Source organism: Sulfurovum sp. TSL1 (assembly GCF_019972135.1).
Classification (GTDB): Bacteria; Campylobacterota; Campylobacteria; order Campylobacterales; family Sulfurovaceae; genus Sulfurovum.
On record NZ_BPFI01000001.1, the window covers coordinates 1,614,234 to 1,670,895 of the forward strand.

At 37.8% G+C, this 56,662-nt stretch carries 69 protein-coding genes, 1 tRNA gene and 1 other RNA gene; 14 read left to right on the top strand and 57 right to left on the bottom strand.

Going from position 1 to position 56,662, the window contains the following annotated elements; genetic code table 11:
• Position 1: 1 nt before the first annotated feature.
• The 5 genes from LDM98_RS07910 to LDM98_RS07930 form a co-directional block, all read right to left on the bottom strand.
• Positions 2-406, bottom strand: a complete 405-nt coding sequence (locus LDM98_RS07910; protein ID WP_223898886.1) for a biopolymer transporter ExbD — start codon at positions 404-406, stop codon at positions 2-4.
• Positions 403-1,017 (bottom strand): MotA/TolQ/ExbB proton channel family protein, encoded by a 615-nt coding sequence (locus LDM98_RS07915; RefSeq protein ID WP_223898887.1) that lies wholly within the window; start codon positions 1,015-1,017, stop codon positions 403-405. Before LDM98_RS07915 ends, LDM98_RS07910 begins: the two co-directional genes overlap by 4 nt.
• A 1-nt stretch (position 1,018) precedes the next feature.
• Positions 1,019-2,356, bottom strand: coding sequence for a MotA/TolQ/ExbB proton channel family protein (locus LDM98_RS07920; protein WP_223898888.1), 1,338 nt, complete (start codon positions 2,354-2,356; stop codon positions 1,019-1,021).
• On the bottom strand, positions 2,356-3,123 hold the full coding sequence (locus tag LDM98_RS07925) for a DUF3450 family protein (protein WP_223898889.1): 768 nt from the start codon (positions 3,121-3,123) through the stop codon (positions 2,356-2,358). Before LDM98_RS07925 ends, LDM98_RS07920 begins: the two co-directional genes overlap by 1 nt.
• 142 nt (positions 3,124-3,265) lie before the next feature.
• Positions 3,266-5,434: a hypothetical protein gene (locus LDM98_RS07930; protein ID WP_223898890.1), complete on the bottom strand. Its 2,169-nt coding sequence runs from the start codon at positions 5,432-5,434 to the stop codon at positions 3,266-3,268.
• 319 nt (positions 5,435-5,753) lie between these two features.
• Between LDM98_RS07930 and LDM98_RS11785 the strand changes: the two genes are divergently transcribed.
• Positions 5,754-5,879, top strand: a complete 126-nt coding sequence (locus LDM98_RS11785) for a hypothetical protein (protein ID WP_255593391.1) — start codon at positions 5,754-5,756, stop codon at positions 5,877-5,879.
• Between the two features lie 6 nt (positions 5,880-5,885).
• Here the strand turns inward: LDM98_RS11785 and LDM98_RS07935 are convergent, their stop codons facing one another.
• From LDM98_RS07935 to rpsJ, 36 genes are all read right to left on the bottom strand, one after another.
• The gene (locus LDM98_RS07935; RefSeq protein ID WP_223898891.1) at positions 5,886-6,197 is read right to left on the bottom strand and encodes a YbaB/EbfC family nucleoid-associated protein; all 312 of its coding nucleotides are present in this window, start codon (positions 6,195-6,197) and stop codon (positions 5,886-5,888) included.
• Positions 6,197-6,565 carry an aspartate 1-decarboxylase gene (gene panD, locus LDM98_RS07940; protein ID WP_223898892.1) on the bottom strand — a complete coding sequence of 123 codons (369 nt, stop codon included), beginning with the start codon at positions 6,563-6,565 and terminating at the stop codon, positions 6,197-6,199. Before panD ends, LDM98_RS07935 begins: the two co-directional genes overlap by 1 nt.
• A 138-nt stretch (positions 6,566-6,703) precedes the next feature.
• Positions 6,704-7,084 carry a ferredoxin gene (locus LDM98_RS07945; protein WP_223898893.1) on the bottom strand — a complete coding sequence of 127 codons (381 nt, stop codon included), beginning with the start codon at positions 7,082-7,084 and terminating at the stop codon, positions 6,704-6,706.
• A 106-nt stretch (positions 7,085-7,190) separates the two neighbouring features.
• The gene (locus LDM98_RS07950) at positions 7,191-8,486 is read right to left on the bottom strand and encodes a UDP-N-acetylmuramoyl-L-alanyl-D-glutamate--2,6-diaminopimelate ligase (protein WP_223898894.1); all 1,296 of its coding nucleotides are present in this window, start codon (positions 8,484-8,486) and stop codon (positions 7,191-7,193) included.
• Positions 8,486-9,064 carry a hypothetical protein gene (locus LDM98_RS07955; protein ID WP_223898895.1) on the bottom strand — a complete coding sequence of 193 codons (579 nt, stop codon included), beginning with the start codon at positions 9,062-9,064 and terminating at the stop codon, positions 8,486-8,488. Before LDM98_RS07955 ends, LDM98_RS07950 begins: the two co-directional genes overlap by 1 nt.
• A gap of 6 nt (positions 9,065-9,070) precedes the next feature.
• A complete protein-coding gene (locus LDM98_RS07960) occupies positions 9,071-9,346 on the bottom strand; it encodes a NifU family protein (RefSeq protein WP_223898896.1) in 276 nt (91 codons plus the stop codon).
• 210 nt (positions 9,347-9,556) lie between these two features.
• Positions 9,557-9,907, bottom strand: a complete 351-nt coding sequence (gene rplQ, locus LDM98_RS07965; protein WP_223898897.1) for a 50S ribosomal protein L17 — start codon at positions 9,905-9,907, stop codon at positions 9,557-9,559.
• 21 nt (positions 9,908-9,928) lie between these two features.
• Positions 9,929-10,930 carry a DNA-directed RNA polymerase subunit alpha gene (locus LDM98_RS07970; protein ID WP_223898898.1) on the bottom strand — a complete coding sequence of 334 codons (1,002 nt, stop codon included), beginning with the start codon at positions 10,928-10,930 and terminating at the stop codon, positions 9,929-9,931.
• A gap of 24 nt (positions 10,931-10,954) precedes the next feature.
• The gene (gene rpsD / locus LDM98_RS07975) at positions 10,955-11,581 is read right to left on the bottom strand and encodes a 30S ribosomal protein S4 (protein ID WP_223898899.1); all 627 of its coding nucleotides are present in this window, start codon (positions 11,579-11,581) and stop codon (positions 10,955-10,957) included.
• Between the two features lie 2 nt (positions 11,582-11,583).
• Positions 11,584-11,958, bottom strand: coding sequence for a 30S ribosomal protein S11 (rpsK, locus tag LDM98_RS07980; protein WP_223891918.1), 375 nt, complete (start codon positions 11,956-11,958; stop codon positions 11,584-11,586).
• 12 nt (positions 11,959-11,970) lie between these two features.
• Positions 11,971-12,333 (bottom strand): 30S ribosomal protein S13, encoded by a 363-nt coding sequence (gene rpsM, locus LDM98_RS07985; RefSeq protein WP_223898900.1) that lies wholly within the window; start codon positions 12,331-12,333, stop codon positions 11,971-11,973.
• 2 nt (positions 12,334-12,335) lie between these two features.
• The gene (gene rpmJ / locus LDM98_RS07990; protein WP_008244830.1) at positions 12,336-12,449 is read right to left on the bottom strand and encodes a 50S ribosomal protein L36; all 114 of its coding nucleotides are present in this window, start codon (positions 12,447-12,449) and stop codon (positions 12,336-12,338) included.
• Positions 12,450-12,672: 223 nt separating this feature from the next.
• Complete coding sequence (locus tag LDM98_RS07995) at positions 12,673-14,097, bottom strand: diguanylate cyclase (protein ID WP_223898901.1); 1,425 nt, start codon at positions 14,095-14,097, stop codon at positions 12,673-12,675.
• A 168-nt stretch (positions 14,098-14,265) separates the two neighbouring features.
• On the bottom strand, positions 14,266-14,484 hold the full coding sequence (gene infA / locus LDM98_RS08000; protein ID WP_008244832.1) for a translation initiation factor IF-1: 219 nt from the start codon (positions 14,482-14,484) through the stop codon (positions 14,266-14,268).
• A gap of 56 nt (positions 14,485-14,540) precedes the next feature.
• Entirely contained in the window at positions 14,541-15,296 is a 756-nt protein-coding gene (gene map / locus LDM98_RS08005; RefSeq protein ID WP_223898902.1) for a type I methionyl aminopeptidase, read from the bottom strand.
• A complete protein-coding gene (gene secY / locus LDM98_RS08010; protein ID WP_223898903.1) occupies positions 15,296-16,558 on the bottom strand; it encodes a preprotein translocase subunit SecY in 1,263 nt (420 codons plus the stop codon). Before secY ends, map begins: the two co-directional genes overlap by 1 nt.
• 2 nt (positions 16,559-16,560) lie before the next feature.
• A complete protein-coding gene (gene rplO / locus LDM98_RS08015; protein WP_223898904.1) occupies positions 16,561-16,959 on the bottom strand; it encodes a 50S ribosomal protein L15 in 399 nt (132 codons plus the stop codon).
• Positions 16,960-16,969: 10 nt separating this feature from the next.
• A complete protein-coding gene (gene rpsE, locus LDM98_RS08020) occupies positions 16,970-17,410 on the bottom strand; it encodes a 30S ribosomal protein S5 (protein ID WP_008244839.1) in 441 nt (146 codons plus the stop codon).
• 9 nt (positions 17,411-17,419) lie between these two features.
• The gene (gene rplR / locus LDM98_RS08025) at positions 17,420-17,776 is read right to left on the bottom strand and encodes a 50S ribosomal protein L18 (protein WP_223898905.1); all 357 of its coding nucleotides are present in this window, start codon (positions 17,774-17,776) and stop codon (positions 17,420-17,422) included.
• A 10-nt stretch (positions 17,777-17,786) separates the two neighbouring features.
• Positions 17,787-18,323, bottom strand: a complete 537-nt coding sequence (rplF, locus tag LDM98_RS08030) for a 50S ribosomal protein L6 (RefSeq protein WP_223898906.1) — start codon at positions 18,321-18,323, stop codon at positions 17,787-17,789.
• Between the two features lie 10 nt (positions 18,324-18,333).
• On the bottom strand, positions 18,334-18,729 hold the full coding sequence (rpsH, locus tag LDM98_RS08035) for a 30S ribosomal protein S8 (RefSeq protein WP_223898907.1): 396 nt from the start codon (positions 18,727-18,729) through the stop codon (positions 18,334-18,336).
• 13 nt (positions 18,730-18,742) lie between these two features.
• A complete protein-coding gene (locus LDM98_RS08040; protein WP_012084111.1) occupies positions 18,743-18,928 on the bottom strand; it encodes a type Z 30S ribosomal protein S14 in 186 nt (61 codons plus the stop codon).
• The gene (rplE, locus tag LDM98_RS08045) at positions 18,928-19,473 is read right to left on the bottom strand and encodes a 50S ribosomal protein L5 (protein ID WP_223898908.1); all 546 of its coding nucleotides are present in this window, start codon (positions 19,471-19,473) and stop codon (positions 18,928-18,930) included. The genes LDM98_RS08040 and rplE overlap by 1 nt, the downstream gene beginning before the upstream one ends.
• A 4-nt stretch (positions 19,474-19,477) precedes the next feature.
• Positions 19,478-19,711 (bottom strand): 50S ribosomal protein L24, encoded by a 234-nt coding sequence (gene rplX, locus LDM98_RS08050; protein WP_008244847.1) that lies wholly within the window; start codon positions 19,709-19,711, stop codon positions 19,478-19,480.
• Positions 19,711-20,079, bottom strand: coding sequence for a 50S ribosomal protein L14 (gene rplN, locus LDM98_RS08055; protein ID WP_008244848.1), 369 nt, complete (start codon positions 20,077-20,079; stop codon positions 19,711-19,713). The genes rplX and rplN overlap by 1 nt, the downstream gene beginning before the upstream one ends.
• On the bottom strand, positions 20,079-20,327 hold the full coding sequence (gene rpsQ / locus LDM98_RS08060) for a 30S ribosomal protein S17 (protein WP_008244849.1): 249 nt from the start codon (positions 20,325-20,327) through the stop codon (positions 20,079-20,081). Before rpsQ ends, rplN begins: the two co-directional genes overlap by 1 nt.
• 10 nt (positions 20,328-20,337) lie before the next feature.
• Positions 20,338-20,529, bottom strand: a complete 192-nt coding sequence (rpmC, locus tag LDM98_RS08065) for a 50S ribosomal protein L29 (protein ID WP_008244851.1) — start codon at positions 20,527-20,529, stop codon at positions 20,338-20,340.
• Positions 20,516-20,941 (bottom strand): 50S ribosomal protein L16, encoded by a 426-nt coding sequence (rplP, locus tag LDM98_RS08070; RefSeq protein WP_008244852.1) that lies wholly within the window; start codon positions 20,939-20,941, stop codon positions 20,516-20,518. The genes rpmC and rplP overlap by 14 nt, the downstream gene beginning before the upstream one ends.
• A gap of 2 nt (positions 20,942-20,943) precedes the next feature.
• Positions 20,944-21,642 carry a 30S ribosomal protein S3 gene (rpsC, locus tag LDM98_RS08075; protein WP_223898909.1) on the bottom strand — a complete coding sequence of 233 codons (699 nt, stop codon included), beginning with the start codon at positions 21,640-21,642 and terminating at the stop codon, positions 20,944-20,946.
• A 1-nt stretch (position 21,643) separates the two neighbouring features.
• Positions 21,644-21,982, bottom strand: a complete 339-nt coding sequence (rplV, locus tag LDM98_RS08080) for a 50S ribosomal protein L22 (protein WP_223891932.1) — start codon at positions 21,980-21,982, stop codon at positions 21,644-21,646.
• Between the two features lie 2 nt (positions 21,983-21,984).
• On the bottom strand, positions 21,985-22,263 hold the full coding sequence (gene rpsS / locus LDM98_RS08085) for a 30S ribosomal protein S19 (protein WP_008244855.1): 279 nt from the start codon (positions 22,261-22,263) through the stop codon (positions 21,985-21,987).
• 11 nt (positions 22,264-22,274) lie between these two features.
• Complete coding sequence (gene rplB, locus LDM98_RS08090) at positions 22,275-23,102, bottom strand: 50S ribosomal protein L2 (RefSeq protein ID WP_223898910.1); 828 nt, start codon at positions 23,100-23,102, stop codon at positions 22,275-22,277.
• Between the two features lie 9 nt (positions 23,103-23,111).
• The gene (locus tag LDM98_RS08095; RefSeq protein ID WP_223898911.1) at positions 23,112-23,393 is read right to left on the bottom strand and encodes a 50S ribosomal protein L23; all 282 of its coding nucleotides are present in this window, start codon (positions 23,391-23,393) and stop codon (positions 23,112-23,114) included.
• A 1-nt stretch (position 23,394) separates the two neighbouring features.
• The gene (gene rplD / locus LDM98_RS08100; protein WP_223898912.1) at positions 23,395-23,985 is read right to left on the bottom strand and encodes a 50S ribosomal protein L4; all 591 of its coding nucleotides are present in this window, start codon (positions 23,983-23,985) and stop codon (positions 23,395-23,397) included.
• A complete protein-coding gene (gene rplC / locus LDM98_RS08105) occupies positions 23,985-24,566 on the bottom strand; it encodes a 50S ribosomal protein L3 (protein WP_223898913.1) in 582 nt (193 codons plus the stop codon). The genes rplD and rplC overlap by 1 nt, the downstream gene beginning before the upstream one ends.
• Positions 24,567-24,575: 9 nt before the next feature.
• On the bottom strand, positions 24,576-24,887 hold the full coding sequence (rpsJ, locus tag LDM98_RS08110) for a 30S ribosomal protein S10 (RefSeq protein ID WP_223891937.1): 312 nt from the start codon (positions 24,885-24,887) through the stop codon (positions 24,576-24,578).
• A gap of 183 nt (positions 24,888-25,070) precedes the next feature.
• Here rpsJ and LDM98_RS08115 point away from each other — a divergent pair, with 183 nt between their 5' ends.
• From LDM98_RS08115 to LDM98_RS08150, 8 genes are all read left to right on the top strand, one after another.
• Positions 25,071-26,147, top strand: coding sequence for an AAA family ATPase (locus LDM98_RS08115; RefSeq protein ID WP_223898914.1), 1,077 nt, complete (start codon positions 25,071-25,073; stop codon positions 26,145-26,147).
• 34 nt (positions 26,148-26,181) lie between these two features.
• Positions 26,182-26,279, top strand: an RNA gene (gene ffs, locus LDM98_RS08120) — signal recognition particle sRNA small type.
• 106 nt (positions 26,280-26,385) lie between these two features.
• Positions 26,386-26,473 (top strand) — tRNA-Ser (locus LDM98_RS08125).
• Between the two features lie 221 nt (positions 26,474-26,694).
• A complete protein-coding gene (locus LDM98_RS08130; RefSeq protein ID WP_223898915.1) occupies positions 26,695-29,964 on the top strand; it encodes an EAL domain-containing protein in 3,270 nt (1,089 codons plus the stop codon).
• A gap of 109 nt (positions 29,965-30,073) precedes the next feature.
• Positions 30,074-30,523: a toxin-antitoxin system YwqK family antitoxin gene (locus LDM98_RS08135; RefSeq protein ID WP_223898916.1), complete on the top strand. Its 450-nt coding sequence runs from the start codon at positions 30,074-30,076 to the stop codon at positions 30,521-30,523.
• 9 nt (positions 30,524-30,532) lie between these two features.
• Positions 30,533-31,204, top strand: a complete 672-nt coding sequence (locus LDM98_RS08140; protein ID WP_223898917.1) for a M48 family metallopeptidase — start codon at positions 30,533-30,535, stop codon at positions 31,202-31,204.
• A 37-nt stretch (positions 31,205-31,241) separates the two neighbouring features.
• Positions 31,242-31,490, top strand: coding sequence for a hypothetical protein (locus LDM98_RS08145; protein WP_223898918.1), 249 nt, complete (start codon positions 31,242-31,244; stop codon positions 31,488-31,490).
• Positions 31,491-31,572: 82 nt separating this feature from the next.
• The gene (locus LDM98_RS08150; protein ID WP_223898919.1) at positions 31,573-32,037 is read left to right on the top strand and encodes a globin; all 465 of its coding nucleotides are present in this window, start codon (positions 31,573-31,575) and stop codon (positions 32,035-32,037) included.
• Here LDM98_RS08150 and LDM98_RS08155 read toward each other — a convergent pair.
• Complete coding sequence (locus tag LDM98_RS08155; protein WP_223899073.1) at positions 32,034-32,942, bottom strand: bifunctional methionine sulfoxide reductase B/A protein; 909 nt, start codon at positions 32,940-32,942, stop codon at positions 32,034-32,036. The genes LDM98_RS08150 and LDM98_RS08155 overlap by 4 nt on opposite strands.
• Positions 32,943-33,015: 73 nt before the next feature.
• Positions 33,016-33,399, bottom strand: a complete 384-nt coding sequence (locus LDM98_RS08160) for a DoxX family protein (protein ID WP_223898920.1) — start codon at positions 33,397-33,399, stop codon at positions 33,016-33,018.
• 352 nt (positions 33,400-33,751) lie between these two features.
• Here LDM98_RS08160 and LDM98_RS08165 point away from each other — a divergent pair, with 352 nt between their 5' ends.
• Entirely contained in the window at positions 33,752-36,556 is a 2,805-nt protein-coding gene (locus tag LDM98_RS08165) for a tetratricopeptide repeat protein (RefSeq protein WP_223898921.1), read from the top strand.
• 88 nt (positions 36,557-36,644) lie between these two features.
• Positions 36,645-36,884 (top strand): hypothetical protein, encoded by a 240-nt coding sequence (locus LDM98_RS08170; RefSeq protein ID WP_223898922.1) that lies wholly within the window; start codon positions 36,645-36,647, stop codon positions 36,882-36,884.
• A 153-nt stretch (positions 36,885-37,037) separates the two neighbouring features.
• On the opposite strand, the gene LDM98_RS08175 is transcribed toward LDM98_RS08170, so the two are convergent.
• From LDM98_RS08175 to LDM98_RS08235, 13 genes are all read right to left on the bottom strand, one after another.
• A complete protein-coding gene (locus LDM98_RS08175) occupies positions 37,038-38,531 on the bottom strand; it encodes a DUF2779 domain-containing protein (RefSeq protein ID WP_223898923.1) in 1,494 nt (497 codons plus the stop codon).
• A gap of 13 nt (positions 38,532-38,544) precedes the next feature.
• Entirely contained in the window at positions 38,545-41,709 is a 3,165-nt protein-coding gene (locus LDM98_RS08180; protein ID WP_223898924.1) for a DEAD/DEAH box helicase, read from the bottom strand.
• Positions 41,706-42,491, bottom strand: coding sequence for a hypothetical protein (locus LDM98_RS08185; protein ID WP_223898925.1), 786 nt, complete (start codon positions 42,489-42,491; stop codon positions 41,706-41,708). The genes LDM98_RS08180 and LDM98_RS08185 overlap by 4 nt, the downstream gene beginning before the upstream one ends.
• A gap of 120 nt (positions 42,492-42,611) precedes the next feature.
• The gene (locus tag LDM98_RS08190; protein WP_223898926.1) at positions 42,612-43,742 is read right to left on the bottom strand and encodes a hypothetical protein; all 1,131 of its coding nucleotides are present in this window, start codon (positions 43,740-43,742) and stop codon (positions 42,612-42,614) included.
• A 25-nt stretch (positions 43,743-43,767) separates the two neighbouring features.
• Positions 43,768-46,629 (bottom strand): type I restriction endonuclease subunit R, encoded by a 2,862-nt coding sequence (locus LDM98_RS08195; protein ID WP_223898927.1) that lies wholly within the window; start codon positions 46,627-46,629, stop codon positions 43,768-43,770.
• Between the two features lie 258 nt (positions 46,630-46,887).
• Entirely contained in the window at positions 46,888-47,688 is an 801-nt protein-coding gene (locus tag LDM98_RS08200; protein ID WP_223898928.1) for a Fic family protein, read from the bottom strand.
• 9 nt (positions 47,689-47,697) lie between these two features.
• Positions 47,698-48,747 (bottom strand): DUF4917 family protein, encoded by a 1,050-nt coding sequence (locus tag LDM98_RS08205; RefSeq protein ID WP_223898929.1) that lies wholly within the window; start codon positions 48,745-48,747, stop codon positions 47,698-47,700.
• 38 nt (positions 48,748-48,785) lie between these two features.
• Positions 48,786-50,006: a restriction endonuclease subunit S gene (locus tag LDM98_RS08210; protein ID WP_223898930.1), complete on the bottom strand. Its 1,221-nt coding sequence runs from the start codon at positions 50,004-50,006 to the stop codon at positions 48,786-48,788.
• A gap of 14 nt (positions 50,007-50,020) precedes the next feature.
• Positions 50,021-51,580 carry a type I restriction-modification system subunit M gene (locus LDM98_RS08215; RefSeq protein WP_223898931.1) on the bottom strand — a complete coding sequence of 520 codons (1,560 nt, stop codon included), beginning with the start codon at positions 51,578-51,580 and terminating at the stop codon, positions 50,021-50,023.
• Between the two features lie 427 nt (positions 51,581-52,007).
• Positions 52,008-52,196, bottom strand: a complete 189-nt coding sequence (locus LDM98_RS08220) for a hypothetical protein (RefSeq protein WP_223898932.1) — start codon at positions 52,194-52,196, stop codon at positions 52,008-52,010.
• 54 nt (positions 52,197-52,250) lie between these two features.
• Positions 52,251-52,736 (bottom strand): hypothetical protein, encoded by a 486-nt coding sequence (locus LDM98_RS08225; RefSeq protein WP_223898933.1) that lies wholly within the window; start codon positions 52,734-52,736, stop codon positions 52,251-52,253.
• Positions 52,737-52,753: 17 nt separating this feature from the next.
• The gene (locus LDM98_RS08230; RefSeq protein ID WP_223899074.1) at positions 52,754-52,960 is read right to left on the bottom strand and encodes a superinfection immunity protein; all 207 of its coding nucleotides are present in this window, start codon (positions 52,958-52,960) and stop codon (positions 52,754-52,756) included.
• Positions 52,960-53,634: a hypothetical protein gene (locus tag LDM98_RS08235; protein ID WP_223898934.1), complete on the bottom strand. Its 675-nt coding sequence runs from the start codon at positions 53,632-53,634 to the stop codon at positions 52,960-52,962. The genes LDM98_RS08230 and LDM98_RS08235 overlap by 1 nt, the downstream gene beginning before the upstream one ends.
• A 94-nt stretch (positions 53,635-53,728) precedes the next feature.
• Here LDM98_RS08235 and LDM98_RS08240 point away from each other — a divergent pair, with 94 nt between their 5' ends.
• A complete protein-coding gene (locus LDM98_RS08240) occupies positions 53,729-53,977 on the top strand; it encodes a helix-turn-helix domain-containing protein (RefSeq protein WP_223898935.1) in 249 nt (82 codons plus the stop codon).
• Between the two features lie 43 nt (positions 53,978-54,020).
• Here the strand turns inward: LDM98_RS08240 and LDM98_RS08245 are convergent, their stop codons facing one another.
• Positions 54,021-54,938: a hypothetical protein gene (locus LDM98_RS08245; protein ID WP_223898936.1), complete on the bottom strand. Its 918-nt coding sequence runs from the start codon at positions 54,936-54,938 to the stop codon at positions 54,021-54,023.
• A 469-nt stretch (positions 54,939-55,407) separates the two neighbouring features.
• Between LDM98_RS08245 and LDM98_RS08250 the strand changes: the two genes are divergently transcribed.
• Both LDM98_RS08250 and LDM98_RS08255 read left to right on the top strand, forming a co-directional pair.
• A complete protein-coding gene (locus LDM98_RS08250) occupies positions 55,408-55,923 on the top strand; it encodes a hypothetical protein (protein WP_223898937.1) in 516 nt (171 codons plus the stop codon).
• A 70-nt stretch (positions 55,924-55,993) separates the two neighbouring features.
• Positions 55,994-56,551 (top strand): hypothetical protein, encoded by a 558-nt coding sequence (locus LDM98_RS08255; protein WP_223898938.1) that lies wholly within the window; start codon positions 55,994-55,996, stop codon positions 56,549-56,551.
• Positions 56,552-56,662: the final 111 nt, after the last annotated feature.

The window sequence follows — 56,662 nt, forward strand, 5'->3', positions numbered from 1 at the left end:
ATTATCCCATCTCTTTTGATGTGGATACAGCTACATCCTTTGCCCCTGACATACGACACTCATCCACTACATCGATCAATGTCTCTACAGGGATCGTATCATCAGAGATGACCAAAACTGACTTCTCAGAAGCAGTACGCAACAGGTCTCTGAGTTTACTCTGTATCGCCCATAGTTGTACCGGCTGGTTATCGATATACACTTGCGACGTATTATCGATATAGACACGTACCACTTTTGCATCTGACTTACTGGCACTTGCGGCAGACGGACGCTCAAGGTCCAGCTTCATATCTTTTACAAACGTAGTGGTTACCATAAAAAAGATCAATAGGATAAAAACCATATCGATCAATGGGGATACATCTACATTGTCTACTTCTTGTTTCTTTGGTCTAATTCTCATTCTGCATCCTTCGTGGATATAATATCTGTGATCTGTTCAAATTCAAGTTCATAACGTTCTGCTTTTCTGTCAAGTACACGTCCTATGATCAGCCCGGGAACGGCAACCACCAACCCGAGTTCGGTAGTAAAAAGCGCTTTGGAGATACCTCCTGAGATACTGGCTCCCTGTGCAAACATAGAACTGCTTTGCAGTGCATCGAATGTCTCGATCATCCCCATAACGGTTCCAAGCAGACCTACCAGTGGTGCAAGTACAACGATCGTCTTGATCATGATCCTGTAACTGTTTACATCACTATAATACGGGAGCAAGACACCGTTGATGTGTTTTCTTACGTTTGCCCCGATCGCTTTGGCCTCTTGTGCAGCTTGGAGGGCATCCGCAACAGCATAGTCAAGCATCCCTCGCATCGCTTGTGCTTCACCTCTTGTTTCATGCTTAGTGATCAAACGGCGGACATTCCCTTTGGTTCCCCTCTTCAGGATAAAATAACGATATCCCAAACCATACCAGAGAAAGAAGTTCAGTACAAAAAGTACCCACATGACCACTCCTCCGGTATTCATAAGATCGACAAATCTGCCGATTAACTCAAATGGCGAAAGCATCTTAGCCTCTATACTTCTCGTAAAGATTTACGATATGTAAAGCACTTTGCTCCATAGAGTCTTTAATGCTTTGTGCCCAACCGGAAAGCAGGTTTCCGATCAACAGAAGCGGGATCGCTACAATAAGACCTTGCATCGTTGTCACCAGTGCTGCAGAGATACCGCCTGAAAGCAATTTCGGATCACCTGTACCAAACTCTGTGATCACTTCAAATGTCTCGATCATTCCTGTGACCGTACCCAAGAGCCCCATCAACGGTGCAACCGCAGCGATGACCAGTACAAAACTGCCAAATCTGTCGATCTGTGTACTTTCATTCAGGATATTTTCCATAATGACATCCTCAACGTGTGCTCTCTCTTTTTTGATATTTCTCAACGTCGCTTTGATGACTCTTGCCGTTGAGCCTTTATATCCTTTAAGCTTCTCAAGAGAAACTGTGCTGCCCTCACCGGATTCCAATGTATCTACCACGATCTGAGTGATCTCATTCACATTTGTTTTTGCCCCCATCAGGTTGATCACTCTCAGTCCCAAAAGGACCAGACCAAAGAGGCCAAGTGCAAAGATGATATAGCCGATGATACCACCGTCTTCCATCGTATCCATAAAGGTTTTCTCCGTCACATAATCCACCTCTTTATCAAGGTTCTCATAGACAAAGATATCGATCGTTTCTGTCTTCTCTTTGGCAAACATTGCTTTGGCATCATCAGATGAACCCACGGCATTCCATAGTTTATAGTTACCGTCTCCTGCAGGGGAAAGTGCTCCGGCTGCTTCCTTGGCGATACCATATGCAGCCACATTTCCTACTTTTACGATATCACCTTCTGCTTTCTTCCCATCCGGAAGATAGAACGCACCTTTTTCATTTCTCAAAGAAGAGAGTTCGCTGTACAATTTCATAGAACTGCCGAATGCCTGCTGGATCTTCTCTACATCATTGGTTTTATTATCATCTGAAACTTTCACACCATAGGGTTCAAGTGCCAAACGTGCCTGATTGACCACATTACCTGTAAGACCGCCCGTATCCTCTTTCTCAGCCAACATCTTGGAGAGTTTTTCCAGTTTTTCACTGCTTACTTTTGCCTTTGCAGATACTTCAAGAAGTTTTGCCTGAAGTGCTTCTACCTTCTCTTTAGATGCATGAAGTTCATTTGCCTGTTGTACTGTATCTGTTTCAAGTCTCTTTTCAAGTTCTGCTTTTTGTGCTTTAAGGAATGCATACTCTTTTTGATACGCTCTTTCAAGTTCCCCTGCCTGGACAGTTGCCGAAAGCGAAACAAGTGTTGCGATCGCGAAAAATAGTTTAGTGATTGATAATGCCTTCATTAGTTAGCTCCTCTAAGTAGTAATGCATTGGGCAGAGTAAAGTATCCTGTACGGATCTGTTTTTGCACGGCATCAAAAAGATCAATGATCTGATCACGCTCAGTGCTGTCTTTTGCTACTACATAGCTGTACTTCTTGCCCTCTTGTTTCACATACCCGACTCTGTCATCCGGTGTTGCGAAGAACATCATCACTGAACCCACTTTGGCTATCTTTGCTATGGTGTCTTTTCCATCCAGCGTGATCTCCTGCTTGAACTGTCCGATCTCTTTGGTCAAACGCAATGCATCATCATAGCTTGCCCATGTCAGTGCAAGCGCTTTCTCTTGTGAGATGTTCCCGTTTTTAAGATCCTCTTTGATCTGATGAAGTGCTGCGACTCTCTCTTCCCTTCTGAAAGGGATACCGGCTTGGATCTCTTTTTCAAGTGCATCAAGTGCATTGGTCACAACAGGCTTAAGGTCCACTGTGGCGCTTCCCATCACTTCAAGCTTTTTTTGCGTTTTTTCAATGTTCTGTTGTGTCAGCTTCAACGCAGTTTCTTGTCTGTTGATCTGTGCTTCATTGTCGGAAGTTTGAAGTGCATAAGACTTCATTTGAGCTCTGTACGCCTCTTTGTTATCATCAATTTGTGTATAGAGCGACTCTACCTGCGATCTGAGTTCCATGATCGATTTGATCATGCTGTCATCATTTGCTGCATGAAGCATCGTACCTGAAACTGATAGCGCTGCTGATATGGAGATCAATCTTCTGAATGTGACCATTGTCTTTCCTTGTGAAAAATTAAAAATCTGTGTTGATTTTAGTGTGCGCAATATTTCCATAAATTAATAACAAAGTGGAAACATTGTATGTAATGGATTTGTAATGGAATAGACAGGCCGAAACCTGTCTGATAGGGGTACCTTAGAGGTAATTTATTGTATTGCTTGTATTCGCATCAAAGATTGCTCTAATCTCATCAGCTCCATCTGTAGTAGGATCCGTTTGATCTTCGAAATCACCTGATACTGTATTAATAGTAACGTTGCCAAAATCAATATTAGTAAGCTTAGGTATTTTCGCGGAATAAATGGCTGCACCGTCTATACTGTTATAATTGATCGTACCATTGTAGAATTTACCTCCAACTCCTGCTTTTTTGAAGTAGATACCCCCTTCAAACTCACCGACACCGGCAGCATAACTATCATGATTAATCGTAAACCCATCAAGTGTCAATACTGTGTCTGTACCTGACATTTCGATACCTGCATAACCCATAGTAGCATTGATGACAAGGTTTTTAACCGTACCCTGGTACATACTGTCAACATCCAGGTGGTCATCTGTACAGTGGGAGATCGTTACATTGGTCATGTTCACTGTACCGCCCCAGATCTCTATACCATCATCATTGGAATAGTCCACTGTAATATCCTCAACCACTGTACCGGAACCTACACCTACCATTGAAAGACCATTGGTTTCTTGACTCAGTCCTGTTTCTGTTGCTGAGTTGAGGATCTTCACATGTCTCAAAATACCAGAACTGTCATCCGATACTCCCGTCCCTGCCGTATAACTTCCGTTTACCGTCACTTCGTATGTAAGTGGTGTACTGGACATATTCGCATTACCGATAAGTGTTAAACCACCCCAAAGTCCTTCTTGTGCATTTGTTTTTGCTTTATCGGTAAATGTAATCGGTGCTGTTTCTGTACCAAGTGCATATATTTTTGAATCTTTGTTGATTTGTAAATATGAGTTTGCATCATTACCACCAATAGTCGTACCATCCTGAATTCTTATAGATGCACCTGCTGCAGTATCTGCAAATTGGTCGATTACCCATGACTTGCCTCTTGTAAGTACATTACATCCTGCAATTTTTCCAGTAATTGTCGTAGAAGGAATCACGCAGGCATCATCGTTGTTACCACTGCCTGTCGTCGTAAAAATATTTTTGATTTCATCTGCAGAGTCTGTTGCCGCATCTGTTTTGTTCACAAATGTATTACCTATATCTGTGTAGATACCCACGTTGTTGAAATCAATATTTGAAAGCTTGGCATCTTGTTGTGAATAAATTGCCCCTGCTGAAGCACTTCTATAAATGATCGTACCATTGTAGAATTTACCTCCAACTCCTGACTTCTTGAAGAAGATACCACCTTCTGCTGAATCAGGTATAGCAAACCCATCCACGGTGATAGTAAAGCCATCCACAGTTAAAACTGTGTCTGTACCTGACATTTCGATACCTGCATAACCCATAGTAGCATTGATGACAAGGTTTTTAACCGTACCCTGGTACATACTGTCAACATCCAGGTGGTCATCTGTACAGTGGGAGATCGTTACATTGGTCATGTTCACTGTACCGCCCCAGATCTCTATACCATCATCATTGGAATAGTCCACTGTAATATCCTCAACCACTGTACCGGAACCTACACCTACCATTGAAAGACCATTGGTTTCTTGACTCAGTCCTGTTTCTGTTGCTGAGTTGAGGATCTTCACATGTCTCAAAATACCAGAACTGTCATCCGATACTCCCGTCCCTGCCGTATAACTTCCGTTTACCGTCACTTCGTATGTAAGTGGTGTACTAGACATGTTCGCATTACCGATAAGTGTTACCCCACCCCATTTACCTACAGTTGTGTCAGTGCCACTCAATCCATCCACTGAGGAAAATATAATCGGTTTTTCAGCTGTACCATCTGCTATGATCTTAGCGTTCTTATCAATGAGAAGATATGAGTCTGAATTTTTACCGGCGATGCGGGTTCCAGGCTCGATAGTAAGTGTAGCACCGTTCGTTACAGAAACATATCCGTCCAAGATCCATGCCTTATCAGCTGTCCATGTGGTGTCTGTTGTAATATTTCCTATTACTGTTTCTTGTGTTGATGGTGCTGGTGGTGTAGTAGTACCTGTAGTACCACCTGTAGTACCAGTAGTAAGAGTATCCCCAGTGATAGCCACCGTTGAATCACCATAATTAATCGATGTATCACCACATCCTGTCATAGCAGCAATAGCTGCGAGCGAAAGTGCCATTTTAGTCAAGTTAGTCAAGTTAGTCATTTCTGTCATCCTATTTCCACCGTATACGGTTTTGTTTGCAGAATAGTGACGAAAAATGGAAACAGAGTGGAAACAGAGTGGTAACATTTATGTTATCAAATGGTTATCTCATGTTTGAATAGAAAAAAGAGGAAAAATATCTGCTTATGCATACTGCAAATCAATTAAAGTGTCATAGAAGGGTCAGGAAGAAAATCTACCTTAGTGGACTTTTCAATAAACAATATAAATAGTGTCCTTATGTTACCACTTTGTTATAACTATCATATACTATTATTCATCTCATAAGAGAAATATCAATTGAAAGAAAGGAGAAAACATGAAAATAAGTAAAATACTTCAAAAAGCAGTGAAAGAAGAAGGAAAACATTCACTGACTTGTAAGACGATCGTAAAACTGAAGCACTCAAAAGAGTTCAGCTATCTTGTTGACAAGAACCGCTAAATAACCTTAAGACCCGAACGGGTTCATCCCGCCCATCATACCCATCGCCTGAGACTTTTTATTGTCTTCTATCATTTTATTGACATCATTCATCGCTGAGATGAGCAGTATCTGTAAAGACTCTTTGTCTTCCAACAAAGAATCATCTATCGTGAGATCTATCACTTCGCCCGCACCGTTTGCGGTCAGTTCAATAAGGCCTCCGCCTGCTTTAGCGGTAAAGTGTATATTTTTAGCCTGTTCCTGTATCTCTTTCGCTTTTTCCTGCATCTGCTCCATTATCTTACCCATGTTGCCCAAGTCAAAGCCTTCAAACATTATTCTAAGCCCTCAAACTCTTCGGCGATGCTATTGTCATCATCCAGTATGACGATTTTTGGCAGATGCGCATCTGCTTCTTCTTCATTCATCGTTGCATAGGCAATAATGATGATCTTATCGCCTTTATGTACTTTTCTCGCCGCTGCCCCATTCAGACAGATATCTTTTTTGCCTGGTTCACCCGGGATGATATAGGTAGAAAAACGCTCACCGTTATTGACATTCACGATATCGATCTTTTGTCCGACACGCATATTGGCTGCATCTAAAAGTTCCTGATCAATGGTAATTGAGCCTACATAATTCAAGTTTGCATCTGTTACGGTAGCTCTATGTATTTTAGAATAAAGCATTGTAATATTCATAATTATTCCTATTTATTTCATAAAAATTATTGGGATTATACCAAAATCCCCTATATAGTTATATTATACTGAAATTGTGGGGAAATTGGAAAGCCGCACTATGAAGTCGTGCGACCCTAAAAAGATGGGTATAGAGAATTAACGAGCCAGACTTGCAGGTGAAAGAGGTTCTCCCCACATTTCAGCCGGGATCACATACTCTTCTACAACTGTTCCACCGATGATATGCTCATCGATAATTCTATCTATCTTCTCTTTTGTCAAACCTACATACATTGTATGCCCCGGTTCTACTAGCATTACCGGACCTTGTTGACAACGGTTAAGACAACCGGTCTGAATAGGTGTAACTGCAGGCATGATCCCTTTTTGCATCAATTTCTGTGCAAGGTACTGAAAAAGTTCTTGTGACTCTTGATCATCTGCTTTTACACAAGATGGTTTTGGCATCCCCGGAGGTGCAGACTGCTGACATTTGAAGATATAAAACGCTGGTTGTGGTATAGTACCTGGTACCATGAGAATCCTTTAAAGTTTAATTGGGAGTATTTTACTCCGATTTACTTAATTGAAGTTTAAATGTACCATTTAAAGGCGCTTGATACCTCATACCATAAGAAGAGCATTACGCTCTCTCATCTAGAAGTTCCCGTACCACTTCCCTGTCATCAAAAGGATGCTTCACCCCTTTGATCTCCTGATAGTCCTCATCCCCCTTGCCGAGTATGAGCAGTACTTCATTCTCTCCCAATGCATCAAGTGCCATTTTTATGGCGAGTCTTCTGTCTGGAGTCGCAGTGACATGGTCCTTTCCGTGCAAGCCCAGTAAGATATCTTCAAGTATCATTTCGGGTACTTCATCCCGAGGGTTGTCACTGGTCACATAGATCTTGTTTGCATACCTGCCGGCAACTGCTCCCATGCGGGGACGTTTCTCTTTATCTCTGTTCCCGCCTGCTCCAAAGACCACCGAGATGTCTCTGTCTTTCATCGACTCAAGCACTTGATACATACCATCATCGGTATGTGCAAAATCCACGATCACAAGCGGGTCTCTGCTCACCACTTCCATACGCCCTGAGACCCCTGCAAAATACTCTACCACTTCACATATCTCTTCTATGCTTCTTCCCGTTAACATCTGTACCGAACCTATGGCTGCCATCAGGTTAAAAAGGTTAAAGAGGCCTACCATGGGTGAGTGGAAGGTTGCTTCGGTCCGCAAATGTTTGATCCCTGCCGTGATACCATTCAGCAAAGAGAACGCCTGCACTTTGAAGGTTGCCGGCTCATCCACTCCGTAACTCTGTGCCCCTATGGGGTTATACGTAATGTTTTTAATGTCATCTTTATTGAGCAGCTTGGGTGATTCATCTGCAAAAAAGAGACTCTTCACACGTCTGTACTCTTCAACGGTACCATGATAATCCAAATGGTCAGAGGTGACATTGGTATGGACCTTAAGGGCAAAGCTTAACCCCTCTATCCGGTTTTGATCTATCGCATGGGAGCTGACTTCCATGATGAAGTAGTTACATCCCATATCCATCGTCTGTTTCATATTGTGCAGTGTTTCGAGGATAGAAGGCGTGGTCATGCTCTTCTCTTCTATCCGCTTTTCCTGCGCAAATAAACCGCGCGTACCCTGCAGTGCCGGCTTCTCATCCAGATCAAGCAAAAAAGAGTAAATGGCTGCGGTTACCGTCGTTTTACCGTTCGTTCCGGTCACACCTACCACTTTCATCTTTTCGAGTCCCCAAAAAGAGATCAGCTCACCCACTGTAAGTGTTTCCGGTTTCGACGCCAATGTTTCGTAATAGCGGCTATTTTGTGTCGTTTTTAAAAAGATCGTATCTTTATCGAGTTTGCTTGTATCATCTGTCAGAAAAAGATAACCATCTTTTTGGAAATCCAATTTCACTATTTTTGCCCTCTAACCACATGGTAAAGTGCGAGTATCTCCTGATCATTCCCAAAGAGGCTCGATGAAGCATCCAGGTATCCCAGTGCCATCTCATCAAATCCTTCGTTTGCAAGCTGTGTAACAAAATCTATAAACTCTTCCTTATTCGTGATCACTACCTTGGTCGAAAACATAATATCTTCAAATGTCTTTTTGAAGCTGCCCCTGCTCTTTACAAGTTCCAGGAAATCACTATAACGTATACCATCGCCATATTCTATCTGTTCTTCCAAGGGCTCAATCAAAAGTTCTTGTAACTTATGTTTTGAGCTGTCTAGATTCTCAATAAGTCCATCGATGATATCCACAGCATTCTCCTTCTCGTTCTTGATCATCTGATAGTAGTCAAACAAAGCTTGTGCTTCCTCTTGACTCTCTATCCCCAGATCACTCAAGTAGACGCCTATTTTTGCTTCATCTAACGTAGGATAATCCCTTAAGATCAAACCGTAACTTCGAAGTGCCTTGGCATAGTCTCCCTGTAGAAACTCGCTTTCGGCTCTTTTCAGCAATAAATCTTGACTTATTTTGCTCATCTTAAATTACAATTGATCCAATTTGTCTTCAAACCCCGCAGGTACATTGACTACTGTGATCTCAGGGTGAATAAGGGTTTGCATCTGTCTCTCCACACCGAACTTGATCGTTGTACCTGAACTACCGCAACCGACACATGCACCTTGAAGCTGGACAAAGACTTTTCCATCTTTAATGGCAATGAGTGTGATATCCCCTCCATCAAGTTTAATAGAAGGTCTCACCTTGTCTATGACGTTCATTACGGCAGGTTCTAATTCTTCATCTGTAAATGGTATCAATGTTTCTCCTTAGTTTGCATCTCTATACTAGAGACATCTCATAAAATTATTATAACAAAATCATAGTAAAATCTTTGTTACTATGTTCTTTAAGTGTGTTATACACTAAAAGTATTACTTTGTCAATGGGTGTTTGAATGGTTTAATGATTAAATGATGTAGTGCATCGTATTCAAGGCAAAGCCTTGAATAGTGAAGTTTCAGAGGGAATTATACGAGTTCGATAATTGCCATAGGTGCTGAATCACCTTTTCTCATACGTGTTTTAATAATTCTTGTATATCCACCGTTTCTGTCTGCATACTTTGGTGCGATCTCGTTTACAAGCGTATTTGTACACTCTTTGTGTTGTAACATTGCAAAAATTGCTCTGTGTGCGTTAAAATCACCAGAAGCAGCTTTAGTGATAAGCTTTTCAAAATAACTTCTAAGCTCTTTAGCTTTTGGCAATGTAGTCTCAATTCTACCCTCTTTTGTCAAAGCAATTGATAGGTTTTTAAGAAGCGCCGCTCTATGAGAAGACGTTCTGTTTAATTTACGGTAACCATGCTTATGTCTCATAATATTCCTTTACTGTAACAACTATGCTTTAAGTTGTTCTATTTTCTTTACAAGATTCACTCTTGTAACATCTGAAAGTTCAAAATCTGGACCAAATCCGTGCTCTACGAGACACTCAGAGATTTCATCTAAAGATTTTTTACCAAGATTTTTGATATTTTTAATCTCATTTTCACTCATCAATACCAACTCACCGAGGAACTTTAATCCAGCTCTGTCAAGTGAATTGAATGATCTTGCACTAAGCCCAAGGCTATCGACAGTTTGCATGAAAGGTTTGAGTTCGCTATCATCACTGTTTCTTTTTACCGGTGCTACAGAGATATCTAGATCCAGTACCGTATTAAAAACAGAAAGTTGCTTATTCATAACTTCCAATGCATTTGTAAATGCTTCAACCGGACCGATCTGACCATCTGTTTCGATATCGAATGTGATCTTTTCAAAATTAGGATTGTCCTCTACAAGTACAGGATCAATCTTATAATTCGCTTTTCTTACCGGAGTAAAGAAAGCATCAAGTGCAATGCTGTCACTTTCAACATCATCTCTAAGGTCTTCACTTGGTACATAACCAATACCTTTTGAGATCACTACTGTAAAGTTAAGCTCCGCATCTTCATTCAATGTTGCAAGCGGCAGATCACCGTTCACCACTTCGATTTGATCATTGTTCAGGTCTTGCGCTGTCACTTCTTTGTGCCCAGAAAAACTGTATTTTAATTCAACTCTGTCACTCTCGTCTTTAATTTTCAAACGAATGTTCTTGAGGTTGATAATAAATACAGCAACATCTTCGTGCATACCTCTGATGTTATCGAACTCATGTGCAGCACCTTCGATCTTGATCGAAATAGGTGCATAACCGATAGAAGAACCTAAGATCAGTCTTCTTAGTGGATGTGCAAGTGTAACAGCATAACCGCTCTCAAAAGGATAAGCAACGATCTCAGCACGATTTGCACTGATCTCATTTACTTCTACTTCCGTTGGCATAAATGGTGCAATTTTAATTTTTCTCATTAATAGCCTTTACTTATGTATGTATTATTTAGAGTATAGCTCAACGATTAGACGCTCTTCCACTGGGATTGCGATCTCTTCTCTCTCCGGAATTCTTGTGAATAGACCAAAAAGTTTTTCTTTGTCCATATCAACCCAATCAACCATACCTGTTTGATTAGTCAGTTCGATTGATCTAAGGATCTGAGGATTCGTTTTACTTTTCTCTCTGATCTCGATTTTTTGACCTGCTTTTACTCTAAAAGAAGGGATATCTACTCTTTTCCCATCCACCAATACATGTCCGTGGTTTACGAATTGTCTTGCTGACGCTCTAGTTGTAGCGAATCCCATTCTGTAAACAACATTATCAAGTCTTTGCTCAAGAAGTTGGATAAGGATAGAACCTGTGTTCCCTTCTTTAGCGTTTGCTTCTTTATAAAGTGCTCTAAATTGTTTTTCACTTACACCATACATAAATTTAGCTTTTTGCTTCTCTTGAAGTTGAAGACCGTATTCACTGATCTTTGCTCTTCTTTGTCCATGTTGTCCTGGTGCATATGGTCTTTTTTCCAATGCACTTTTACCAGCGAGTCTTCTCTCACCTTTTAACCCAAGATCAACACCAAGTCTTCTTTCTAGTCTTTCAACTGGACCTCTATATCTTGCCATGCTTATACCCTTCTCTTCTTAGGTGGTCTACAACCATTATGTGGAAGTGGTGTAATATCTTTTAAGAATGTTACACGAATACCTTCTGTTGCACCAATTGCTTTCACTGCAGTATCTCTACCTGAACCAGGACCCTGAACTTTGATCCCCACTTCTTTGATACCGTTCTCCATTGCTTTTGCCATTGCATCCGCTACAGCTTCAGTAGCAGCAAAAGGAGTTGATTTTTTGCTACCTTTGAAACCTAGTGCACCTGCACTGCTCCAAGAGATAACATTTCCCATTTCGTCAGTCACTGTAATCACAGTGTTATTGAAAGTTGCAGCTACGTACACTACACCTTTAGCAATACTTTTTTTTGCTTTTTTCTTAGCCATCTAACCTACTCCTTATGCCGCACCGACAGTTTTACGCTTACCTTTACGAGTACGCGCATTTGTCTTTGTTTTTTGTCCACGCACAGGCAGACCTCTTCTGTGTCTAAGACCTCTATATGAACCTAGATCCATAAGTGCTTTGATATCTAAAGTCACTTTTTTTCTAAGATCACCTTCAACCATAACATTTTCTTGAATATCATTACGGATCGTTGCTGCTTCAGCATCTGTAAGTTCATGTACTCTTTTGTTATAATCAACACCTGTTCTGTCAAGAATTTTTCTTGAAGTCGTCAACCCAATTCCGTAAATGTAAGTAAGTGCATACTCCATTCTTTTCTTTTGTGGTAAATCAACACCTGCAATACGTGCCATGTTTATCCTTGTCTTTGTTTATGTTTTGGATTTTTACAAATCACGCGTACGATACCCTTGCGTTTAATAACTTTACAGTCATCACACATTTTTTTCACTGATGGTCTAACCTTCATTGGTTACTCCTACGATATATTTGTGCACCTAGAGTGTTTGACAACACCCCTGTTTTGCGTGGATTATTGATGTATCATAATCCAACCCTTGAGTAATCGGTGCGGCTTAATCAAAGATTCTTCGCGCAGATTCCTAAAAGCCTAATGGTAATAGGGAGGAGGATTATACCCAGATTTGCATTAATTTTTTCTTATACATATAATATGTATATATTCTAGATATCTAGAAATGAGATACTACTCTATTTTTACCCTCTTTTTTTGCTTTGTACAGATATCTGTCGGCTCTGGCAATCAGACTATCAAGGTCCTCTGCATCCCTATATGTGGCTACCCCAAAACTACAAGTCAACTCTCTAGGCATTGCATAGTCGCCCATGGAAATCACTTCCCGTAATTTTTCTGCGACCAATACCGCCTCCTCTTCATCTGTTTCTGGCAACATTACAAGGAATTCTTCGCCGCCCCATCGCCCTAAACGGTCACTCTTTCTGAGTTTCTGTAGCATAAGTTCAACGACTTTTTTCAAAACAAAGTCACCCTTTTCATGTCCATACTTATCATTGACTGGTTTGAAATCGTCTATATCAATGTAAAGAATTGAGAGTGGCTTCTGTTTACGTTCAATGCGTTCAAGTTCATATTCCAAGAGTTCATTCATTGTATTTCTATTGTAAGTTCCGGTAAGACTATCATACGTAGCAATCTCATTGATCTTTGAAATTTTTTGCAATACTACAAAAATAAGCATTGATAAAATCAATAGAATGAGGGTAGATATCACCAATAGGGTCAAAGCATCTTTTTCAATGCTGCTTATCTCTTCACAATTTTCATAACTTATGAGATACGCTGCATTTTTATCCCCCTCAACATTACTGATGGGGATAAAGGTGACGGTTGTTTTCTCTTTAGAAATGCAAAACCCTTTCTGGTTTTGCATTTTTTGTGTGACTTCTTTCGAGATAGATTGATTGATCTGTTGATATTTGTACATGATAGGAATATATTCATCTCCTTTTTCATGCATATAGCTATGGTTGATATGGCTCATGATATAGTGACTTTTTTCATCTTCCCATACTTTTCTTTCGACAATTGACTTTTTAAGGATAAAGTCTATTTCATCACCGAGTGTCTCTTCTATATCATTGCTTAATGCTTTGAAGGAGAGAGAAGTTTCAACACTGCCTATATGTCTCTTTTCTTCGTCAAAGAGCGGATAGACATAACGAAAACCGTTATAGATTCTTCCTTCTTCAAACCCTTCCACATATCTCTTCTCTTTATTGACAATTTCAAGAGAGTGACGTATGCCTACAAGTGAGTCCCCATATTTCTCAGGTTTATGAAAACGTAAAAAACTGCTTACGTTGGGTAAGTGAAAGTGTAACTGTCTTATATTGATCGATTTTAGACTTTCATACGTAGGGATCAGTAGTTTATATAAAGAAAGACGTATGTTTTTCTGCTTTTCGGGGCCGGCATCTTTTGCCTGTTTGAACTGATCAATGACCCCGGGGGTGTTAATAATTTCATCATACAGTAGTTTTGTGATCTTAGAGTAGGATTTACGTGTGTTCTTGTAGACATCGTTAAAAACTTTTACTTTTCTCTCAAAAACTGCAGCCCGTTTATCTTCATACATTTTCCATATGATCAAAGAAGCAAATAGTTCTAAAAAAATAAAAATAAAAGAGGAAAGAAGGATAATTTTCAAAAAAGAGGTGTTTAGAATAATTTTTCGCATTGCTATAGTATAGTCTATAAAGAGTAACAGTGATCTCTAAATAGTTTGGAGATCACTGTTTATTAATTATTTGTATCTAAATGTGATACGACCTTTATCAAGGCTGTAAGGTGTAAGTTCTACTTTTACTTTGTCACCCGGAAGAATTTTAATGTAGTGCATTCTCATCTTACCGGCAATATGACAAAGGACAATGTGACCATTATCCAACTCAACTCTAAATGTCGCATTTGGTAATGCTTCAACCACTTTACCGTCAATCTCTATAACATCATCTTTAGCCATTGTATTCCTTTATTCATTTTCTACTTTATATTCTTAATTGTGTCAAATGATGAAGCTTACGCTTCAGTCAATATGATAGCTTTACCGTCTACCACTGCAACCGTATGTTCATAGTGTGCTGATCTGAGTTGATCTTCACTTATAACTGACCATTTGTCCTCAAGCAGTACTGGTTGCCCGCTTTTTTGACATACCATAGGCTCCAAACAGAAGACCATACCGTTTTTAATTTTAGGTCCCTGGTTTGTTTTACCCTCAAGATAGTTGGGGATATTTGGTTCATCATGCGGTTTCGTACCGATACCGTGGCCGCAATAATCACGCAATGGTACATAACCTGCAGAAACGATATAATCTTCAAGAATTTTTGACAATTCTTTAAAGCGCATACCTTCTCTGATAGAATCGATCGCATGATAAAGTGCGCCTTTTGCACACTCGATAAGCGCATCGTCTTCTGCAGATAGTTTACCTACTGCCATTGTGATCGCAGCATCACCAAAATAGCCATCCAGTTTTGTCCCGATATCTAAACCGAGCACATCACCTTCTTCTATCACTCTATCTGTAGGGATACCATGAATACATACTTCATTGACCGAAGTACATACAGAACCGGTAAAACCATACAATCCTTTAAACGACGGTACTGCACCGTGTTCACGGATATAGGCTTCACCTAAAGCATCGATTTCTTTCAGTGTCATACCTGGTTTGATGATATTTTGAAGATATTGAAGTGTTTTTCCAACGATCTCGCCAGCTCTTTTAAGCTTGGCGATCTCATCTGGTTTTCTGATAGCAATAGCCATTATAGACCTACATTACCCAATGTATCATATTGATTCATAGTTCTTTGTGCTTCGATCTTTCTCATGGTATCGAGTGCAACCTGAACGATAATAAGTACGGCAACCCCACCAAAATAGAAAGATGCACCCATTCCGGAGATGATCAAGAACGGCACTGTCGAAATGATCGCAAGATACACTGCACCTGAACCGGTCAGTCTGCTTGCCACTTCATTCAGGAATTCTTTTGTATGTTCACCTGGTCTCACGCCAGGAATGAACCCGCCTTGTCTTTTCAGGTTGTCTGCTATATCTTTCGCATTAAATGCAATCGATGCATAGAAGAATGCAAAGAACATGACAAGCAGGAAAGTGACCACATTGAATGTGATACCACCTGGTGCCAATGAGTCAGCAATCGCTACAAGAAATGGCGTAGTACTTGACTGAAGCATAGTCAGAGGAAACATCAATACCGCTGAAGCAAAGATAGGAGGAATGACACCTGAAAGGTTTACTTTTACAGGAATGTAGTTCATGACTCTCTTTGTTTGATTCTGCATGATCGTCTTTCTTGAATAAGAGATAGGTACCCTTCTCTCACCAAGTTCAACATAGATAATGGCCAGGATAGTGATCAGCATAATTGCCAAAATACCAAGTACCACTAAAAAGTTCATCTCGCCGGCATTTACTGCTCTCACTGTATTTCCGATCGCAGATGGTAGCCCAGAGACAATACCCGCAAAGATGATCAGTGAAATACCGTTACCGATACCTTTTTGTGTGATCTGTTCACCGATCCACATCAACAACATCGTACCTGCCAGCATAGAGAAAGTCGTAATAATTGTAAACATCATAGGATCGATCATCACTGCACTCTGTCCCGCTCTACCTGTCATACTCTGAAGTCCCATAGATACACCGATAGCTTGTACTACCGTAATAAATATAGTGAAATAACGAATGATCTGCATATATTTTTGCATGCCGTCACGTTCTTTTTTCATTTGACCAAGTGCGGGGAAAGTAGCTGCGAGAAGTTCCATAACGATGGAAGCAGTAATATAAGGCATGATACCTAAAGAGATGATACTTAAACGTTCAACGGCATTACCAGAGAACATATTCATTAGCCCAAGGGCGTTGTTTGTATTGCTATCAAAGAACTCTTTGATCACATTCAAATCAACACCTGGAGTTGGGATATAGGCTAAAACTCTGTACGCAAAAAGGAATCCTAGTGTGATAAGGATTTTTTGAGTTAAAGCATTGCCCATAATTATTTTCCGCTTGTTGTAACAGCGTCGTCTTTGATCTTAGATGCAAGATCTCTTGCACTTGCACCGATCAACTTCACTTTCGTTACATTCTTTTGCAATTTATGCACTGACTTGATCGTCTCAAGTGTAATTTCAGAAAGCTCAGCGATTGCTTTGATCTTTTCTACATTGATCACATATGGTTTTTCAACGCTAGAAGTGAAACCGATTTTAGGCAATCTTTTGTAAAGTGGCTGTTGACCACCTTCAAAACCTCTTTTTCTTTTGTAACCAGATCTAGCTTTTTGACCTTTTTGACCACGTCCAGCTGTTTTACCTGTTCCTGAACCTTGACCACGACCAACTCTTTTTCTGTTACGAGTTGAACCTGGAGCAGGTTGTAAATTATGTAAACCCATACTTTACCCCTTACGCTTTGATTCTAGTAAGTGCTTGGATTGTCGCTCTTACTAGGTTATTTGGGTTGTTTGAACCGATTGATTTTGAAAGGACATCTTTTACCCCTGCAAGCTCAAGTACTGGTCTGGCAGCACCACCGGCAATAACACCTGTACCTTCACTCGCTGGTCTAAGCACGATTCTACTTGCGTTGAATTTGTGCTCGATATCATGTGCGAGTGTTGTACCTTTGATGTTTACTTTCACAAGGTTTTTGTGAGCATCATCAACCGCTTTTTTGATCGCATCAGGAACTTCTTTGGCTTTACCAAATCCGTATCCAACAGTACCGTTTCTGTCACCGATCACTACGAGCGCAGTAAATCTAAATCTTCTACCACCCTTAACAACTTTGGTAACACGACCGATATTAACGATTACTTCTTCAAATTCTTTTTCTATTTCTTCCATCATGATTCCTTAAAACTTGATTCCGGCTTCTCTAAGTGCATCAGCAAATGACGCAACAACACCGTGGTAAAGGTAACCATTTCTGTCGAAAACAACAGTTTCAATGTTTTTAGAAGCAAGGTTTTTAGCCATCTCAGCAGCTACTTTTTTTACATCTTCCTGGTTTACTTTAAGACCAAGCTTTCTGCCGTCAACAGAAGCAAGTGTAGTCCCAGTAGTGTCATTGATCGCTTGAGCATAAAAGTGCTTGTTTGACTTGAATACAGTCAATCTCGGATTTGTATCTGTACCGAAGATTTTACCTCTTACTCTAGCTTTTCTTTGAGCGCGAAGTTTATTTTTTCTTTTTTGAATACTTTTTAACATCTACCGCTCCTTACTTACCAGCTGCTTTACCAGCTTTTCTGATGATCACTTCATCTGTATACTTCACACCTTTGCCTTTATACGGTTCTGGTGGTCTGAAATCTCTAATCTCAGCAGCAGCTTGACCCACTGCTTGCTTATCTGTACCTTTTACAGTGATCACGTTTTTTTCAACTGTGATTTCAAGTCCCTCAGGGATATCATAGTTAATATCATGTGAGTGTCCCAATTGAAGGTTAAGTACTTTACCTTGAACGGCTGCTCTGTAACCAACACCATTGATCTCTAAAGATTTACTGTAACCTTGGTCTAAACCAATGATAATATTGTTGAAGAGTGCTCTGTATGTTCCCCAGAACGCTGCATCTTGTTTTTCATCACCTTTTCTTTCAAAAGTCACTTCTGAACCATCAATGCTGATCCCAACTCTACCATGAGTTTCAAGTCTCTTTTCAAGATTGCCTTTTTTAGCCACGAGAGTCGTACCGTCTAGTGATACTTCAATACCACTTGCCACAGTTACTGGTCTTTTTCCTATTCTTGACATCTTTTATTCCTTACCAAATACTACAGATTACTTCACCACCGATTCCACGTTTAAACGCTTCATCGTTAGCAAGAACACCTTGGCTTGTTGAAACAACCAAAGTACCGTAACCATTTTTAAATGTTCTAATATCATCTTTACCTTGGTGTACACGTCTACCAGGCTTAGAGATTTTTTTGATCTCGTTGATCACGCTTTTTTCATCCTCGTCATATTTAAGAACTACTTTTATTGTTTTTTTGTTTCCATCTTCTTTTACTTTGTAACTCTCAAGGTAACCTTTGTCTACAAAAATAGATACGGTTGCTTCAATCGTCTTTGAGTGAAGAAGTGTTGTTACGTCTAGTCTTCTTTGCGCAGCATTTCTTATACGAGTAAGAGAGTCTGCAATTATGTCTGTCATCATCTTTTAATTCTCCTTACCAGCTTGCTTTGCGCATGCCAGGGATAAGACCTTCATTGGCCATTTTTCTTAAACACACACGACAAAGACCGAAATCTCTGTATACTGAGTGAGGTCTACCACAAATGTTACATCTTGTATATGCTTGCGTAGAGAATTTTGCTTTTCTCTGTTGCTTAGCTATCATTGATTTCTTAGCCATTAGTTTCTCCCTTTAGCGAAAGGCATACCAAGCTTTTCTAAAAGCGTGAATGCTTGTTTATCATCTTCAGTGCTCGTTACGATAGTGATATTCATACCGTGTGTCTTGATCACTTTATCAAATTCGACTTCCGGGAACATCAATTGCTCTTGAAGACCGAAGTTATAGTTACCGCGTCCGTCAAAACCTTTTCTTGGTGTACCTCTAAAGTCTTTTACTCTTGGAAGTGCGATTGATACAAGTTTGTCAAAGAAGTTATACATGTTTTCACCTCTAAGTGTTACTCTGATACCAGATGGAGCACCTTCTCTTGCTTTAAAACCAGCAACTGATTTTTTAGCATTTACTATTACTGCTTTTTGACCAGCAATTAGTGAAATTGTGTCTGCCATATTAGCGATGAGTTTAGTATCTTTACCTTCTTCACCGGCACCAACAGAGATAACAATTTTCTCAAGCTTCGGAGTCTGCATCGTATTTATAACCCCGCACTCTTCTCTAAGTGCAGGAACGATGTCATTGTACTTTTGCTTCATTCTACTCATAGGATTAACCCTCTACTTTTTTTACATTTGAGATGTGGATAGGCATTTCTTTGCTCACAAATCCACCCTCTTTGTTCTGCTCGCTTGGTTTTACAGCTTTTTTAGCTGTTTTACAACCTGCAACGATTACTGCATCTTTTTTAGTAAGCACTTGAAGAACTTCTCCAACTGTACCTTTGTCATCACCAGCGATAACCATTACCTGGTCACCTTTTTTGATCTTGAATGTTTTAGCCATTACCATACCTCCGGTGCAAGTGATACAATTTTCATAAAACCTGCATATCTTGTTTCACGACTTACAGGACCAAAGATACGTGTACCTATCGGTTCTCTTTTGTCATCGATAATTACTGCTGCATTGTCGTCGAATCTAATCAGTGATCCATTTTCTCTCTGGATCTCTTTTTTTGTTCTAACAACGACTGCTTTAACAACTTTACCTTTTTTCACTTTTCCAGTTGGAAGTGCTTTTTTCACAGAAGCAACGATCACGTCACCTACTGATGCATATCTTCTTTTAGATCCGCCAAGAACCTTGATACACATGATCTCTTTGGCACCAGAGTTATCTGCTACATTTAATCTTGTAAAACCTTGGATCATTACACTTCTCCTCTCTTCACGATTTCAAGAAGTCTGAAGCTTTTTGTTTTTGAAAGTGGTCTACATTCGATAGCGCTCACTGTATCTCCAACATTGATGTCGTTCTTCTCATCGTGAATAAGATATTTTTTAAATCTTTTTACAGTCTTGTGATATCTTGGGTGAAGTACTCTTCTTTCAACTAAAACAGTCGCAGTTTTTTCTCCAGCCTTTTTGATCACAGTACCTTGTATTTGTCTTTTTGGCATGTCTGACCCTTTACTTCGATCTAGCAGCAGTTAGTGCTGTTTGAATTCTAGCGATATCTTTTTTCGCTACTCTCAACTCTGAAGTGTTTGTTAATTGCATCGTTTTTTGCTTTGCATTCAATGTAAACAATTCAAGTTTTTTCTCTTTAAGCATCGCCGTAAGTTCTGCTTCATTTTTATCTTTTAAATCAATATAGTTCATTACTATCCTTTAAAGTGATAATTTTACACTTAAATGGCATTTTATGAATCGCAAGTGTCAATGCTGCTCTTGCAAGTGTCTCTTCAACGCCTGCCATTTCGAAAATAATTCTACCTGGCTTAATGTTCATTACCCATTTATCAACACCACCTTTACCTTTACCCATTCTTGTTTCGAGTGGTTTAGCAGTCAATGGCTTATCTGGGAAAACTCTGATCCAAGTTTTACCTGTTCTTGAAATTTTTCTCGTCATAGTAATACGCGCTGCTTCGATCTGTCTAGAATCGATTCTACCAGCTTCAGTTGCTTTGATCGCGATATCACCAAACTCAATTTTGTTACCTCTGAAAGATTTACCGCGGTTGCGGCCTTTCATCTGCTTTCTCCATTTAGTTCTTTTAGGCATTAGCATGATTATTCACCTCTTTTTCTAGATGGCTTTCTACCACCTTTTTTCTCTTCTGCTGGCTCAGCTTGGATACCTTTAGCAAGAACTTCACCTTTGAAGATCCAAACTTTAATACCAATGATCCCATACGTCGTATGTGCTTCAGCAAAACCGTAATCGATCTTCGCTCTAAGCGTATGAAGAGGCACTCTACCCTCTAGGTACCACTCAGTTCTTGCCATTTCAGCACCACCAAGACGACCAGATACAGAGATCTTGATCCCTTTTGCACCTGATTTAAGTGCACCTTGGATCACTTTTTTCATTGCACGTCTAAACGCAACTCTTCTTTCAAGTTGTGTTGCAACGTTTTCAGCTGCTAATTGACCTGAAGCCTGAGGACGCTTCTCTTCTTTAATATTGATCGCTACATCTTTACCAAGCATTTTGATAAGTGTTGCTTTCAATTTTTCAATATCTGCACCTTTTTTCCCGATAATGATACCAGGTCTAGCAGTCACGATATTTACTCTTAATTTTTTCACTGTTCTTTCGATGATGATGTTAGAAACACCCGCATAGAAAAGTTCTTTTTTAAGGTATTTTCTGATTTTATGGTCTTCTGCGATAAATTCAGGCGCTCTACCTTTTGCAGGGAACCATCTTGATTCCCAGTTTCTGTTGATTCCAAGTCTAAGACCTATAGGATTTACTTTTTGACCCATATTATGCGTCCTCCCCAGTTTTTTCAGCTACGCCAACTTCAACAAGAATGTGTGCTGTTGGTTTTATGATTCTAGAAGCAGTACCTCTAGCTCTTGGTCTCCATCTTTTCATTACCGCTGCTTTATCCACTCTACAAGAAGTGATTGTTACTTCTTCTGGTTCAAAATCACCGTTCGCAACTGCAGATGCAATTACTTTAGAAATGATACCCGCTGCTTTGTTAGGCATAAACTCTAATGATGCAAGAGCAAGTTCAGCATTCATACCCTGAACTTCTCTAGCGATAAGTCTAGCTTTAGTAGGTGATACTCTTACGAATTTTAATAATGCTCTACTCATAATTAGCCTACCTTCTTCTGTACAGAACCTTTGTGGCCCTTAAATGTTCTTGTCGGTGCGAATTCACCCAGTTTATATCCTACGTGGTTTTCAGTTACAAATACCGGTACGAATTGTCTACCATTGTGAACGTTAATTGTCAAACCGATAAACTCAGGGAAGATCACTGATCTTCTTGACCAAGTTTTGATTGGTTTATTTGAACCTTCTTCTTTTGCTTTAAGCACTTTTTTCATTAGGTGACCATCGATGAATGGACCTTTTTTTGTCGATCTTGCCATATCTTAGCCCCTTACTTCTTACGCTTAGAGATAATTAACTTATCACTAGCTTTTTTCTTACGTGTTTTAAACCCTTTAGCCGGAGTACCCCATGGAGATACTGGATGACGTCCTGAGTTTGTCTTACCTTCACCACCACCGTGCGGGTGATCGATCGGGTTCATCGCAGAACCACGTGTTTGCGGTCTGATACCAAGGTGTCTGCTTCTACCAGCTTTACCGATAACGATATTTGAGAAATCTTCGTTACCTACTGTACCGATCGTAGCAAGGCATGTACCTAGTACATATCTCATTTCACCAGATGGAAGTCTCAATGAAACGTATTTACCATCTCTACCCATGATCTGTGCATAACCACCCGCTGAACGTGCGATCTGACCACCATGACCAGGATTCAATTCAATGTTGTGAACCAATGTACCTACAGGAATATTCATCAATTTCATTGCATTACCGGTCTTGATATCAAGGCCTGACTCCGCTGACATGATCTTATCACCTACTTTAAGGCCTTTTGGTTGAAGTACATATCTTCTGTCTCCATCAACATACTTGATAAGACAGATTCTACAGTTTCTGTACGGATCGTATTCAACAGTTGCTACTGTACCTTCGATGTTAAATTTATTTCTTTTAAAATCGATGATTCTGTATAGTTTTTTAGCCCCCGCTTCTCTGTGACGAGAAGTGATTCTACCGTTACTGTTTCTACCTGCGGATCTCGGAAGATTCTTAAGTAGAGCTCTAACGCTTGCTTTGGCAGTGATATCACCACTGTCAAGGTTAGTCATATAACGACGTGAAGGTGTGGTTGGTTTATATGTTTTAATTGCCATCTTCTATCCTTATACCGCTAAGCTTTCGATTTTTGCATCTTCTGGAAGCTTCACATAGAACTTTTTCAAGTCTGCTCTTTTTCCTTCAACACCTCTAAATCTTTTCACTTTTCCGTCTACTCTCATTGAGTTTACTCTAAGTGGATTGATCCCGAAGAATTCTTTAAATACTTCTTTAAGACCATTTTTAGTCATTCTTGGAGTCGTTTGAACTACGATGACACCATCTTCTTGAAGAGCCAAACTCTTCTCTGTATACATAATTGATTTAATATCTGTAATATCTGCCATCTTAAGCCTCTTTCGTCAATTTATCAAATAGTGCTTTTTCAATCACGATTGAGTGATATGCAGCCGCAAGATAAGCATTAAGCTCATTTGATTCAATGAGGTATGCGTTCTGAAGATTTCTGAATGCTAAGAAAGTCTTATCATCGATCATCTCTTTCACTACAAGTACATCTCTTTGCTCAAGCCCGTTTACAAATGCCATTGCATCTTTTGTTTTACCTGATGCAATTTCAATATTGTCAACCACAAAAAGTCTCTCGTTCGCTGCCATCTCTGCCAATGCATGGTAGAGCGCAAGTTTCTTTTGCTTTTTGTTCACTTTTTGGTCATAGTTCTTGTTCGTACTTGGACCAAATGCAACACCACCGCCAACAAAAACAGGTGATCTCAATGAACCCGCTCTTGCACGTCCGCCACCTTTTTGAGCCCATGGTTTCTTACCACCACCACGTACATCAGATCTTGTTTTAGTCTGTGCAGTGTTGGCTCTAAGACCAGCAGCATACGCTTTACAATAGAGGTAAAGGTTATGCGGGTGAACTTCCAGAAACGATTGTGGAAGGTCTGTTGTTTTAATTACTGTTGTTTTCATTATTTAACTATCCTTACCAATCCTCTAGCCCCATTGTGACCAGGAATTGAACCTTTTAATACTAAGATACCGTTTTCAGCATCAAACGACATGACGTCATTTTTCACAGTAACTTGTGTGTTACCGTATTGTCCAGGCATTTTTTTACCAGGCATAACACGACCAGGCCACTCAGCGTTACCGATCGAACCGATTCTTCTACCAAATCTGTGTCCGTGTGAACCAGGTCCACCACCGAAACCGTGACGCTTCATACCACCTTGGAAACCTCTACCCTTAGTGTCAAGAGAAGTTTTCACTACAGATGTTTCAGCCAATGCCGCTGTGCTTAGATCACCAGCTTCAGTACCTTCAGCAACTTTAATAGTCATGAATTTGTTAAACTCTTTAGATACACCGTATTTAGTCTGCTGACCTTCGATGCTCTTATTCAGTTTTTTACTAGAGTTATACGCAACAAGTGCTTTCCCGTCTTCTCTCACTTCACAAACTTTCGTTTCAATAACTTTAAGAAGTGTAACTGGAACACTTGGTACATCAACAGTTCTGCTCATACCAATTTTTTCTACAATAAATTCCATTCTCTACTCCTACTTGTCCATTGATCTGATTTCAACTTCTATTTCAGGTGCTAGATCCAACTTCATAAGTGAATCGATAGTATCTGAAGTAGCCGAAACGATGTCGATCATTCTTCCGTGAATTCTGATCTCAAATTGCTCACGTGCGTCTTTGTTGACGTGTGGTGATTTAAGAACCGTATAACGCTTAAGTTTAGTTGGCATTGGAATCGGCCCTCTAATCTCTGCACCTGTACGTTTAACTGCATCTATGATAGCAGCAACTGATCTGTCTAATACTCTGTGATCGTAAGCTTTAAGCTTTAATCTAATTTTTTCCATATTTTACCTTTAAAAGAACTCGTTAGTACGTGCCTAAACACAGGGGGTTAACCCTCTAACATAAATTTAGGAACGCGAATTATACCCAAAGTTTTTGAAAGGTGCAATGTTTTTTAGTCTAAAAACGCTACAATATTGAAAAAAGTTTCCTTATAAAAAGGAAACCATAGGATGGACACTGTCATGGAATTACTTGAATATTACCAAAATCAACGTTATGCCACTGTAAATTATGTGCCAAGAAAGTGCCAATTACCCCTCAAAGGAGACATCAACCTCTACGGTGCACGGGGTGCAGGAAAAACGACCATGATCCTTGATCTGATACAAGAAGAGGAGGAAGAGACGACACTCTACATAGATATGGAAGATCCCAATTTGATATTCAATAGGCTCACTACCCTCGCTCTTCAGCAGTACATAGACCGTGTGGGCATTGTTCTGCTCATACTGGATCATTATACGGAAGGCTATCTTCCGTCTTTCCCGAATGTTGAAAGACTCATTGTTCTCTCACGACTACCGCTTCATCATAAAGACCTCATCCCCGTTGAGCTTTTTCCTCTGGATTATGAAGAATTTCTTGCCTTTGAGAGCACCACTTCTCAGAGCAGCGGGTTTAACCACTTCTTGCGCTCTGGTACCCTGCCGATGATGGCAAGGTCACAAAAAAACCATATACACGTGATGAAAAACTTTTTCAAAAGTGCTTTCGATACCAATGAGCAGAAGTTGCTTCTCGTGCTCGCACAACACCATACCAAACATCTCACTACCCATCAGATCTATACATTTGCAAAGGAAAAATTCAAAGTCTCCAAGGATTGGCTTTATAGAACGATGAAGCTCTTTACAGAAGAAAAACTCGTTTTATTCATCGAGGACAGATATCAAAAATCCGGGAAGAAGATGTTGATTTTTGACTTTGCCTTTGCGAAATACCTTACCCTGGGACAGCCTTTTATCTTGCAGTTTGAGACGATGATAGCCTTGGCCCTTATGAAACACGGCATTGAGGTAGAGACACTCGGGATACATGGATATGTCACAAAAAACAATGAACTGATCATCCCTGCGCCTTTTGAGAGCGAAGAGAGTCTCTGGGTAAAATCCCAAAGCAAGTTTTCTATCTACAAAAAGTACGGGATCAAAAAAGTGACCATTGTCACAGTGGCCAATACCTACGAATATCATATAGAAAAACTCTATTTTGAAGCGATCCCTTTTAATGAATGGAGTGTCATCAATGCTGAAGAGTAATATAAGCTTGCTTTGGCTAAAATTCCGATGCCTCTTTTCAGACCTGTGCAATGGTTCTGAGAGACAACGGGTCAGGACGGGAACGTAGCAGCCCACCTTTCTTTACTGTGTGCCGCAGGGATCTGGGGAGGGGTACTAGCTTCTTTTACATGAAATAATCTCCATTCACCATAAAACTAAACCCATTGTTTTAGGAAGATGAATGAACCATGAGACTTATGACACTGTAAACCATGATAGAGAGGTGGCCGAGTGGTCGAAGGCGCACGACTGGAACTCGTGTATGGGGCAACTCATCGAGGGTTCGAATCCCTTCCTCTCTGCCATATATTGCATAGACTTTCCCCTTTATTTATCATATCCTGTAAAATATAGATACATGGGTTACCTACTGGCTTTTTTTGATTCACTCCCGTCTTTGTTTTTTAACATACACTGCACTATAATATATAATTGTAGTGGCAGACAGAAAGTAACCAATATGTAATATGGCACTCTTATCTATACATGAAAGTAAAACAGTATGAAAAGTTTTAATACATATTACATGAACAAAGAACAATTAGGCTCGTTTATCCACGATAAAAAGATTTACAACTCCTCCTCGCTTTTGATCCAGGTCTATTCTGCCGTTGTTGACAAAACATTTATATCCTCTCTAATCTCTGAGCTCACATACTTCTTGCCTGATGCGGCTATTATAGGGGCTACGACCGATGGTGAGATCATGGATGGAAAAGTCTCTTCAGGGAAAGTCGTTCTTAGTTTCAGTCAGTTTGAGTATACGACACTGAAAGTAGCATCTGTAGAACATAAGGTCAACGGCTATGATAGTGGGCAATACTTGGCAAAAGCGTTGATCACCGATGAGACTAAGCTGCTCATTGCTTTTACCAATGGTCTGCATACCAATGGAGAAGAGTTCCTCAATGGCATCACCTCTATAGATGCGAACGTGATTGTTGCAGGAGGTCATGCCGGGGACAACAGTCACTTTACACAGACCTATGTTTTCACCAAAGAACAGGTCATCTCAAAAGGTGCTGTTGGAGTTACGCTGAACAGCCGGCACTTACATGTACATACAGACTATAGCTTTCACTGGCACCCTATCGGAAATGAATTGACCATTACAAAAGCTGAAGGCAACCGCGTCTATACCATCAATGGGAAAAGTGCCGTAGATACCTATGCCTATTATCTGGGAGAAGATATCGCCAAAGGTCTGCCCGGTATCGGTGTCGAATTTCCCCTGATCGTCAATCGTAACGGTTCCAATGTGTCACGTGCATGTATAGCAAAAGAGAATGATGGATCATTGATCGTTGGAGGTAATTTGTACACAGGAGACAAAGTACGGATCGGATACGGAAATGTCAAAGAGATCTTGCAACAGTCACAAACCATTCTCAACCGTACTGCCCGTAAACCCTCTGAAGGCATTTTTATCTACTCATACATGACACGCAGACACTTTATGGGTGACGAAGTCGAGTCTGAAATATTCCCGCTTCAACAGATCTCTCCCGTATCCGGTTTTTTCACGTATGGAGCGTTTTTTAGTGCAGATCACAAAAATCTCTTTAAACAAACCATGACCCTGGTATCGTTAAGTGAAAATGATCAGATCCCTAAATCTATGCCGGATTGTCAACCGCAGCACGTTGCTATCAATACGACTTCTATAGAAGCATTGATCCATCTGATCCATGTGACCAGCGAAGAGGCACGGGAGCAAACCAGAGCACTCCAACAGAGCAATCAAACCAACCAGGAACTGAAAGAGCGTATGGAATTGGCCCTTATGGGAAGCAATGACGGGGTTTGGGATTGGAATATTCTTGAGGATACCGTCTATTTTTCTCCTCGTTGGAAAGAGATCATTGGCTATGCAGACAATGAGCTTCCCAATGAAGTGTCGACCTGGGATGACCGTATTCACCCTGATGACGCTGAAAAGGCATGGAAAGATGTCTATAAAAATGTCAATCGAGAAACAGAATATTATGAAAATATCCATAGACTGAAACATAAAGACGGACATTGGGTATGGATCCATGACAGAGGGAAAGTACAGTTTGATGCAGAGGGTAAAGCTGTCCGCATGATAGGTACCCATACAGACATTACAGAACAAAAAGAGAATGAACTTCAGCTATTGCATCAGGCGCAGATGATCCAACAGACACATGAAGCGATCAACACCACAGACCTGAAAGGATACATTAATGAATGGAATAAAGGGTCTGAACTTCTTTTTGGCTATACCGCAGAGGAAGTACTGGGCAAACATATATCTCTGTTATTCCCGGATGACACCTATGAGCCATTTGTCAAACATATTCCTGAACTGATGGAGAAGGAAGAGTACCTCACTACCTTGACACTTATGAAAAAATCTCACGAGAAAGTTCTCATAGACCTCTCACTTTCCCTTCTTAAGGATACTAACGGTTCGGATATAGGTATCGTAGGATACCTTCGAGATATCACCGAGCGTAAAAAAACGGAGGAAGCCCTACACTACCAGGCACACCATGATGCCCTTACGGGTCTTCCAAACCGTGTACTGTTCATGGACCGTCTGGAACAAGGGATCCAAAAAGCAAAACGGCACAAAGAGGGACTGGCGGTCTTTTTTATTGATCTGGACAAATTTAAACATATTAATGATTCACTGGGACATAGCGTAGGAGACGAGGTGCTAAAGATCATTGCAAAACGCCTCCAGGATATTATTCGGAAAGAAGATACTTTGGCCCGATTGAGCGGTGATGAATTCACCATTATTATGGAGGAGTTAAGAGATCCGAATGATACATCCCTTTTGGGAGAAAAAATTCTCAAAACATTGGCTGAGGCTATCCTGATACATGATCAAAAACTCTATGTTTCGGGAAGTGTGGGTATCAGTTTTTATCCGCAGGATGCCACAGATGCCCAGTCTCTTCTCAAATATGCCGATACTGCTATGTACAGAGCAAAAGAAGAAGGCAGGAACAACTACCAGTACTATGCACCACAGATGACCGAACTCGCCTTGAAACGTATACTGATGCAGACGAGCCTGCGTCAAGCCATCGATAATGAAGAGTTTATGATCTATTATCAGCCCCAGATCAAGGCATCTACAAATATATTGATAGGTGTAGAGGTCCTTATACGATGGAACCACCCGACCCTGGGGGTTCTCATGCCCGATGACTTCATCCCTACGGCCGAAGAGAGCGGGATGATAGCGGAAATCGATCAGTGGGTCATGAAAACTGCCATGCCGCAGATCTCTCAATGGTATAAAGAGGGATTGAACCCGGGGGTACTTGGACTGAACATTTCTATCATGCAGCTAGATAAAATCAATTTTCTTCAACAGGTCGAAGCATCACTTCAAAGCAATGATTTTGATCCAGCCTGGTTGGAATTGGAGATCACTGAAAGCCAGATGATCAAAAGACCTGATGAGGTCATTACCAAACTGCATCAGATCAATGCTTTGGGTATAGGGATCTCTATTGATGATTTTGGAACAGGGTACTCCTCTTTGTCATTATTGAAACGTTTACCGATCAACAGGCTCAAAATTGACCGCTCTTTTGTCAGAGATATCCCGGAGGATGAAGAAGATGTCGCGATTGTCAAAGCCATTATTGCACTGGCAAAAAGTCTTAAACTTGATCTTATCGCTGAAGGGGTAGAAACATCTGAACAAAAAGCGTTCCTGATCGACCATGGATGTACCAATATCCAAGGCCACTATTTCAGTCGCCCACTCACAACAGAAGAGATGCATGCCCTGCTTTTAACACACAAAGAATGATCCCCTTCTCTTTGGAATATCTCTCTCGCCTATAATACACTCTGGGTAAAAAGCAAAAAAAGGCAATTTATAGTATACTCATACACTATTTTAACTATCAAGGGTTTCCATGAAAAAATTATCTTTCTTTCTTACTATTTTTGCACTTCTTCTTTTAAATGGCTGCCAGGGACCCGGTCTTTCAGGGGGAAAAGTACAAAAAGAATACTATACGGGTGGGCAGATACGCTCTGAATTTATTATGAATGATAACACGGGTCAAAATGGTGTCCGTAAAGAGTATGGGTATGACGGTCATGTACTTGCGGTTATACCTATACGGAATGGTGTACCCCATGGCCTTGCAACAGGGTATGATCCAAAAGGCCGCGTACTTTCAAAAGTCAATTATATCAATGGGAAAAAAGACGGTTTATATGAAGCATATTACCCCAATGGTGATGTGATGGTATCGTACACTTATGTGAATGGTGTCAAAGAGGGGCCGGCACAAACCTATAGCAAAGATGGTTCTATCTATAGAAGAGTGATCTACAGTCAAGACAAAATCGTCAATTGATCTTGTGATATGAGTCTTTTGCCACACTATACCCATATCGTGAACCCTAAACTCAAGCATATTTATCTTAGTTTTGATGACGAGGGGAACCTCGTGATCAAATCTCCCAAGGTCGCACAACAAAAAATAGAACAGCTCTTGCTTAAAAAGTCCTCCTGGATCAACCATGCCAGAAAGAAGATACAGCAGAAGAAAGGGAAACCCTTGGACTTTTCCAGTGGCGCAGAGGTCTATTTCATGGGGAAGGTCTATCCTCTGACACTGGTACAACATCATAAAAAAAGAACGCATCTTGATTTTGACGGGGAAGTATTTACGCTTTTCTACCATGCCTATGATGAAAAACTATTTCAAACACATCTCGATAGATTCTACAAAACAGAGGCACAGAAACATATTCCATCTCATGTAGCATTCTGGGCAGAAAAGATGTGCCTTTCCCCCGCAAATGTACGGTTTCGAAAAACCAAACGTCAGTGGGGAAGCTGCAGCGGGAAAAATGTTTTGAGTTTTAACACGATGATGATGAAACTTCCCCATGATGTGATACAATACATCATTGTACACGAACTGGCACATATCAGGCACAAACACCATCAAAAAGCTTTTTGGCAACTGGTTGAAAACTATCTGCCTGAGTATAAGCAACAGGTCGCTGAACTCAAAAACTATATGACGTAAGGAGTCTAGTATCGATTCATTTTATCTTCTCGCATTTATGCTGATCCTCCTTTTGGGATCAGTCTTTGTTTATATTTTCTATCTGAAAGAGAAAAAAGAACAGCTGGATGCCATCAAACGGGGGTTTTGTCCGAAGTGTCATCATAAAAGCATCGAGCTGACAGACCAAAGATCAGGTGGCTGTTCTGGACCCAAACTACTCTCTTTTGAATGTGTGGAGTGCGGATACACCAACAGCTTCGCCGTAGAGAACAGTGATAGTTGCGGAACAGGTGGCTGTCGTTGATCTTCACCTACTTGACACCTAAGTCTTTTCATGTTATAACACGGTGCAAAAACAGTCATTTTATATATAGCAAAGGCATTTTATGAATTTTAGTAGCTCATCTTTAGATTTCTCTATACTCCCCTACCAGGAAGGGGTGAACCCTCCTGTCACCAAACCCAATCCTGAATTCTTAACAGACATAGGAGAAGAAGGGATGCGTGCATTGCTTGATAGATTTTATATGGGTCTTTTTGAAAGTCCGATCAAAGATCTCTTCCCGGATGACAAAGAAGAGATGAAAAAAGCTGCACAACACTCGGCAGACTTTTTCATACAGATCTGTGGAGGCCCTACCTACTTTAACCAAAACCGTGGGGCACCGCAAATGAGGGGGAGACATGCGCCCTTCGCGATCACGCCTAATGCAAGACTGCATTGGCTGGTTACTTTTGAAGAGGCGCTGCAGCCTATCATAGAGCAGAAGTTAAGCTCTGAAGAGAATATACAGAGCTTCTGGAACTATATTAATGTTTTTTCTATGTGGATGATCAATACCCGAGACTAGAACCGCTTAATTCTTCTATGACAATAAGGCTTTGAGCCTTTACGTTCATAGTAATCCTGATGGTATGCCTCTGCACGGTAAAAAGGTGTTTTAGGCAGAACCTTCGTGGCTATATTGAAGCCTTTCTTCTCCAGGATACCGATCAAACGTTCGATCGTTTTACGCTCTTCTGTGTTACTGACAAAGATAGCAGAGAGGTATTGATTCCCAATGTCGGGCCCCTGTCCATCCACCTGTGTAGGATCATGGATCTCAAAAAAAGTTTTTGCCAGTGTTTCATAAGAGACTTTTGAGGGATCATAGACCACTTCAACGGTTTCTAAGTGCCCGGTATCCTTACGTACCACATCATAGTAACCCGGATCTTTTACATGACCTCCCATGAAACCCGAAGTCACCTCTTTGACCCCATCGATCTTTTCAAGATAATACTCCACGCCCCAAAAACATCCGCCGGAAAAATAGGCCTTTTTCAATGTTGTGACGGTCTCTTTCTTTTTGTCAAAGTTAAGAGCAACGGAGTTGACACAGTGACGCACATTTTTGTCCGTAAACCCTTCACCCTGAAATACATGTCCCAAATGGGCACTGCAATTGGTACACACGATCTCCGTACGTTGACCGTCTGCATCTGGGACTTCTTTGATCGCTCCGGGTATCGCATCATCAAAACTTGGCCATCCGCAGTGAGATTCCAATTTGTCATCTGACCTGTAAAGCGGTGCGCCACATACTTTACAGGTATAGGTGCCATCCTCTATGGTATAGACATATTTTCCCGAAAAAGCACGTTCCGTGCCTTTATCTATGATCACATGTTTCTCAAAGGGTGTTAAGCTGTTTAATTTGGTGCTCCACGGCTCCAACACTTCTGCGATAAGCCCTGTTGCTACCAGACATAGCATCCATACTCTTTTTTGCATACACTGCCTTTTACGTTTTTGGTACTATAGGTAAACAGTGTGTAATTTTAATGTACTAATCTCTCATCATTGCATATTTTCCGGAGCCCAAGAGGACAATAGACAATGCACTCAAAAGATAGAGCATCGGTAATTCCAATGCCCAGGATCCTTGGTCTCCGAGTTTGAAAAACAGTCCTATTTTCGTTAAATAGACAGCCGCTGTCATATTGAGCACGATCACTCCTGCCCAAACCCTGCTTTTCCACCCCAAGATCAAAAAGATCGGTGCGAGTATCTCTCCCACATAGACACCATATACTAGTATTTCAGGTAACCCATGAGACTTCAATATCCCTTTGATAAAGTTCACTCCATGCAATGCTTTATCGATACCGTGAAAAAGCATCATTCCCCCGACCATTAAACGTAATATGAGTTTTCCTATATTCTCTGACATATGAAGATCCTTATTGTGTATAAAAAGTATATGATTATAGCAGGTATTTAAAAAATTATTGATTTTGATACGTATATGGGTGAAAAATGGATGGCCGGGAGAGGGGGATTCGAACCCCTTTCATAATTACAGTGCCCCTCTAAAATAAGGGCTTTGTAGACAATTAAAAAATAAGTGTCAGTAGATAATGGGCGTTTTTTACTGACAATTTCACTGACAGTTTTATATCAATCTATTCCAATATGTAATATTTGTTGAATAAATAGTTATACTGAGTCAAAATAAATTCATTTAAGACAAAACTAATAATAAAAAATTGTTATACTAAAAAACTTATCAACAGGGAGTAGTAATGTTTGAACCTATAAAAAAACTGATCATAAAACAATTGATTGAAGAAATAAGCATCCTTGATGCAACCAATATTGAACTTGTTGGACACAATATAGTTTCATATATTGAATCAAAAAGGTTGATTCATCATGGTATCAATAAAGACTATATGCCAAGTGGTTATACGGTTGATAGTTTTTCTAATAATTCGGAGATTGTTGTTGAGTACAGTACTGAAAAAGGATATTTCAAGGATCAATCCCCAAAAGGCACTACTCCAGCAAAATATGAAAAGATTGAAAAGGATATTAATCATGCTATCGCACACAAGCCACCCACTGGACCTACAAAAATATATTTAATTAGTACGCAAGAGGAACCGCCCTCTTTTCGAGCTAAATTTAATAATACATCAATTTATCAATCTTATGGGTCTAAAATAATTATTTATGATGCTCGTGAACTTGCAAAGTTTATATACGAACAATCTGTTGAGAGTTATGAAAATGCAGAATGCTACAAACAATTTTTTCCTACTTTTGCACAGAATCTTGATAATTACGAATACTATGGAACAGTTCCAGCACAGTGCGAAAAACATATTTCTGAACCAATTATATTACGTACGATAAAAGATCATTTTACAGATGGAAATCAGCTATGTGTACTTAATGGAGTTAGTGGTGCAGGGAAAACACAAGCTGTTATTGACTATATCCATGCTGAAAATTCAAATTTTGAAAATATTCTCTGGATTTCTGCTGATGACTGGAAGCAGGATACTTCACTACATTCTGTTAAAAGAAGCCGAGGTGGGATTCCCATTAATATTGCAGGGTCATTCAACACATCGAAAACTCTTCTTATAATTGACAATTTAGATAGGACTATAAATATTACACAACTTCAAGAACTTAACGAAGGTTTTACTAAAGGCAGTCTCGTACTTATTACATCACAACTATCAGATATAGGTAATAAGTCTTATTTATCAATTCCAATATTGTCTCACGATATTGCAATGCAAATCCTTGGTGAAGACTCCTTAAATCCTTCTGAAAGATGTGAAGAGATAGTAAACGCATGTAGTTTTTCTCCTCTTATACTTTCCATAATAAGCAATATCATTAATACAGAAAAAAACCTTTCTAGAAATGATTTGTATGCAGTAGTGTTATCTGATCCTGATGCTATTACATCGAAAGATGGTTTATCAATTATGAGCAAAATATTAGGAAAGCTCAACGATAAGATATTAGAAGCACTTAAAAAAATAGCTAACTCAGGTTCATACCAGCACGATTCTAATTTTCTAAATTATTTTATTGGAATTTTACATCGACAAAATCTTCAAAAACTCTCAATATTACTCCAAACAAATATTCCAGGCATCCTCAAGGTCCATGATCTCATAGCAAAAGCTGTTCAAGACAATTTAAACACTAATGATGTCTCTACTTCGATCGCAGAATATATTAATAAAGATAATATAGAAATGTCGCCGAGTGTTCTAAGAGAGATTCATCTTTGCTATACACAACTTTGTGAAGAAAATAAACGTCTTGGAGATCGTGAACCTGATTGGATTACTTATGCACTACTTCAAGTTGAAGGAGAAGCTAAAGAAAATATTTACAGAAATATCTATAAAAAAGATATATTGAAAGTAGAGAACATTGCATCTCTCTTATGTATTATAGATGCCAAAGAAACTCATGCGTATTCGATTGAAGATAAAGATGAACGTTCTTCATATTATGAACAATGTGCGGATGAATATCAAAAAGGAATAGAAACTTTTCAAGACGAAGACTTTAAAGCTGAATTACTTCATCATCGAGGTAAGGCTTTACGAAGATATAAAAGATTTGATGAAGCTCTTGAGTGTTTTACACAAGTATTGAAGTTAAGACCAAATTGGCATGCCACTTTTGGACAAATTGCTCACCTTGGCACTCAATATGGCGTAAAGGAATCAGTCGAAGAATGTGGTGAAGCAGCAATGCGAGATCTAGTGAATTTTATGATTGAAGATTTTTCAATTGTGCCACTGCGTGTTTCACTGGGTGCTCTTGCACGCTTGCGATCCTACCATAAACTTAAAAATGATGTTGCATCAGATGAAGAGAAGGTCATTGCACTTGCAAATGTCATTACGATATCAGCACTTGAAGGACTAGATCAGTTTTACGAAGCATATGTTTCATTTACCTCTATGTTTGGATACCAATATCCTAAAGTTTGTGTAGAACTCGCAGAAACACTCCCAGAAATGTTCACTATGCCACCAGAAGCGATAGATAAGTATCAGTGGGTTAGTGCATGTGAAGCACTTACAAACACTGCAATCGCAGCAAAATTTTCTGGGAAAATGGAATTATTTAACAAAATGTCCCATGCCAGTATCGTCTTTGCAGATAAAATCAGTAATAAAAAGGAATTAAATTCATTCGTTGCACGTGCAATAGCGAAAGCCTATATCGAAGCTGAAAAACCACAGTTGGCTATTAATGCCATTGAAAAAGTATCTGAAAAGGATATTAACCATTGGTTACTGTATCGAAAAGCTGAAGCACTTTTAAAACTAAAAGATCCTAGCGCACTCGATGTAGCCAATGATGCACTTGAATTAGCACTTGAAGATGAAAAGGCGAGAAATAATCTGTCATCCTATTATGATTTAAAGCGACAATGCTATGAGAAAGATGCAAAGATTCCAGAAGCTTTAACTGAGGCCAAAAATGCTGTCGAACACTGCAAAGATGGAAAATATAAATCGACTCTAGAAAGTACTTTAGTACGACTCGCAGGATTATCGACATAATGAAATATATCATGGCATAAAAAAATCAGAGGCAACAAGTATATTCATTTTATGTATAATAAACGTACAATAAAATAAAAGGATGAAAATGGAATCTTGGAAATGTAATAAATGCAGTGCTGACTTATCAACGCAGAGTTATAAAGAATGGGGAGGAGTAAATGATACTTATGTATTGATATACAGTTGTGATACATGTGATGAAAAAGGCTATACAGTGACAAAAAACACTAGAGACATCAAAGGTGCAACAGTAATAAAAACCTTTGATAAAGAGGTTCACCCAGAAGAAGAAATTCAAAAAACTATTAATGAGCTAAATATATAATAAGTCAGTGGAAACCAATGAAAAGCCCACCACCTACAAAACTCTATAATTATTGAAAATAAATGATTTTTAAACTATTATTTTCAATAATATTACTGAACTATGATAGATTTTGAAATAAATAAAAGTCATCAAATATTGTTTTTAAACCTTTCATCTTTGCTCTTTTTTATTAACTTCTTTCAATTTTTCTAAAATCTTTACCATCGCCAGTGTATCAAGCTTGCAGTATGCCAAAAGTGCCTGTCTCTTCTTCTCTTTTTCTGCCGCATCAAGCTTCGAAAGATTAGCAAATGCCTGCATGGCTTCTCCTCCGTTTTTTACTCCATCAAGTGCTTTATATGCCTGCTCCATTTCTGGCACGAGTGCAGGTAGTACGTACTTTATAGAATAGCTTCCCTTCATACTTGGTGTAACATAGTACTTTTGTTGAAATGGGATCATGAGGTCTATGATGTTCTCGTGTACCACTAACAAATGTGGACTTAACGTTTCATACTCTTGTGCCAATTTGCGTATAACACCTTTTTCAAAGCTCATATTGTAAGCCAGTACTGTTGCATCTACGGGTATATCTTCACAAAGTTTAAGAGCGAGTAACATTCTTGGGTCACTGCCATCTCCTGCCAGAAACTCACAGTGTTCAAGTCTGCCATTTTCATGCTCTATATGCAACGAATACTGAAAAGGTATCTGCATAAAGGGACTGATACCTCTCCATTGGGGTATCGCCTGCTGAAAGGTCTCAAAGTCCAAATGGTAGATGGGGTAGCTAAGACGACTTAAAAATGCCGCTATAGCTTCCTGATCTATGTGCATTTCTCCTGACTTGTAGTCTCTAACCGCCTGTGCTTGTTTGGCTGTCATGTCAAAATCATCGGGCATATCATTGATATCTACGATACCTTGTTCGTAGAGTTCAACCTGTTTTTTACTTCCAAGGTTAAAGATATTAAAAATGGAGTAATCAGGGATACCCCTTTGTACTTTCCAGCAGTACTCCATCGCATCGCACACATAAGGGTTTTTACACTGTTTACCTATATCTATGTCAGGTTCATTGTATTGGTCTAACAGATAGGCAAATATCTCTTCTATATTTTCATCTACACTACCTTGCATTTGATAGACCGTATCATTAAGTGCTTCTATGGTGAATAGCCCATCTAGATCGAGTTCATCACCCCTGACGTAATCACTGTTTATATGCATAAGATAGGTATGATTGACCGTATATCCAAGCTTTTGAAGTACATAGACCTGAAAAGCAACATCATGATAGTAAATATCTTTCATCTCTGTAGAACTTTTCACCTCATAAAGCTCCAGTCCATCCTCTGTAACACAAAGTATATCTACCATAACCAAAAGCCCATCAGCTATAAACGTAGCTTCAAAGATGGTCTCTACCCCCTCTTCTATCCATTGTCTGGTCAAAGCTGCCATAGCTTCAAAGTTGGTATCATACTGTACTTTACAACCGTTTGGAAATAAGCCATGAGCCACTTCACCTACTTCACTACCCGTTTCTAAAATTGCCTGTACCGATGTATCTGGAAGTGTCAACACCTCTGGCTTGTATTTTTTGAGCCAAAGGGATTTTGGGCATTGGACAGCACGAGTGTATAGGGATTTGGAGAGGGTCATGGAAAATATCCTTTTAATTTAATCCTTCTAAAACAGACCACACCTTATAATAGACTTTACCTTTTTCATTTCCCATTGTTCTCTTCCATACTTCCTGACCATTGGCTTTTAACATTTCTCTAACATTTACAACGGCATCACTATTAATATTTACTAACTCTTTTGATAATTCATTTGAAGCAATTCTTGGTACACCTAAAAGTCTTAACATCATCGCATCATCAGTATTTACACCATAATAGACTCTTGCAGGAAGATTACTTAACTTTTGGAACTCTTCGTCTTCTACTTCACCTACAGTTGATGAAAGCAGTGCCGATAAGCCCCACGATGCAGTTTGAGTTATTCTACCATATAAACTTTGACCACATTTTGTAATTGCATCATCCATACTTATATTTTCAGTTTTAAAATAATCTTCTGCAATATTTTCTATACTTTTCCCATTTACCCAATCTTTAATTACCAATGATATTGTATTTCCATCTTGAGAATTTGTTTTCCTGACTATATCATCAAAATTATCCCGCAATTCAGGTATTTTCAATAGTACACCTATCATTTTTTGTAACTCAATAGATGAATGGCCAAATAACTCTTGATTCCAACTATCTTTATTTATATTTTCTATCCCTGCATTTTGTAAAAGAGTATTGACACTTTGCAAAGAAAATCCAGTTGAATCAACTAAGTTTATTGGTTGCCCAGGTTTTTGCATATATGTTACATAATTGGCAACACCTCTAATAAATTTATTTGACCAATCCCTATTTTTCTGTCTCAGTTTTTCAAATCCGAAAGTTCCCCTAAGCACCTGTTCAATTTCAGTAATAAAATTTTCAGATTCTCCCATTTGCTTATAAGTATGTGTAAGATATTGAACGAAAGCAGACCAAGTAGGTTGTTGATATACGATTTTACCTAAATCTTCAATATTCATTCTATTTGTACTTTGCATTGCCTCAGTAACCATTTCAATTAATGATGAGTTTAAAGCACCAGTTTGATTATTGATAAATGTTTTTAGCTTTTCTATTTCTGTATCATTTTTAGCTACTAGCGAAATAATACCTACGCTATCTTGACCTACTCTTCCAGCGCGACCTGCTATATTCCAAAAATCTTCGGGAGGCATTGCTATTGGCGGAGCAGATGGAGAATAGTATTGATGAGAAGCCATAACAACTGCACCAACAGGAAAGTTCATCCCTTGAGCTATTGTTGTTGTAGCTACAAGTACATTTATTTCTCCCTCTTCAAACAACCACTCCATCAAAGTGCGCACTTCATCTGAAAGCCCTGCATGGTGAACACCAATTTTATAATTCAAGAGATCTATAAGTTGAAAGGTTGCACCAAATTCATACGCTAAAAACTTTTGCACATATTGAATATTTTCACTTGGTGGAACTTGGCTACTTTTACTTTTAATTTCATTAGCTAATGACCATGTCCAATCAATTCGTCCATGTATCGCAATGACAGAATCTCTCTGTTTTAATTGATTTACGACCATAGTAGCTAATTTTGCGTTATTATTTACTTGCCTAAAAGTATATGTATCATTATTTCCAAGCATCAAAATATTGTCATCAATTGAAATACTTGGTTTACTTGTATGTACTGATTTAAATTTTAAATTGAAATTACAACCCGATGTACACCTACTATCACTTTTTTCGGCATACACAATCCCTATGGCTCTGTCATTTGGTTGCCAATCTAATGACATACTAATATCATCTGAATTAACACCACCAAGCCAAGTCGCAATCTCTTTTGCATTTTCAATAAATGGCGTCAAGAGTAAAAACTGTGCATGTTCACACTCTTTATTGATATTTGCTAACAATAACTCTAGTTTTAGTCCTCTATTAGCATTTTGAAGATTATGTGCTTCATCAACCACGACAAGAGTTAAAGGTCTTTCAATTTTCTTTTCCCAATTCTGTCGAAGCATCAAGTCTAACTTTTCAGGTGTAGTCACAAGAACTTTGAACTGGCTATCTTTATCCCTATTTTGTAATATACTCATCTCAAAGCCATCTACTTCAAGAGCAGGACTTACTTGTTCTACAGAAATACCTAACGGCTCAAAATCATTTCTGATTCTTCTGGTGATTTGATTAACCAATGCTCTTGTAGGTGCTAAATATGCAACCCACCCATTTTCATGATCAAATTGATTAAGAGCCTGTAATATTCTAAATTGTGAAATCATCGTTTTACCACTCGATGTAGGTAAACTAACTACGACTGCTCGTCTACTTGAACCAAGTAACCCTTCTTCTGCCAAAGTTAATCTTTGAGGAGGTAAAACATCGAATAATGCTTTATCGCCACGCCCCTGATCAACAAGTGTTTGAACAAATTTAGTAACTCTTGAGTTTACTGCTCTTGTAACTGTCCAAATAGAATTTTCAACTAAGTTCTTTGATGTAGCTTCAAGCAGTCTGACAATAGGCTCTAGTTCAAGCATTTGTACATGCTTACAAATATCTATGACTTTATCAAAATGGGAATCCAATATTTGTTGAACTTGGAAGTTACCATTTACTTTTCCATCTGTAATATAAAGGGCCATCTTCTCTGCTGCAGATGCAAGATGATATAAAATTATTAATTCATAACCATCTTTTTTCTTTTTTGACTCTTCTATAAAGTTTTTTTCATACTCTTTTTGTGCCTGCTTTAAATTGGATATACGTTCTAAAACAATATCTCTATCATTCCATCCTTTTTTACGAATGAGCCGTAACCAAACATCCATAATAGTAACAAAGGTTCTTTCTTTCCAATTTGCACTTTCTAATAATGATGTATCCCATTCTCTTTCTTTTAATAGCATAGATACACTAGTCGTCAAATCACCTAAAACACCAAAACAACTATATTTTAATTGAAGTTGTAAATTTTGTGATACGCAATCAGTTTCAGGCAAAATCCTACTCAATCTAAATAATTCTGATGCAAGTTTTTTAATTTCATCTCTCTCAACAGGAGAAGACAATAAATCAAACAATGCAAATTCTAAAATATCGATAACTCTTCTAACCAAATCATAGTCTATATCAATAGATTCATTGTTTAACTCATAATTTAGTATGTAATTATTTACAAGAGTATTAGCTTTTTTCCTTTCTTCTGCAATCCCTTCTAGTAACCAACCATTTATCATTGATTACCTCCTACAGCTCTACTCACAAACTCTTCTGCAGTATGAGGTAAATAATATGCAAGTAATAATGCATGTGTCTCTGTATTTACAAAAGTATCACCTAAAGCTACTCCTCTGTTCTCTAAATCATCTTGATTGGCCTGAAGATTAGGTCTTATTAATATTCCAACTAAAAACATACCTTGATTATCATGATTAAACAGGTTTTGCATAGCTTCGTTAAAACTAGTTTCATATATCGTATCTTTACATCTATGAAATAACCATTTTACTAAGGTAAGAAGCCTAGTTAAATTCGTTCCGATTGTTTCTAACTGACTTATCATTCCTCCCCGACCATATAAGACATTAGGTGGACATCTTTCTTCTACTGATGTTTTAACTTCTCCAAACAATAACTTTTGCTGGCCATTATCATTAATTAGCCCAACAATATCAGCACCTGGTAAACTCGCATTTTCATTTCTTAAATCTCTTGCTTGATTCCAGGGAAATTCTACATTATATTCATCTTCAAGAACTGCTTCTGCAAATGATTCACCCACTGCCCAGTCTCTTTCTTCTTGATGTTCCGCATTTAGAAGTTCATCGAGGGCAGCTACTTGAAATCCATCAGCTACCAAAAGTCTTAAATGATTTTCAACGGTTTCTCTAGCTTCTTCATCATTAAGATGAGAACGAACATTATTCTCCATAAAAGTTTGATAATTTTGATTGTCCTGAACACTAAATCCATACCACGTAACATTGTTATGTATATTATTGTATTCTTGAACTAACATTTAACCCTACTTTTTAGTGTTATAAATTATAACTTATCTTACCTATAGTTCTGCATATTGTGATCACAATCTCACAACATCTCAAACATATCCTTTTACTTGTAATAAGTTTAACTTTACTCACCCTATATCAGCAAGCTCTAAAAGCTCTATTGCTTTTTTATAAGTCGGCAAACCTTCACTTAAAGGATTAAGTTTTTTTGCTTGCGCCTCTGCCCAATTAATCCAATCTGATAATTCTAATGGATAGTTACCATCCTTATACTGTTCTTTAGCCAAACTGTTAACTTCTTCGATATAAGCTTTAAGTTCCCTACTTTGTATGAAATCTCTACTCTGACTCATAAGGTCATCAAGCATCTGCTTTTCATACTTTTCACATGCTTCATTGTATTTTTGTAATTGTTTCTGCTTTGCTCTTTCCGCTGCTTCAGCTTCCAGACGCTGTTCTCTTTCCTTTTCGACCTGTGCATGTTCAAATATCGTAGCTACGAACTCACCAAGTTTCTCTTCTACTTTACTTGTTTTACCATCAGTCCATACTTTACGTAGTGAACATCCCCAGCAATAATTATCTATGACCAAAGATAGTTTTTCAGTCGGAGTATATTCACGAGTATAGTATTCATAATCACCCCAACCTTTTGTCAAAGTTTTAGAAGTTAGCTTTGACTTTTCTTCAATCTTTATCCTAATACGTTGTTTATCTATTATAACCTCAGTAGTTCTACTTTCTTTAAAAGGTTGATATATTTCTATACTATTCTTTTCAAACCACTTACATAAAGCATCAATTATAAGAAGTGCCCTTCGTTCGTTAACTTTAGATACCCGGAGATCAAAGCCTTCTTTCCAAGGCCTTTTCATACCATATTCATCAGTTTGACTTCTTTTTAAGCCATTGCGTGTTTTTATCGTAAGTGGATGTAGTTTTGTCAAGGTTTTCTTGACACTAATACTGTAAGTTTCCTTTTTGTCAATCTTTTCATAGATTATAGGTTGAGTCTCTTTATTAAAATTAAACTTTTTTATTTTGAGTTTACATTTTTCATAAACCGGTAGAGGTGGCACTACAATTGTTTTACCAAATGCGACTTTAGACCAATGCCCTACTTTAGGCAAAGGAATTAAAAAAGTATCACATAGCTTCTTCATCTCATAAGTAGTTAGATTATATATGGGAGCAAGTTTTGTTAAAGGGGTTTTCCATACTTCTCGATAGAGTTGTTCTCGACTGATGAACCTATTCATACGTTAACTTTTTATCTAAAGTATTCTATTCATTATAAAACTTGTCAACAAAATTGACAAGCCTATCCAAAACCCTAGGAATGATTTTCTTTCTTTCTAGCAATTTTGGTTTTACTTTTAATGTCTTAGCAATATCATCTTTTAGAGGTTTGCGTTCATCATAAAGATAGGTATCAATGAGCTCTTTCACTGACTCTTTAATAAGATTCTCCTCCTCGCAGATTTCTTCAAATGCCTTGATTTTCTCTTCTTCCCAAAATTTTTCAAATTCATCATCGATACTGTCAATATCTATACCATCAAGGTTCTCATCTATAAATCGTTCAATAAGCTCGCGTTTACTTCTAAGTTGTGGATTAGAATTGAGTATATTATTGATATTCTCTCTCTGTGAATGTTTATCACTCTCTTTTGCATCCTTATACTTCGCAAGTAGTTTGAGAATGTATAATACGTTGATCTCATCTTTATGGATGAGTTCTAACTCAAAGTCCACATCCTCCAGGATAGATACCTTTTCACCACCTTCACTCCTGTTGCTCTTTATCCTCTCATACAGGTCAAGGTATTTTGATTTGTAGTCTTCAAACTGTTGTTCGCTCATCGATAGATCAGACCATTTAAAGTCACTAAAGCCCTCAAGGATGTTCTTGATACGCATGAGTTCCCTAAATGCCTTGATAAACTCTAACTGTTTTTCTTCATCGATAAGTTCATCTACGCTGTTTACACTTGGAGCGATTTTGATTAACTCCATGAATGCATCATTGAACTTTTTAACGTACTCTTCATATGGTTTCATCAAAATGATGTCTTTAGCATCTTTATTTGAAAAAAGTGCGATGGCATCATCGGTTGCTTTTTTGAGGTTTCTAAAGCATACAATATTCCCCTGGCTCTTTTGCTCATTGAGAATTCTGTTCGTTCTACTGTAGGCTTGGATAAGTCCATGGTATTTTAGATTTTTATCCACATAAAGTGTGTTAAGTCTAGGGGAGTCAAATCCTGTGAGGAACATATTGACAACCAGCAGTATATCTAGCTCTTTTTGCTTCACTCTTTTGGAGATATCATTATAATAATTGTAAAAGCTCTGTGAGTCTTTGGTGCTAAATTTTGTACCGAACATTTTATTATAATCTTCAATAAACTCATCAAGCTTTTCTCTGCTATGTTTATTGATATGCTCTTCATCGATATGCGCACCATCACTCTCATCCAGATCATAGATACCATTTGCATCCCGATCCTCTTCATTGGCACTATAGCTAAATATCGTAGCGATTTTAAGATTATGACTCCTAGACTTGAAGACCTCGTAGTACTTGATCAACATATCGACACTACTCATACACATCATCGCATTAAACTCTTTAGAATGTGTTTTTCTTGGATGATTGGCAATGACATAGTCTACTATCTTACCGAGTCGTTCTTCACTCTCAAGGAGCTCTTTTGTATCGATATCTTCCACTTCTATATCGATATTGGTTGCACTACCCTCTTTCTCTTTGTATCTTCCTACATACTCTACAGAGAATTTCAGTACATTATCGTCACTGATCGCATCCGTAATCACATACTTATGCAACATCTCATCAAAAAGATCTGCCGTCGTTCTTTTGCCCAACTTGTTTCCCATTGCATTTTCAGGAAAAATAGGTGTGCCGGTAAACCCTATCAGCTGTGCATTGGTAAAAAAATTGGTGATGTTCTTATGAGTCTCGCCAAACTGACTTCTATGGCATTCATCAAATATAAAGACAATGTTTTCTTCTTTTAAACTTTCCATGTCTTTGAGGTATCTTTGTTTACTGATTGCAGTATTGAGCTTTTGGATAGTGGTGATGATAAGGTCCGAATCTTTGTATTCACCTTTTTTATCTTTGTGTTTACCTAGGAACTGATTGACCAAAATCTTGGTGTTGTCCGTACCATCTACCGAACCGTCGCTGAAGCTGTTAAACTCTTTAGTTGTTTGATAGTCAAGGTCCTTCCTATCTACGACAAATACGACTTTCTTCACATGAGGCAGCTTCACAAGTATCTGTGACGCTTTAAACGAGGTAAGGGTTTTACCTGAACCAGTTGTGTGCCAAATATAGCCGTTTTTATTTGAGTTTTCTACCCTATCTATGATCGCTTCAACTGCATAAAACTGATAAGGCCTTAAAACCATCAGTATCTTAGGTACTTCAGCCAAAACGATGTACTTGCATATCATTTTAGAGATATGGCAAGGTTCTAAAAATGCAGTGGTAAACTCTTCCAGATTGGTGATGTTCTTATTGTGCTTATTCGCCCAAAAGAAAGTCTGCTTAAAGGACTGTTTCCTGTTATTGGAGTAGTACTTAGTATTGACCCCGTTACTGATGACAAATATCTGCACATAGTGAAACAACGCACTGTTATAACCATAAGAGTGTCTCTGATAACGATTGATTTGATGAAACGCTTCTTTAAGCTCCAAGCCACGTCTTTTTAGCTCTAGTTGCACCAACGGTAAACCGTTGATAAGGATCGTCACATCGTAGCGATTTTTATACTTGCCATCTATAGTGACTTGTTGTGTAACCTGAAAGAGGTTCTGGCACCAGTGTTCAGAATCTAGAAACTCTATATACTGTGTAGTTCCATCATCTTTGGGTAGTGCAAACTTATCTCGAAGTATCTTTGCTTTCTCAAACACGCTACCTTTATTCAAATGGTTGAGAATGCGGGTAAACTCCGTATTGCTAAATGTTTTTTTGTTATGCTTCTCAAGTTGAACTTTGAGATTAGCTTTTAAGTCCTCATCATCCCTTATAAAGACTTTTTTATAGCCTAAAATTTCAGTAAGTTGTTTGACTAGATTTGATTCTAAAATTGCTTCTGGCTGTGTTGTCATATCTTGTTCCTCAAATACACATAGTCATAAATAATTTTATGCCAATTTAACAAGTTTTCTTGTAGTTTATGGCGATAATCGCTATAATGAGTCAACATTGCAAAGGTGGAAATAGAATGAAACGGACAATCGCAAACACTAATAAATATTTCTCGTCGGCAGCTAAAAAAAGGACTATGATTATCAACTCTGTTCACAGTTCTGCTAAAGTGGAAGGTTCTAAAACCACAAAAAAAGAACTCAAAGAGCATTATAAACTTATTCAGATTCACGCATAATCTCCTCTTCAATCTTTGAAAGCAGTAACTCTTTCAAAGGTTCATAATCACATTCATAACCTTTATGAACTCTTCTGATATAGTTGTCACCTTTTTTTAACTTGAGGCCGATCATTGGTAAACCATTCTTCGCAAGTATAATGTCGCATACTAACCTACTAAGCCTTCCATTTCCCTCACGAAAAGGATGTATAAATAGAAAGTCACTAATAAGCTTAGCTAGCTCCAAGGTAATATCTTCTACCGTTTCATACTCTTTTTGGCTTACTTCTTGTAAAAAACTGTCAAACTCTGGCAATCCTTGAAGAAATTCAACTCTCCACTCCCATGCCTCATTTCCATTACCTTTACTCATCGTAACGGTTCTTCTCATACCGGCAAAAGGATAGATCGTCTCAAAAATCATCTTATGCCACTGCTGTATCGTATCAAAACCAAATGCTTTGGATATATTAAAATTCTCAACAAGATAACTATATGTTTCCAGTAATTTGAAATCTTCTTGCTTTGTAATAAACTCATCATCAGCAGACTTCAAGTAATTGATACAGACTCCTTCTTCTGTAACGATTTTCTGTATATCATTTGACTTCCATTCAAGCCAAGGGTTTTCAATGATCTTAGCACTATCTACACTACGCACTTCTTCTGGGTTCTTTTCAAGTATATGCATAGGTGGTTTTGTTTGGTTAAAATATTTACCATCTGTCTCATACCAATAGATAGTTTTTCCATTCACTTCTTGTTTAAAGGCATAGAGTAAATATTTTGTCTTTGTCATATGTTAACTTTATCTCCAAACCGTTGCAGTTCTATAGTCATAAAAAAATACCTCTTTGGGTACATGAGCATTATTTAATTCTTGAACAAAATCAGCTATTTGGTCCTTTTCTTCTTCTCTTGAAATACCAAAGTAGATATTTTTTAACCCCGAATTTAGGACAGCCTTTCTAATATGTGTGTCGTTAGTTTTTAACATCGTTCCAAACACAATCAAGTTATCTTCTTTGGTTTTTCTACCAATACCATTTAAACTTTTATAGCAATGGTTTAAGTAAGCATTATGAATTATTTTTGCATGTTTCTGTTCACTTGTTCCTTCCGAAACAAATATAGGATAGATATCATCTTCTAAATACTGTAATGTTTGAACCCTCAATGGTACATCAGTTCTGGAATATGTATTTTTAATAATTTTATTTTTCTTATCAAAAATATGAAGAGCTCCATGCAAGTATAAAACATTTGACTTAGTACCATCATTACCAAACACCACATAATCTTGTCCTATTTCCTCATCTTCACGAAATCCATCTGTTGGTTTTAAAACAACATTATCAATCATTTCTGAAGATTTAAAATCCATAAGTTTGATTGTGGTCCAATACAAAAGCAAGTCATAATTGAGTGAATATACTCTCTCAAATCCTTTAATAAAATTCGTACTGTTTATAAACTCTGTATCTGGTATTTCATTAATGGTACCAGGATGATTATTTGTAATTATAGTAACTAAATGTTCTTTTAATAGTTGTGCATCAGTAAGTATTCTTTCTTCATCAATACAATCTTCGTTATCCTCTAAATATTTTTTTACAACTGCAACAGAAGTTTCCAATAGTTTTACAACTTCTTCAAAATCTTTAGTTTCAAATTCTTTAAATACAAGGTGCATTGGGCTATCTTCTTCAATTAACCCATTATCTATAGCACTTTCCAGCAAGCTTGTGAAAGAAAACCTTTCAACATTATATGACATACTAAACCCATTCCCGAGCAATAAATAGTTTCTACTATCATCATTATCGATTCTAGATAAAACGTCCTGATAAGTTAACACAGACTTCTCTCCCAATTTTTTTAATTAGATCTTAATATTTAAACAAACATCTGCTGAAATAGTCCTTTTTTGAATGCTTTGGTAGCATCTAATTGTTTTTGTACTTGCTCTATTTTAAAGTCTATCGATGATAAGAAATTGGCTATTTTTGTTTGTTCTTGTTTTGAAGGTATAGTAATTGAATCACTAATTGCATAAGAGTTATTTATTTTCATATCATTTTTAGCACCTTTATGAACCAATGGTCTCAAATACCTATTAACATTGTCATCCAATTGAAAATAAAAACCTAGGTACTCTGATAAAAGGTTTTCTTTTGGTCTATATACTGCGTATAAAGTTGATACGATTCCAGCTTTATATTGATTCACCTTAATTATGCCATACGGGTTTGATTTTAGCGGGCTTTTAGTATATACAATGTCATTAACTTCAACAATGTGATAATTATCTACTGATGCACCTGCGAATGACCTACCTTGGAACTCTATTTGATTAACTATCCCATATGTTCCAGATACCGATAATACATCATTTTTATCAAATTTTTGTTCATAATTTCTTTCTTTGTGCTCAAACATTAGTTCATTGAGTTTTTTCTCCTCCCATTCAGGAAACTCACTCCCATCATCCGCTTTGAACCGAATCTCCTGAGAAAAGATTTTTTGCATCACCCCTTTTTTATACTGCTGTAGGAGTTCCTCTTTTTTTGTAAGCTGCTCTATACGGGTATCGACAGAGGTGAAAAATGAGGATATTTTTTTTTGTTCGGGTTTTGACGGTATATTTAACTTTAATGTCTTTAGCTGTGAGCTATATAGATGAACTACTGAAATACCTTGAGAAAGTCTTGCTATATCAATCTTTTTAGCATTGTTAAGATAATAAGATAAAAATACACCATCTTCTTTAGTTTTAATAATGTTCAAGTCACCACCAAGAGCCACATTATCTTTTAGTACACAAGAAGCAGTAGCAATATCTATTTGTGCTTCTCCTGAAGCAGGTATGATTATGTCACCATATTCACTTAATACTAAATCTTCTTTATCTACATTCGTTTTAGATACAACATCTTGTATTAGCTCATTGTATTGGCTATAAAGTTCTCCATATCTAATACACTCTGTTTTTCCATCTTCAGCAAGATCTGCTTTTGAAACTCCCTTACCTTTAGAAAAGACAGCAATCTTATCTAATAGTATCTCTTCCCATTCACTACCAAACTCTTTAAATCTCAACTGAGGTACATTACTCATCATAAACCCCTCGATTAAAACGGTGTAGCGATAGCAAGCTCACCACAGAACTTAGCTATCATCTCATCGGTAGCTCTCATATCTACCTCAAGAGCTTTCAACTCACTACTCACCGTATCCAAATCAACAGGCTCTTCCTCTTCAAAAGTATCAACATATCTTGGGATATTGAGATTATAGTCATTCTCTTTTATTTCATCAAGTGTAACTAGGCGAGAGTACTTCTCTTCAGCTATTCTGTCTCTGAAAGTCATTACTATCTTCTCAATATCTTCAACTCTCATATAGTTCTGGTTCTTAGCCTTCTCAAAATGTGCGGAAGCATCGATAAATAAGATATTGTCACTCTCTTCTCTACACTTTTTAAAGACTAGGATACATGTAGGGATAGAAGTACCGTAGAAGATATTGGCAGGTAGTCCTATCACAGCATCAAGGTAGTTTTTATCTTCTATAAGATACTTTCTTATATGACCCTCAGCAGCTCCTCGAAATAAAACACCGTGAGGCAGTACAATAGCCATAGTGCCATTCTCATCTAAGTGATGTATCATATGCTGTACAAAAGCAAAGTCAGCTTTAGAAGAAGGAGCTAGTTTACCATACTGCGAGAATCTATCATCACTCATAAAGAGCGGATTGGCTGACCATTTGGCAGAGAAGGGAGGATTGGCAATGATGGCTTCAAATCTAAGCTCCATATGCTGTGGATGCTCCAAAGTATCCTCTTGCTTAATGTCAAATTTTCTGTAGTGGACATCATGCATTATCATGTTCATACGAGCAAGGTTATAGGTGGTACGGTTGAGCTCCTGCCCGTAAAAGCTGGAGACCTCTTCTACCTCCTTAGTCACACGAAGAAGAAGCGAACCCGAACCGCAGGTCGGATCATAAACTGACTTGAGCTTAGTTTTACCCGTAGTCACGATCTTGGCAAGTATCTTTGAGACCTGTTGAGGGGTATAGAACTCTCCAGCTTTCTTACCAGCACCCGCTGCAAACTGTCCTATAAGATACTCATAGGCATCACCAAGTACATCCCTATCATGGTTTTGTAGCTCGAAGTTGATGGCATCAAGATGTGAGAGAACTTTGGAGATAAGAGTATTTTTCTGTGCTTCAGTTTTACCCAGCTTTGAAGAGGTTAGATCAAGATCTTCAAAGAGATAAACAAAGTCATCTTCACTCTCATGTCCCATTGTTGTTCGTTCAATGTTTCTAAGGATTTGTGTAAGGTCATCTAGTATGAAGTTATCCGTACTACCTGCACTTCTTTTCGCTACTTGGCTAAATAATTCTTCAGGCTCTAGGAAGTATCCAAGTTTTTCTATAGACTCTTCTTGTATCGCTTCAAGATACTCTTGTCTATCAGGTGAACTCGAAAGCTCCAGATAAGTCATGCCATCTTCTGCCAATATCTCATCAGCATAATGTTCCATCTTTTCAGAGAGATACTTATAAAAGATAAAACCAAGGATATAATCACGAAACTCATCCGCATCCATCTTACCTCTGAGTGCATTGGCGATATTCCATAACTGCTGCTCTAACTGCTTTTTTTGCTCTTCTCCCATGTACCAGTACCCTTTTTGATCCTAAATATATTCTTAAATATTCTATCGTAAAGTACCACAGAGTTTTCATTGACAAAAAAATCTAAAACAATTTTATTAGTATACTAATAAAATGAACAATTTGATCATTCTCTCTTTTCAACCATATAAACCCAATAAATAAAGGTATCAAAGTCGCTAAAGCCATATAAATCCATCTATTGGGCCAAGCTGACACAAAAATTAAACCAATCAAAAAGATAGATAATATGCCAAGAATAATAAAGCGGATCATTAATCTTTTTTTTGTACTTTTTGTTCCAGATACCACGCCATTCTATACCCTATTAAAACAATACTTGCCAAAATAATTAAAGTTGCTGTTGTACTCATGTTAATCCTTTTATTGCTATTTAATATCATATCTCATTTTTTTATTTAGATATGATCATACTTCTATGTCAAGTTCTTCACAATACTGAAATATATATTCCCAATCCTCCTCAGTCAGTTTCGCGCATTCATTTTCAGCTTCAATCTCATCATCATGTACCCCCATAATTTCATAAGTCTTTACATGACCCTCAACAATTTTATAACCATATCGTCTTCTCTTGTATGTAAAAATTGTTTTCATAAAACTTCTTTCTTTTGCATACAATTTAAACTTGTGGCATCATAATTTGATACGTCACCAGCAATCACAATCATATGATCCGCAGTGATTGCATCTACTTTCATTTCCGGCAGCAAGAGCAATCAATAAGATTAATAGTGCCAAGCTAACTGTTGCATTGATAATTGTTGCAGCTATTGCTATATCCGGTGAAGTCTTTTTTGAGATCCACCATGCCATATAAATGACAATGCCTAATGCGACAACTATACTTAAAACCCTTGCTAAAATATCACCATGTGTATATCCAAACTGTCCTGCAATCAAGATAGCCAATGGTAAAAAGCCAAACAACACTGATCCTTCATTTACCGGTGCATACCCATACAATCTTTCACTGTAGGAATTTAATTTAATCGTAGCTATCCAAAACCCAAAGATTAGTCCAATGGCAAGAAGTACCCATATTACTATCATACTGTCTCTCCTTTTTATTACTTTTCTTCTTAAATCTATCCTATTGCTATTGATTACAATTAAAACTGGCCTAAAGTTATTCATGACCTCTTTATTTATTACTATTCTGTATCTAACTTTGATAGCTTGCCATCCCTAACAAATACCCAAGTTAGTGCTACAACCCAACCAATACCATAAAAAAGTCCGCCGAATATATTGACCACTGTTATTGCAGCTTTTCTTGGATGGTTCAAGCGATAAGCTAAATATGTTGGTAGCATATAAATCGCCAAAACGATTAATAATAAAAATAGTTTCATAATCATCAACTTTTTACTTTATTGGCATAATATGGTCTACATTTTTCATGATCTACAACTATCTGTGTTATAAGTTCATTATTTACATCATAATAGACCTGCTCTATCATGAGCCCCTCTGTTAGAAGTTTATATGTAGCTTCCTGTGGACATGAGTTTATAAGTTCCTGATGCAGAAGACCTTTTGAAACCAAAGTCAAATCATTGTTATAGTCATCTAAAAAATCTTGTTTACTAAACGTGGTTGATTTTATATACTGAACAATTGTATGATCATTCTTCTGGGAAACTTTTATAAGCTGAGCATATTGATTTATATCCATAGGTAAAGAATCATTCATTTTCATTATTTGTCTAATAGCATCCGAAAGTACCCTATTTTTTTGCATTAATTTATCTCCGGTAAAGAGTATCCCGACAGCAATCACAAGATAAATAATTAACGATACAAAAAAAACCAATATTTTTTTTGTGTTTGAACTAGACGACAATGTAGCAGAAGCAATAAATACTACAAATAAGACTCCACTAAGTATATATCTTTGTAAATCATTATCAAAGAGCGTATTTATAGTATAAGTCCCCAATAAAGATATGGAAACTATAAATACCAAATATTTGATATCAAATACTTTTTTCAAAACTGATTCATTGTTATTTTGAGTCACTACATCTTCCATCAAAAACCCTCTTGTTTATCTTATGTTCTATAGGACATTTATTAAAGATTATATCTCTACTACACTTAGATAAAAGATACCTATAGGACATATTTTGGAGATATACGATTTTAATGAAGAAGAGTTAGATAAATTCTATAAAAAGATCGGTAAAAATGTCAAAAAATATCGTGAAGAAAAGGGAGTTACCCAAATGGAATTAGCTCACGCTATAGGCCATAACTCAGTTGGATATATTTCCAAAGCAGAACTCTATAAATATAATAAACATTTTAGTCTCGAACAGCTTTATAAAATATCAAAAGTATTAAATGTGAATATATCTCAACTTATTGATGCATAAACGCTCACATTCATTTTAAAATACTACTACAAAAATTAAGAAGTCATCCAAAATAATGTTCTGTAATTGAAGCTCTATTATGCTTCATCTCATAGCTTACCGTTTGCAATGATTGTTCATAGGTATATCCTGCTTTAGCATACTCGAACAACCTTCTTTGAGCGAAGTTCCATCTAAATCCATGTGAACCGTCCAGTACTACATTTGCTCTAGTACAACTATTACGTATATCCTCTAGATACTTTAGTTTTTTCAACCGAAAACTTCCTTTCTTTAGAATGATCGATTTAAGTTGATCATAACTAGATCTAGAGATAAGAACATCGCCTGTCTTTCCCCCTTTTTCTTTTGTTTCGATCACACCAATTTCTTTACCGGTGACAGAATCAATGTCATAACCTTTTAATTGATCTTTTTTGATGTAGCCTACTCCTTCAATCCTCGCTCCACCTTCTAATTGAATAGTAGCAGCTAACCTATGTTTTTCATCAATTAATCCATCAATGATCCTTATAGGATCTGCATAGGCTCTATTATGATAATTATCAGCAACCTGCTTTAAATTACGGGCACTATTGAGTATCTTTTGTCGCACAGAAAAATCATAGTATGATTCTTCACCATACTTATTTTTAGTGTAATACTTTAATGACATTTCGAGTTTTCCCATAGCTGCACTGATCTTCTCTAAATATTGCTTAGCTGGATAATACTCTATCTTGTAATCCATATATGCAGCAATATGTGGTCCTTCAATTTTTTCACAATTGTTGATGCCCCAGTGTTCTCTAAGATAATGAAAAAAATTATTCCAAATCTGTCTATAGCTAGCCATAGTTTGATAAGAACTTACCTTGTTGAAATATTCACTTTTTGGGTCATTCTTTTCTTCTTTTTTTGCACCCTCTTGAAAAATTACTTTTGTCAATTGTGCTGTTTGATACTCTACAGATCCTCTCATGACTCTTCCTATTTCTTAAGTGATGAATTCAGCCCTCATCTAAGGCAATTTGTTAAGTCATTACGCTTTTTGAAATGAAGCTTCAACATTGCTCTTTTGATTACGGTGGGAGGTATGTCTCGTAAGACATACTGAGCTCCACCAGCGACTCTTAAGAGTCATTCGTTTTATAAGAAAACAAAAAAATGATAACAACTATTTTTCATAATGTAAATCCTCAAGATTTTTTACGACCACTTTTTAAAAGACTTCAGTTTCCTTTTTTCGGGCTGAATCACTTTAAATGCCTGTATATAGGCATATACAACCGTAGAAATTATTTTTCAGATTATGGATGAATTTATGAAAATATTATGAACTGGATTACAAAACTAGGTTCAAAAAACATTGCTATTTTTCTCAAAAAGACAAAATTATGAATATATTATAGAGAGGTATTAACTTCTCAATATTACATAAGGAGTTAAATATGGGGAGTATCCAGAGTGATCATAGACAAATGGACAGACTTATAAAAACAAGTAGTGAAGATCAAGGTTTATTATTGAGATATTTTTCAAGACTTCCTCTTTCAATTAGATTAGAGTTAGAGAAAAATAAGAAAAAAATTTTTCATTCTATGAGAGAAAAGTATGCTCAAATAAACTATGACGTTTTATCTTATGCAGCACATATCTTAAGCATAAAGTCACATTACAGTTTTGAAAAAAAGTTTAGTACCAAACAGTTCCAAAACATGTCTCTAGATGAAATAAGAGATTTATCAATGCTACAACTACAAAAGGAAGATGAGAAAATCTATCTTTCCAAAAATGGTAAAAGAGAAAAACTACTACATTACTGGTCTGTCGTTAAGCTTTATAGATCGAGAAAACCAAAACCAATAAGCTTTGAAAAAATTGAAGAGAAGCTGGAAAAACATTATAGCTTTAAAGTCAGTCACAATACGATCAACAAACTATGGCGTGAACTTGAGAAAAACTAAATCATTTATGAATATATAGATAAGAGAAGAGTTTTTCTTCCATAAACAAAATACGAAAAGGATAAACAAAATGGATATGCACATTATGAAGATTGAAGAAGGTACTAGCACATTAATATATCTTCCTCTAACAACAAAAAATGACTTTTATCTCAATCTTTTATATATCGAGACATCCGAGATAAATAATAAAAAATCTAATCAGCGTTTTTTATACGAATTTTCACTCACATATAATAACAAGCCGTTGACAAGAAATATTATTAACTTAGAGGAGTTTAAAGCGACTTTAAAGTGTTTTATCGACCGGAAAATGCAACTTGATGAGACAAGTAAGTATTTTATAGTTAAAGAACAAAACAAGATAAAATCGCTAAAGTTTTTAGATCAAGAGAATCGATATATATCTATCACAGAAGCTACGCAAATGTATAACATACTTACATATACTTTATCTAAATACGACTTGACATATGAATATGATAAACATATTACTCATAGACGTAAGTTTGTCAGCGAACATTATTTAAAAAGACGTCCAAACATAAATACTGATAACATATCTGTATTAAAATTTGATGATTATGATGATCATGAAGAAATGGCTTACAAGGAAAGAGTAGATTAATTCGACAAAGGGCATTTTCTCTTTTTATAGAATATACTTGCTAAAGGTTGATAAATAAAGTTTCAACCTTTATATTCCATATATTATAACTACCCTAAAACAGAATATAAA

Bases quoted from the DNA above. Each gene is read 5' to 3' on its own strand.
- LDM98_RS07910 (WP_223898886.1), bottom strand. From the start codon at position 406: ATGAGAATTAGACCAAAGAAACAAGAAGTAGACAATGTAGATGTATCC.
- LDM98_RS07915 (WP_223898887.1), bottom strand. From the start codon at position 1,017: ATGCTTTCGCCATTTGAGTTAATCGGCAGATTTGTCGATCTTATGAAT.
- LDM98_RS07920 (WP_223898888.1), bottom strand. From the start codon at position 2,356: ATGAAGGCATTATCAATCACTAAACTATTTTTCGCGATCGCAACACTT.
- LDM98_RS07925 (WP_223898889.1), bottom strand. From the start codon at position 3,123: ATGGTCACATTCAGAAGATTGATCTCCATATCAGCAGCGCTATCAGTT.
- LDM98_RS07930 (WP_223898890.1), bottom strand. From the start codon at position 5,434: ATGACTAACTTGACTAACTTGACTAAAATGGCACTTTCGCTCGCAGCT.
- LDM98_RS11785 (WP_255593391.1), top strand. From the start codon at position 5,754: ATGAAAATAAGTAAAATACTTCAAAAAGCAGTGAAAGAAGAAGGAAAA.
- LDM98_RS07935 (WP_223898891.1), bottom strand. From the start codon at position 6,197: ATGTTTGAAGGCTTTGACTTGGGCAACATGGGTAAGATAATGGAGCAG.
- panD (WP_223898892.1), bottom strand. From the start codon at position 6,565: ATGAATATTACAATGCTTTATTCTAAAATACATAGAGCTACCGTAACA.
- LDM98_RS07945 (WP_223898893.1), bottom strand. From the start codon at position 7,084: ATGGTACCAGGTACTATACCACAACCAGCGTTTTATATCTTCAAATGT.
- LDM98_RS07955 (WP_223898895.1), bottom strand. From the start codon at position 9,064: ATGAGCAAAATAAGTCAAGATTTATTGCTGAAAAGAGCCGAAAGCGAG.
- rplQ (WP_223898897.1), bottom strand. From the start codon at position 9,907: ATGAGACATAAGCATGGTTACCGTAAATTAAACAGAACGTCTTCTCAT.
- LDM98_RS07970 (WP_223898898.1), bottom strand. From the start codon at position 10,930: ATGAGAAAAATTAAAATTGCACCATTTATGCCAACGGAAGTAGAAGTA.
- rpsD (WP_223898899.1), bottom strand. From the start codon at position 11,581: ATGGCAAGATATAGAGGTCCAGTTGAAAGACTAGAAAGAAGACTTGGT.
- rpsK (WP_223891918.1), bottom strand. From the start codon at position 11,958: ATGGCTAAGAAAAAAGCAAAAAAAAGTATTGCTAAAGGTGTAGTGTAC.
- rpsM (WP_223898900.1), bottom strand. From the start codon at position 12,333: ATGGCACGTATTGCAGGTGTTGATTTACCACAAAAGAAAAGAATGGAG.
- rpmJ (WP_008244830.1), bottom strand. From the start codon at position 12,449: ATGAAGGTTAGACCATCAGTGAAAAAAATGTGTGATGACTGTAAAGTT.
- LDM98_RS07995 (WP_223898901.1), bottom strand. From the start codon at position 14,097: ATGTATGAAGATAAACGGGCTGCAGTTTTTGAGAGAAAAGTAAAAGTT.
- infA (WP_008244832.1), bottom strand. From the start codon at position 14,484: ATGGCTAAAGATGATGTTATAGAGATTGACGGTAAAGTGGTTGAAGCA.
- map (WP_223898902.1), bottom strand. From the start codon at position 15,296: ATGGCTATTGCTATCAGAAAACCAGATGAGATCGCCAAGCTTAAAAGA.
- secY (WP_223898903.1), bottom strand. From the start codon at position 16,558: ATGGGCAATGCTTTAACTCAAAAAATCCTTATCACACTAGGATTCCTT.
- rplO (WP_223898904.1), bottom strand. From the start codon at position 16,959: ATGGGTTTACATAATTTACAACCTGCTCCAGGTTCAACTCGTAACAGA.
- rpsE (WP_008244839.1), bottom strand. From the start codon at position 17,410: ATGGAAGAAATAGAAAAAGAATTTGAAGAAGTAATCGTTAATATCGGT.
- rplR (WP_223898905.1), bottom strand. From the start codon at position 17,776: ATGTTAAAAAGTATTCAAAAAAGAAAAAATAAACTTCGCGCTCAAAGA.
- rplF (WP_223898906.1), bottom strand. From the start codon at position 18,323: ATGTCAAGAATAGGAAAAAGACCAGTAACTGTGGCAAGTGGTATTGAA.
- rpsH (WP_223898907.1), bottom strand. From the start codon at position 18,729: ATGATGACAGACATAATTGCAGACTCTCTTACTCGTATAAGAAATGCT.
- LDM98_RS08040 (WP_012084111.1), bottom strand. From the start codon at position 18,928: ATGGCTAAGAAATCAATGATAGCTAAGCAACAGAGAAAAGCAAAATTC.
- rplE (WP_223898908.1), bottom strand. From the start codon at position 19,473: ATGAGTAGAATGAAGCAAAAGTACAATGACATCGTTCCTGCACTTAGA.
- rplX (WP_008244847.1), bottom strand. From the start codon at position 19,711: ATGGCTAAAACATTCAAGATCAAAAAAGGTGACCAGGTAATGGTTATC.
- rplN (WP_008244848.1), bottom strand. From the start codon at position 20,079: ATGATCCAAGGTTTTACAAGATTAAATGTAGCAGATAACTCTGGTGCC.
- rpsQ (WP_008244849.1), bottom strand. From the start codon at position 20,327: ATGCCAAAAAGACAAATACAAGGTACTGTGATCAAAAAGGCTGGAGAA.
- rpmC (WP_008244851.1), bottom strand. From the start codon at position 20,529: ATGAACTATATTGATTTAAAAGATAAAAATGAAGCAGAACTTACGGCG.
- rplP (WP_008244852.1), bottom strand. From the start codon at position 20,941: ATGCTAATGCCTAAAAGAACTAAATGGAGAAAGCAGATGAAAGGCCGC.
- rpsC (WP_223898909.1), bottom strand. From the start codon at position 21,642: ATGGGTCAAAAAGTAAATCCTATAGGTCTTAGACTTGGAATCAACAGA.
- rplV (WP_223891932.1), bottom strand. From the start codon at position 21,982: ATGAGTAGAGCATTATTAAAATTCGTAAGAGTATCACCTACTAAAGCT.
- rpsS (WP_008244855.1), bottom strand. From the start codon at position 22,263: ATGGCAAGATCGACAAAAAAAGGTCCATTCATCGATGGTCACCTAATG.
- rplB (WP_223898910.1), bottom strand. From the start codon at position 23,102: ATGGCAATTAAAACATATAAACCAACCACACCTTCACGTCGTTATATG.
- LDM98_RS08095 (WP_223898911.1), bottom strand. From the start codon at position 23,393: ATGGCAGATATTACAGATATTAAATCAATTATGTATACAGAGAAGAGT.
- rplD (WP_223898912.1), bottom strand. From the start codon at position 23,985: ATGAAAACAACAGTAATTAAAACAACAGACCTTCCACAATCGTTTCTG.
- rplC (WP_223898913.1), bottom strand. From the start codon at position 24,566: ATGGAATTTATTGTAGAAAAAATTGGTATGAGCAGAACTGTTGATGTA.
- rpsJ (WP_223891937.1), bottom strand. From the start codon at position 24,887: ATGGAAAAAATTAGATTAAAGCTTAAAGCTTACGATCACAGAGTATTA.
- LDM98_RS08115 (WP_223898914.1), top strand. From the start codon at position 25,071: ATGGAATTACTTGAATATTACCAAAATCAACGTTATGCCACTGTAAAT.
- LDM98_RS08130 (WP_223898915.1), top strand. From the start codon at position 26,695: ATGAACAAAGAACAATTAGGCTCGTTTATCCACGATAAAAAGATTTAC.
- LDM98_RS08135 (WP_223898916.1), top strand. From the start codon at position 30,074: ATGAAAAAATTATCTTTCTTTCTTACTATTTTTGCACTTCTTCTTTTA.
- LDM98_RS08140 (WP_223898917.1), top strand. From the start codon at position 30,533: ATGAGTCTTTTGCCACACTATACCCATATCGTGAACCCTAAACTCAAG.
- LDM98_RS08145 (WP_223898918.1), top strand. From the start codon at position 31,242: ATGCTGATCCTCCTTTTGGGATCAGTCTTTGTTTATATTTTCTATCTG.
- LDM98_RS08150 (WP_223898919.1), top strand. From the start codon at position 31,573: ATGAATTTTAGTAGCTCATCTTTAGATTTCTCTATACTCCCCTACCAG.
- LDM98_RS08155 (WP_223899073.1), bottom strand. From the start codon at position 32,942: ATGCTATGTCTGGTAGCAACAGGGCTTATCGCAGAAGTGTTGGAGCCG.
- LDM98_RS08160 (WP_223898920.1), bottom strand. From the start codon at position 33,399: ATGTCAGAGAATATAGGAAAACTCATATTACGTTTAATGGTCGGGGGA.
- LDM98_RS08165 (WP_223898921.1), top strand. From the start codon at position 33,752: ATGTTTGAACCTATAAAAAAACTGATCATAAAACAATTGATTGAAGAA.
- LDM98_RS08170 (WP_223898922.1), top strand. From the start codon at position 36,645: ATGGAATCTTGGAAATGTAATAAATGCAGTGCTGACTTATCAACGCAG.
- LDM98_RS08175 (WP_223898923.1), bottom strand. From the start codon at position 38,531: ATGACCCTCTCCAAATCCCTATACACTCGTGCTGTCCAATGCCCAAAA.
- LDM98_RS08180 (WP_223898924.1), bottom strand. From the start codon at position 41,709: ATGATAAATGGTTGGTTACTAGAAGGGATTGCAGAAGAAAGGAAAAAA.
- LDM98_RS08185 (WP_223898925.1), bottom strand. From the start codon at position 42,491: ATGTTAGTTCAAGAATACAATAATATACATAACAATGTTACGTGGTAT.
- LDM98_RS08190 (WP_223898926.1), bottom strand. From the start codon at position 43,742: ATGAATAGGTTCATCAGTCGAGAACAACTCTATCGAGAAGTATGGAAA.
- LDM98_RS08195 (WP_223898927.1), bottom strand. From the start codon at position 46,629: ATGACAACACAGCCAGAAGCAATTTTAGAATCAAATCTAGTCAAACAA.
- LDM98_RS08200 (WP_223898928.1), bottom strand. From the start codon at position 47,688: ATGACAAAGACAAAATATTTACTCTATGCCTTTAAACAAGAAGTGAAT.
- LDM98_RS08210 (WP_223898930.1), bottom strand. From the start codon at position 50,006: ATGAGTAATGTACCTCAGTTGAGATTTAAAGAGTTTGGTAGTGAATGG.
- LDM98_RS08215 (WP_223898931.1), bottom strand. From the start codon at position 51,580: ATGGGAGAAGAGCAAAAAAAGCAGTTAGAGCAGCAGTTATGGAATATC.
- LDM98_RS08220 (WP_223898932.1), bottom strand. From the start codon at position 52,196: ATGAAAACAATTTTTACATACAAGAGAAGACGATATGGTTATAAAATT.
- LDM98_RS08225 (WP_223898933.1), bottom strand. From the start codon at position 52,736: ATGAATAACTTTAGGCCAGTTTTAATTGTAATCAATAGCAATAGGATA.
- LDM98_RS08230 (WP_223899074.1), bottom strand. From the start codon at position 52,960: ATGATTATGAAACTATTTTTATTATTAATCGTTTTGGCGATTTATATG.
- LDM98_RS08235 (WP_223898934.1), bottom strand. From the start codon at position 53,634: ATGGAAGATGTAGTGACTCAAAATAACAATGAATCAGTTTTGAAAAAA.
- LDM98_RS08245 (WP_223898936.1), bottom strand. From the start codon at position 54,938: ATGAGAGGATCTGTAGAGTATCAAACAGCACAATTGACAAAAGTAATT.
- LDM98_RS08250 (WP_223898937.1), top strand. From the start codon at position 55,408: ATGGGGAGTATCCAGAGTGATCATAGACAAATGGACAGACTTATAAAA.
- LDM98_RS08255 (WP_223898938.1), top strand. From the start codon at position 55,994: ATGGATATGCACATTATGAAGATTGAAGAAGGTACTAGCACATTAATA.